Source organism: Caulobacter sp. Root1455, assembly GCF_001426905.1.
In the GTDB taxonomy this organism is placed as follows: domain Bacteria; phylum Pseudomonadota; class Alphaproteobacteria; order Caulobacterales; family Caulobacteraceae; genus Caulobacter.
This window is the reverse complement of record NZ_LMFQ01000001.1, coordinates 341,192-394,713: the sequence shown is the minus strand read 5'-3', so window position 1 is coordinate 394,713 and position 53,522 is coordinate 341,192. Positions and strand designations below refer to the sequence as shown.

General features: G+C 69.0%; 60 protein-coding genes and 1 riboswitch (2 of these 61 running past the window's edge). Of the genes, 27 read left to right on the top strand and 33 right to left on the bottom strand.

Annotated elements, in window-relative coordinates:
• Nucleotides 1-671 carry the end of an FAD-binding oxidoreductase gene (locus ASD21_RS01645; protein ID WP_056435731.1) on the top strand. The gene continues 739 nt to the left of window position 1, outside the view, so only the last 671 of its 1,410 coding nucleotides appear in the window; its start codon lies off the left edge, out of view; the stop codon is at nt 669-671.
• Nucleotides 672-818: 147 nt separating this feature from the next.
• Here the strand turns inward: ASD21_RS01645 and ASD21_RS01640 are convergent, their stop codons facing one another.
• The gene (locus tag ASD21_RS01640; protein ID WP_056436296.1) at nt 819-1,145 is read right to left on the bottom strand and encodes a hypothetical protein; all 327 of its coding nucleotides are present in this window, start codon (nt 1,143-1,145) and stop codon (nt 819-821) included.
• A 105-nt stretch (nt 1,146-1,250) separates the two neighbouring features.
• On the opposite strand from ASD21_RS01640, the gene yaaA reads away from it, so the two are divergent.
• The 7 genes from yaaA to ASD21_RS01610 all read left to right on the top strand — a co-directional run bounded on the left by yaaA (nt 1,251) and on the right by ASD21_RS01610 (nt 6,946).
• Nucleotides 1,251-2,018, top strand: a complete 768-nt coding sequence (gene yaaA, locus ASD21_RS01635; RefSeq protein ID WP_056435728.1) for a peroxide stress protein YaaA — start codon at nt 1,251-1,253, stop codon at nt 2,016-2,018.
• 97 nt (nt 2,019-2,115) lie between these two features.
• Entirely contained in the window at nt 2,116-2,913 is a 798-nt protein-coding gene (locus tag ASD21_RS01630; protein WP_056436293.1) for a 3-hydroxybutyrate dehydrogenase, read from the top strand.
• Between the two features lie 101 nt (nt 2,914-3,014).
• A complete protein-coding gene (locus tag ASD21_RS01625) occupies nt 3,015-4,076 on the top strand; it encodes a patatin-like phospholipase family protein (RefSeq protein ID WP_056435725.1) in 1,062 nt (353 codons plus the stop codon).
• Nucleotides 4,077-4,153: 77 nt separating this feature from the next.
• Nucleotides 4,154-4,606 (top strand): NUDIX hydrolase, encoded by a 453-nt coding sequence (locus ASD21_RS01620; protein WP_056435722.1) that lies wholly within the window; start codon nt 4,154-4,156, stop codon nt 4,604-4,606.
• Nucleotides 4,607-4,854: 248 nt separating this feature from the next.
• Nucleotides 4,855-5,637: an SDR family NAD(P)-dependent oxidoreductase gene (locus ASD21_RS01615; RefSeq protein WP_056435720.1), complete on the top strand. Its 783-nt coding sequence runs from the start codon at nt 4,855-4,857 to the stop codon at nt 5,635-5,637.
• Between the two features lie 131 nt (nt 5,638-5,768).
• A complete protein-coding gene (locus ASD21_RS24400; protein ID WP_200941382.1) occupies nt 5,769-5,906 on the top strand; it encodes a hypothetical protein in 138 nt (45 codons plus the stop codon).
• A 74-nt stretch (nt 5,907-5,980) separates the two neighbouring features.
• On the top strand, nt 5,981-6,946 hold the full coding sequence (locus tag ASD21_RS01610; protein WP_056435717.1) for an NAD(P)H-dependent flavin oxidoreductase: 966 nt from the start codon (nt 5,981-5,983) through the stop codon (nt 6,944-6,946).
• Between the two features lie 5 nt (nt 6,947-6,951).
• Here the strand turns inward: ASD21_RS01610 and ASD21_RS01605 are convergent, their stop codons facing one another.
• On the bottom strand, nt 6,952-7,704 hold the full coding sequence (locus ASD21_RS01605) for a Crp/Fnr family transcriptional regulator (protein ID WP_056435714.1): 753 nt from the start codon (nt 7,702-7,704) through the stop codon (nt 6,952-6,954).
• Nucleotides 7,705-7,862: 158 nt separating this feature from the next.
• Here ASD21_RS01605 and ASD21_RS01600 point away from each other — a divergent pair, with 158 nt between their 5' ends.
• On the top strand, nt 7,863-8,411 hold the full coding sequence (locus ASD21_RS01600; protein ID WP_056435711.1) for a hypothetical protein: 549 nt from the start codon (nt 7,863-7,865) through the stop codon (nt 8,409-8,411).
• A gap of 159 nt (nt 8,412-8,570) precedes the next feature.
• Here the strand turns inward: ASD21_RS01600 and ASD21_RS01595 are convergent, their stop codons facing one another.
• Nucleotides 8,571-8,780, bottom strand: a complete 210-nt coding sequence (locus ASD21_RS01595) for a hypothetical protein (protein WP_056435708.1) — start codon at nt 8,778-8,780, stop codon at nt 8,571-8,573.
• Nucleotides 8,781-8,939: 159 nt separating this feature from the next.
• Here ASD21_RS01595 and ASD21_RS01590 point away from each other — a divergent pair, with 159 nt between their 5' ends.
• Genes ASD21_RS01590 through ASD21_RS01580 form a run of 3 tightly spaced genes read left to right on the top strand, consistent with a single transcriptional unit; the run spans nt 8,940 to nt 10,851 of the window.
• Nucleotides 8,940-9,389 (top strand): TIGR02301 family protein, encoded by a 450-nt coding sequence (locus ASD21_RS01590; protein ID WP_056435705.1) that lies wholly within the window; start codon nt 8,940-8,942, stop codon nt 9,387-9,389.
• Nucleotides 9,390-9,437: 48 nt separating this feature from the next.
• Entirely contained in the window at nt 9,438-10,394 is a 957-nt protein-coding gene (locus tag ASD21_RS01585; RefSeq protein ID WP_056435702.1) for an SPFH domain-containing protein, read from the top strand.
• Nucleotides 10,395-10,398: 4 nt separating this feature from the next.
• Nucleotides 10,399-10,851 carry an NfeD family protein gene (locus tag ASD21_RS01580; RefSeq protein ID WP_056435699.1) on the top strand — a complete coding sequence of 151 codons (453 nt, stop codon included), beginning with the start codon at nt 10,399-10,401 and terminating at the stop codon, nt 10,849-10,851.
• A 124-nt stretch (nt 10,852-10,975) separates the two neighbouring features.
• On the opposite strand, the gene ASD21_RS01575 is transcribed toward ASD21_RS01580, so the two are convergent.
• The 6 genes from ASD21_RS01575 to ASD21_RS01550 all read right to left on the bottom strand — a co-directional run bounded on the left by ASD21_RS01575 (nt 10,976) and on the right by ASD21_RS01550 (nt 16,844).
• Nucleotides 10,976-11,737 carry an ABC transporter permease gene (locus ASD21_RS01575; RefSeq protein WP_056435697.1) on the bottom strand — a complete coding sequence of 254 codons (762 nt, stop codon included), beginning with the start codon at nt 11,735-11,737 and terminating at the stop codon, nt 10,976-10,978.
• A complete protein-coding gene (locus ASD21_RS01570; RefSeq protein WP_056435694.1) occupies nt 11,734-12,657 on the bottom strand; it encodes an ABC transporter ATP-binding protein in 924 nt (307 codons plus the stop codon). Before ASD21_RS01570 ends, ASD21_RS01575 begins: the two co-directional genes overlap by 4 nt.
• 294 nt (nt 12,658-12,951) lie before the next feature.
• On the bottom strand, nt 12,952-13,383 hold the full coding sequence (locus ASD21_RS01565) for a hypothetical protein (protein WP_056435691.1): 432 nt from the start codon (nt 13,381-13,383) through the stop codon (nt 12,952-12,954).
• Entirely contained in the window at nt 13,383-14,405 is a 1,023-nt protein-coding gene (locus ASD21_RS01560; protein ID WP_056435688.1) for a phosphotransferase family protein, read from the bottom strand. Before ASD21_RS01560 ends, ASD21_RS01565 begins: the two co-directional genes overlap by 1 nt.
• On the bottom strand, nt 14,402-15,505 hold the full coding sequence (locus ASD21_RS01555; protein WP_056435685.1) for a hypothetical protein: 1,104 nt from the start codon (nt 15,503-15,505) through the stop codon (nt 14,402-14,404). Before ASD21_RS01555 ends, ASD21_RS01560 begins: the two co-directional genes overlap by 4 nt.
• Before the next feature lies 1 nt (nt 15,506).
• Nucleotides 15,507-16,844 (bottom strand): cytochrome P450, encoded by a 1,338-nt coding sequence (locus ASD21_RS01550; RefSeq protein WP_056436290.1) that lies wholly within the window; start codon nt 16,842-16,844, stop codon nt 15,507-15,509.
• Between the two features lie 137 nt (nt 16,845-16,981).
• On the opposite strand from ASD21_RS01550, the gene ASD21_RS01545 reads away from it, so the two are divergent.
• Entirely contained in the window at nt 16,982-17,593 is a 612-nt protein-coding gene (locus tag ASD21_RS01545; protein ID WP_056435682.1) for a TetR/AcrR family transcriptional regulator, read from the top strand.
• A 154-nt stretch (nt 17,594-17,747) separates the two neighbouring features.
• Here the strand turns inward: ASD21_RS01545 and ASD21_RS01540 are convergent, their stop codons facing one another.
• The 4 genes from ASD21_RS01540 to ftrA all read right to left on the bottom strand — a co-directional run bounded on the left by ASD21_RS01540 (nt 17,748) and on the right by ftrA (nt 22,025).
• The gene (locus ASD21_RS01540; RefSeq protein ID WP_056435679.1) at nt 17,748-18,947 is read right to left on the bottom strand and encodes a Gfo/Idh/MocA family protein; all 1,200 of its coding nucleotides are present in this window, start codon (nt 18,945-18,947) and stop codon (nt 17,748-17,750) included.
• 18 nt (nt 18,948-18,965) lie between these two features.
• Nucleotides 18,966-19,757 carry a hypothetical protein gene (locus tag ASD21_RS24395; RefSeq protein ID WP_056435676.1) on the bottom strand — a complete coding sequence of 264 codons (792 nt, stop codon included), beginning with the start codon at nt 19,755-19,757 and terminating at the stop codon, nt 18,966-18,968.
• Between the two features lie 41 nt (nt 19,758-19,798).
• The gene (locus ASD21_RS01530; RefSeq protein WP_056435673.1) at nt 19,799-20,734 is read right to left on the bottom strand and encodes a VOC family protein; all 936 of its coding nucleotides are present in this window, start codon (nt 20,732-20,734) and stop codon (nt 19,799-19,801) included.
• Nucleotides 20,735-21,014: 280 nt separating this feature from the next.
• Nucleotides 21,015-22,025 carry a transcriptional regulator FtrA gene (gene ftrA, locus ASD21_RS01525; RefSeq protein ID WP_200941386.1) on the bottom strand — a complete coding sequence of 337 codons (1,011 nt, stop codon included), beginning with the start codon at nt 22,023-22,025 and terminating at the stop codon, nt 21,015-21,017.
• 85 nt (nt 22,026-22,110) lie between these two features.
• Here ftrA and ASD21_RS01520 point away from each other — a divergent pair, with 85 nt between their 5' ends.
• The gene (locus tag ASD21_RS01520; protein WP_056435666.1) at nt 22,111-22,530 is read left to right on the top strand and encodes a rhodanese-like domain-containing protein; all 420 of its coding nucleotides are present in this window, start codon (nt 22,111-22,113) and stop codon (nt 22,528-22,530) included.
• Between the two features lie 143 nt (nt 22,531-22,673).
• Here ASD21_RS01520 and rnhA read toward each other — a convergent pair whose 3' ends face one another.
• The 3 genes from rnhA to ispH all read right to left on the bottom strand — a co-directional run bounded on the left by rnhA (nt 22,674) and on the right by ispH (nt 25,166).
• The gene (gene rnhA / locus ASD21_RS01515) at nt 22,674-23,123 is read right to left on the bottom strand and encodes a ribonuclease HI (protein WP_056435663.1); all 450 of its coding nucleotides are present in this window, start codon (nt 23,121-23,123) and stop codon (nt 22,674-22,676) included.
• Nucleotides 23,120-24,082 (bottom strand): homoserine kinase, encoded by a 963-nt coding sequence (gene thrB, locus ASD21_RS01510; protein ID WP_056435660.1) that lies wholly within the window; start codon nt 24,080-24,082, stop codon nt 23,120-23,122. Before thrB ends, rnhA begins: the two co-directional genes overlap by 4 nt.
• 112 nt (nt 24,083-24,194) lie before the next feature.
• Complete coding sequence (ispH, locus tag ASD21_RS01505; protein ID WP_056435657.1) at nt 24,195-25,166, bottom strand: 4-hydroxy-3-methylbut-2-enyl diphosphate reductase; 972 nt, start codon at nt 25,164-25,166, stop codon at nt 24,195-24,197.
• Nucleotides 25,167-25,337: 171 nt separating this feature from the next.
• Between ispH and ASD21_RS23725 the strand changes: the two genes are divergently transcribed.
• Nucleotides 25,338-26,042 (top strand): hypothetical protein, encoded by a 705-nt coding sequence (locus tag ASD21_RS23725; protein ID WP_056435654.1) that lies wholly within the window; start codon nt 25,338-25,340, stop codon nt 26,040-26,042.
• On the top strand, nt 26,039-27,880 hold the full coding sequence (locus tag ASD21_RS01495; protein WP_056435651.1) for an arginine--tRNA ligase: 1,842 nt from the start codon (nt 26,039-26,041) through the stop codon (nt 27,878-27,880). Before ASD21_RS23725 ends, ASD21_RS01495 begins: the two co-directional genes overlap by 4 nt.
• A gap of 4 nt (nt 27,881-27,884) precedes the next feature.
• Here the strand turns inward: ASD21_RS01495 and ASD21_RS01490 are convergent, their stop codons facing one another.
• Entirely contained in the window at nt 27,885-28,703 is an 819-nt protein-coding gene (locus ASD21_RS01490) for an ORF6N domain-containing protein (protein WP_056435647.1), read from the bottom strand.
• A 130-nt stretch (nt 28,704-28,833) separates the two neighbouring features.
• A riboswitch (glycine riboswitch) is annotated at nt 28,834-28,925 on the top strand.
• A 160-nt stretch (nt 28,926-29,085) separates the two neighbouring features.
• On the opposite strand from ASD21_RS01490, the gene gcvT reads away from it, so the two are divergent.
• From gcvT to ASD21_RS01455, 7 genes are all read left to right on the top strand, one after another.
• A complete protein-coding gene (gcvT, locus tag ASD21_RS01485; protein ID WP_156398252.1) occupies nt 29,086-30,213 on the top strand; it encodes a glycine cleavage system aminomethyltransferase GcvT in 1,128 nt (375 codons plus the stop codon).
• Nucleotides 30,214-30,237: 24 nt separating this feature from the next.
• On the top strand, nt 30,238-30,603 hold the full coding sequence (gene gcvH, locus ASD21_RS01480) for a glycine cleavage system protein GcvH (RefSeq protein ID WP_056435643.1): 366 nt from the start codon (nt 30,238-30,240) through the stop codon (nt 30,601-30,603).
• Nucleotides 30,604-30,606: 3 nt separating this feature from the next.
• A complete protein-coding gene (locus ASD21_RS01475) occupies nt 30,607-31,125 on the top strand; it encodes a hypothetical protein (protein ID WP_056435640.1) in 519 nt (172 codons plus the stop codon).
• Nucleotides 31,126-32,487, top strand: coding sequence for an aminomethyl-transferring glycine dehydrogenase subunit GcvPA (gene gcvPA / locus ASD21_RS01470; protein ID WP_056435637.1), 1,362 nt, complete (start codon nt 31,126-31,128; stop codon nt 32,485-32,487).
• The gene (gene gcvPB / locus ASD21_RS01465) at nt 32,484-34,067 is read left to right on the top strand and encodes an aminomethyl-transferring glycine dehydrogenase subunit GcvPB (RefSeq protein WP_056435634.1); all 1,584 of its coding nucleotides are present in this window, start codon (nt 32,484-32,486) and stop codon (nt 34,065-34,067) included. The genes gcvPA and gcvPB overlap by 4 nt, the downstream gene beginning before the upstream one ends.
• A 133-nt stretch (nt 34,068-34,200) precedes the next feature.
• On the top strand, nt 34,201-34,632 hold the full coding sequence (locus ASD21_RS01460) for a hypothetical protein (protein ID WP_056435632.1): 432 nt from the start codon (nt 34,201-34,203) through the stop codon (nt 34,630-34,632).
• Complete coding sequence (locus ASD21_RS01455) at nt 34,629-35,072, top strand: PGPGW domain-containing protein (RefSeq protein WP_056435629.1); 444 nt, start codon at nt 34,629-34,631, stop codon at nt 35,070-35,072. The genes ASD21_RS01460 and ASD21_RS01455 overlap by 4 nt, the downstream gene beginning before the upstream one ends.
• Before the next feature lie 227 nt (nt 35,073-35,299).
• Here the strand turns inward: ASD21_RS01455 and ASD21_RS01450 are convergent, their stop codons facing one another.
• The 5 genes from ASD21_RS01450 to ASD21_RS01430 all read right to left on the bottom strand — a co-directional run bounded on the left by ASD21_RS01450 (nt 35,300) and on the right by ASD21_RS01430 (nt 37,904).
• On the bottom strand, nt 35,300-35,815 hold the full coding sequence (locus tag ASD21_RS01450; protein WP_056435626.1) for a F0F1 ATP synthase subunit B: 516 nt from the start codon (nt 35,813-35,815) through the stop codon (nt 35,300-35,302).
• Complete coding sequence (locus tag ASD21_RS01445; protein ID WP_056435624.1) at nt 35,815-36,414, bottom strand: F0F1 ATP synthase subunit B family protein; 600 nt, start codon at nt 36,412-36,414, stop codon at nt 35,815-35,817. The genes ASD21_RS01450 and ASD21_RS01445 overlap by 1 nt, the downstream gene beginning before the upstream one ends.
• Before the next feature lie 68 nt (nt 36,415-36,482).
• Nucleotides 36,483-36,707: a F0F1 ATP synthase subunit C gene (locus tag ASD21_RS01440; protein ID WP_012288375.1), complete on the bottom strand. Its 225-nt coding sequence runs from the start codon at nt 36,705-36,707 to the stop codon at nt 36,483-36,485.
• A gap of 58 nt (nt 36,708-36,765) precedes the next feature.
• Nucleotides 36,766-37,539, bottom strand: a complete 774-nt coding sequence (locus ASD21_RS01435; RefSeq protein ID WP_056435621.1) for a F0F1 ATP synthase subunit A — start codon at nt 37,537-37,539, stop codon at nt 36,766-36,768.
• Nucleotides 37,540-37,553: 14 nt separating this feature from the next.
• The gene (locus ASD21_RS01430; RefSeq protein ID WP_056435618.1) at nt 37,554-37,904 is read right to left on the bottom strand and encodes an AtpZ/AtpI family protein; all 351 of its coding nucleotides are present in this window, start codon (nt 37,902-37,904) and stop codon (nt 37,554-37,556) included.
• A gap of 469 nt (nt 37,905-38,373) precedes the next feature.
• Between ASD21_RS01430 and ASD21_RS01425 the strand changes: the two genes are divergently transcribed.
• Together ASD21_RS01425 and ASD21_RS01420 are read left to right on the top strand one after the other, a co-directional pair.
• Complete coding sequence (locus ASD21_RS01425; protein ID WP_056435615.1) at nt 38,374-40,350, top strand: hypothetical protein; 1,977 nt, start codon at nt 38,374-38,376, stop codon at nt 40,348-40,350.
• 114 nt (nt 40,351-40,464) lie between these two features.
• Nucleotides 40,465-40,794: a DUF6481 family protein gene (locus ASD21_RS01420; protein ID WP_028037484.1), complete on the top strand. Its 330-nt coding sequence runs from the start codon at nt 40,465-40,467 to the stop codon at nt 40,792-40,794.
• A 172-nt stretch (nt 40,795-40,966) separates the two neighbouring features.
• Here the strand turns inward: ASD21_RS01420 and smc are convergent, their stop codons facing one another.
• From smc to ASD21_RS01400, 4 genes are all read right to left on the bottom strand, one after another.
• Nucleotides 40,967-44,413 carry a chromosome segregation protein SMC gene (gene smc, locus ASD21_RS01415; RefSeq protein ID WP_056435612.1) on the bottom strand — a complete coding sequence of 1,149 codons (3,447 nt, stop codon included), beginning with the start codon at nt 44,411-44,413 and terminating at the stop codon, nt 40,967-40,969.
• A gap of 16 nt (nt 44,414-44,429) precedes the next feature.
• The gene (locus ASD21_RS01410) at nt 44,430-45,086 is read right to left on the bottom strand and encodes a DsbA family protein (RefSeq protein ID WP_056435609.1); all 657 of its coding nucleotides are present in this window, start codon (nt 45,084-45,086) and stop codon (nt 44,430-44,432) included.
• Nucleotides 45,083-45,718 carry a thioredoxin domain-containing protein gene (locus tag ASD21_RS01405; protein ID WP_056435606.1) on the bottom strand — a complete coding sequence of 212 codons (636 nt, stop codon included), beginning with the start codon at nt 45,716-45,718 and terminating at the stop codon, nt 45,083-45,085. The genes ASD21_RS01410 and ASD21_RS01405 overlap by 4 nt, the downstream gene beginning before the upstream one ends.
• A gap of 134 nt (nt 45,719-45,852) precedes the next feature.
• Nucleotides 45,853-46,392, bottom strand: coding sequence for a DUF721 domain-containing protein (locus tag ASD21_RS01400; RefSeq protein ID WP_056435603.1), 540 nt, complete (start codon nt 46,390-46,392; stop codon nt 45,853-45,855).
• A gap of 182 nt (nt 46,393-46,574) precedes the next feature.
• Here ASD21_RS01400 and ASD21_RS01395 point away from each other — a divergent pair, with 182 nt between their 5' ends.
• Together ASD21_RS01395 and ASD21_RS01390 are read left to right on the top strand one after the other, a co-directional pair.
• Complete coding sequence (locus ASD21_RS01395) at nt 46,575-47,630, top strand: A/G-specific adenine glycosylase (RefSeq protein WP_056435601.1); 1,056 nt, start codon at nt 46,575-46,577, stop codon at nt 47,628-47,630.
• Nucleotides 47,631-47,707: 77 nt separating this feature from the next.
• On the top strand, nt 47,708-48,337 hold the full coding sequence (locus ASD21_RS01390; protein ID WP_056435598.1) for a glycoside hydrolase family 25 protein: 630 nt from the start codon (nt 47,708-47,710) through the stop codon (nt 48,335-48,337).
• On the opposite strand, the gene ASD21_RS01385 is transcribed toward ASD21_RS01390, so the two are convergent.
• The 7 genes from ASD21_RS01385 to ASD21_RS01355 form a co-directional block, all read right to left on the bottom strand.
• Entirely contained in the window at nt 48,334-49,410 is a 1,077-nt protein-coding gene (locus ASD21_RS01385; protein ID WP_056435595.1) for a site-specific DNA-methyltransferase, read from the bottom strand. The genes ASD21_RS01390 and ASD21_RS01385 overlap by 4 nt on opposite strands.
• Before the next feature lie 130 nt (nt 49,411-49,540).
• Nucleotides 49,541-51,046, bottom strand: coding sequence for a PAS domain-containing sensor histidine kinase (locus ASD21_RS23160; protein ID WP_156398251.1), 1,506 nt, complete (start codon nt 51,044-51,046; stop codon nt 49,541-49,543).
• Between the two features lie 142 nt (nt 51,047-51,188).
• Nucleotides 51,189-51,842: a ribonuclease HII gene (locus ASD21_RS01375; RefSeq protein WP_056436285.1), complete on the bottom strand. Its 654-nt coding sequence runs from the start codon at nt 51,840-51,842 to the stop codon at nt 51,189-51,191.
• 106 nt (nt 51,843-51,948) lie between these two features.
• Nucleotides 51,949-52,443: a hypothetical protein gene (locus ASD21_RS01370; protein ID WP_056435592.1), complete on the bottom strand. Its 495-nt coding sequence runs from the start codon at nt 52,441-52,443 to the stop codon at nt 51,949-51,951.
• 81 nt (nt 52,444-52,524) lie between these two features.
• Nucleotides 52,525-53,109 (bottom strand): DNA-3-methyladenine glycosylase I, encoded by a 585-nt coding sequence (locus tag ASD21_RS01365; RefSeq protein WP_056435589.1) that lies wholly within the window; start codon nt 53,107-53,109, stop codon nt 52,525-52,527.
• Nucleotides 53,110-53,160: 51 nt separating this feature from the next.
• Complete coding sequence (locus tag ASD21_RS01360; protein ID WP_056435586.1) at nt 53,161-53,370, bottom strand: helix-turn-helix transcriptional regulator; 210 nt, start codon at nt 53,368-53,370, stop codon at nt 53,161-53,163.
• Nucleotides 53,363-53,522: the 3' portion of a hypothetical protein gene (locus ASD21_RS01355; protein WP_056435583.1), read on the bottom strand. Its footprint extends 299 nt past the window's final position; only the last 160 of its 459 coding nucleotides appear in the window; its start codon lies beyond the right edge, outside the window; its stop codon occupies nt 53,363-53,365. The genes ASD21_RS01360 and ASD21_RS01355 overlap by 8 nt, the downstream gene beginning before the upstream one ends.

Here is a 53,522-nt window from a genome sequence, read left to right as displayed (position 1 = left end):
GCGGCGCGGTCGAGGCCTTCGAGCTGATGAGCCGCTTGGGTGTCGCTTTCGCGCTTAAGCACATACCGGGCCTGCGCGAGCCGCTGGAGGCGGTGCATCCCTGGTACGTGCTGATCGAGACCGCCTCGGGCGAGCCCGGCGCGGCCGAGGCGGCCATGGAGCGGCTGCTGGCCGGCGCGCTGGAGACCGGCCTGATCCAGGACGCCGCGATCGCCCAGACGCAAGCCCAGGCCCACGCCTTCTGGGCGGTGCGCGAGAACCAGTCCGGCGGCCAGAAGCCCGAGGGGGCGGCCTGGAAGCACGATGTCTCGGTGCCGGTGTCCAAGGTGGCCGACTTCATCGACCAGGCCACCGCGGCGGTCGAGGCCCGGTGGCCGGGCGTGCGGGTGGTGGCCTTCGGCCATGTCGGCGACGGCAACGTCCACTACGACGTGCTGCGGGCCGACGGCGCGGCGGACGACCCGCACGACGCCCTGCGCGACGAGGGCGCTCGGATCGTCCACGACATCGTCGCTTCGATGAACGGCTCGATCAGCGCCGAGCACGGCCTGGGGGCGATGAAGTCGGTCGAGGCCCTGCGCTACAAGGGCGCCGTCGAGGTCGAGGCCCTGCGCGCCGTCCGCGCGGCCCTGGACCCCAAGCGGATCATGAACCCGCGCGTGCTGTTCTAATTTTTCCGCTCATCCCGGCGAAGGCCGGGACCCAGATGGAATGGCTTTGGGGTGAGTTCCTGAAGCTCAGAGCTAATCCAGCCCAACACACCGCTATGGGATCTGGGTCCCGGCCTTCGCCGGGATGAGCGGATTAAAAAAGACGGTCTAATCCGTCTCCTGGCGCCGTTTCGCCGCCGCCGCTTGGGCGCGCCGGACGCTCAGGCAGACGAAGATCGAGGCCAGGGCCCCGATCGGGAATGTCGCCTTGTAGAAGCCCGGCTGCTGGCCGGGGCCGAGCAGGTTGATCGCCGCCGGCACGAAGCCCCACATCCCGTCCGACGCTCGCATCCAGAACGCCCCGACCCCGACGAAGCACAGCACCGCCCAGGCGATGCGCCATTTCAGGCCCGGGGTGCGGATCACCAGGAACAGGGCGACGAACATCACCAGAGGGCAGGTCAGGGCGGCCAGGAGGCCAAGGATCTGGGGCATGGTCGGGCGGTCCGGCGAAAGGGGCGGCAACATCGCGGCGCGCGGCGCCCTTGTCCAGTCCGACCGCACTAGCCGTGGCCGCTCCGAGGCTCTATCTGCACCGCCATGCTGATGGTCATCTCCCCCGCCAAGTCGCTGGACTTCACCGCGCCCGATCAGGTGCTGCCGCTCACCACGCCCGAGCTGAAGCCGCAGATCGCCGAGCTGGCCAAGGTGACGCGCAAGCTGACCGCGGCCGACCTGCGTCGCCTGATGCACATCTCCGAGAAGCTGGCCGACCTGAATTACCAGCGCTTTCAGGCCTTCGACGCCCAGGTCGAGGACGGCCTGCAGGCGGTCATCGCCTTCAACGGCGACGTCTATGCCGGCCTCAACGCCCGTGAACTGGACCGCCCGGCGCTGGACTGGGCCCAGGACCACCTGCGGATCCTGTCGGGCCTCTATGGCCTGCTGCGTCCGCTGGACGCCCTGCAGGCCTATCGCCTGGAGATGGGCACGCGGCTGAAGACCAAGAGGGGCTCGAACCTCTACGACTTCTGGGGCGAGACCATCGCCAAGACCCTGAACGCCGCGGCCAAGGACCACGCCGACCCCACCCTGGTGAACCTGGCCAGCCAGGAATATTTCGGGGCCGTCGACGCCAAGGCCCTGAAGCTGCCGACCGTCACCTGCCACTTCAAGGAAGAGAAGGGCAATACGCTGAGGGTGCTGGGCTTCTTCGCCAAGAAGGCCCGCGTCCGCATGGCCCGCTTCGCCGTCGACAACCGCATCGACAAGGCCGCCGACCTCAGGGCCTTCGACCTGGACGGCTACAAATATCGCGCCGACCTTTCCACGCCGGCCGACTGGGTTTTCGCTCGCCTCCAGCCATAATTTCATCTAACGATGAATTTATAAGCACTCGCCCATCGCAAGGGCGAGCTATATGCTGCGCTGCAGCATGATGGGCGTTGAGCGCAGGGAGATGCCGATGGCCGTGGATTTCGGTTTGCAGGGGCAGGTCGCGATCGTGACCGGCTCGACCAGCGGCATCGGTCACGCCATGGCCGACGCGCTCGCGGCCCAGGGCGTCAACATCGTCCTCAACGGCCTGGGCGAAATGACCGCCATCGAGAAGACCCGCGCGGAACTGGCCGAAAAACACGGGGTCGAGGTGCTCTACAACGGCGCCGACATGACCAAGCCCGGCCAGATCGCCGAGATGGTCAAGGCGGCCAAGGCCGAGTTCGGCGAACTGGACATCCTGATCAACAACGCCGGCGTCCAGCACGTGGCCCCGATCGAGGACTTCCCGATCGACCAGTGGGACCTGATCATCGCCATCAACCTGTCGTCGGCCTTCCACGCCACCCGCGCGGCCGTGCCGATCATGAAGGAGCAGGGGCGCGGACGGATCGTCAACATCGCCTCGGCCCACGGCCTGGTGGCCTCGCCGTTCAAGGCCGCCTATGTCGCCGCCAAGCACGGGATCCTCGGCCTGACCAAGACCGTCGCCCTGGAGACCGCCACCTTCGGGATCACCTGCAACGCCATCTGCCCCGGCTTCGTGAAGACCCCGCTGGTCGAGGCCCAGATCGTCGACCAGGCCAAGGCCCGGGGGATCTCGGAAGAGGCTGTGATGAAGGACGTGATCCTGGCGGCCCAGCCGACCAAGCAGTTCGTCACCTTCGACCAGCTGAACGGCATGCTGCTGTACCTGGTCTCCGACGCCGGGGCCTCGGCCAACGGCTCGGCCTTCAGCATCGACGGCGGCTGGACGGCGCAGTAACTGGGGACATGCCCTCGCGGCGTGTCCCCACGGGCGGGCGCGGCGCTTTCCGATGGGGACACGCCGCGAGGGCATGTCCCCGACCGTAAGACGGAGTCCGCATGCCGATCGGTCCGTTCAAGAAGAAGTCCTCCGGCCCAAAGCCGATCACCCTGGCCCTGCAGGGCGGCGGCTCGCACGGGGCGTTCGAGTGGGGGGTGCTGGACCGCCTGCTCGAGCAGCAGGACATCGAGATCTCGGCGGTGACCGCCGCCTCGGCCGGGGCGATGAACGCCGTGTGCCTGGCCCAGGGCCTGCTGGACGGCGGGCGGGACGGGGCCAAGATCCGGCTCGAACGCTTCTGGAAACAGGTCAACCGCAACGGCGGCCGCAACGTGTTCGGCGACACCAGCATCTGGACCACCGCCTTCGCCGGCGGAACCGACTGGATCAAGAACAGCCCCGGCTGGCGGCTGGCCGAGACCTTCGCCCTGTCGATGAGCCCCTACGAGTTCAACCCGTTCAACCTGAACCCGCTGCACGACGCCCTGGAAGGCGAGATCGACTTCAAGGCTCTGCGCGAGCGCTCGCCGATCAAGCTGTACATCGCCGCCACCCAGGTGCGGACCAGCAAGTCCAAGGTGTTCCGCGAGACCGAGCTGACCGCCCGCCACATCATGGCCAGCGCCTGCCTGCCCCAGGTGTTCCAGGCCGTCGAGATCGACGGCGAGCCCTATTGGGACGGCGGCTTTCTCGCGAATCCGCCGCTGTGGCCGCTGTTCTACGACGACACCCCCGACGACATCCTGCTGGTCAGCCTCAACCCGTTCGTCCGCGAGGAGACGCCCAGGACGCCGGGCGAGATCATGGACCGGCTGAACGAGATCACCTTCAACGCCGCCCTGGCCAGCGAGCTGCGGGCCATCGGCTTCGTGCAGAAGCTGCTGGACGAGGGCCTGCTGAAGGACAACGCCCGCGGCCGTTATCGCAAGATGCTGATGCACGCCATCACCGCCGACAAGGCCCTGGCCGACCTGTCGCTGGGCAGCAAGTTCGACACCGAGTGGACCTTCCTGACCAACCTGCGCGAGCGCGGGCGCAAGGCGGCCGACGACTGGCTGGGCCATTGCCTGACCCAGGTGGGAGTCAGCTCCAGCCTGGACCTCCGGAACGGGTTTCCGTGATGAACGTGATGGGGACAGGCGCATGCGCCTATCCCCGGTCGCTTGACGCGGCCCGAACCGAGCGTATCTGACGCGCCATGGTTTCCGCTTCCGCCGTCCAGCCCGCCGTCTCCGCGTTTCCCGTCCCCACCGTCGGCGTCATCTGCCTGCGCGGCGACCAGGTGCTGCTGATCAAGCGCGGCACCCCGCCGCGCCTGGGCCAGTGGAGCCTGCCCGGCGGCCGCCTGGAGCGCGGCGAGACCACGGTCGTGGCGGCCCTGCGCGAGCTGGCCGAGGAGACGGGCGTCGAAGCCGAGCTGCTGGGCCTGGTCGACGTGGTCGACGGCCTGTTCACCTCGCGCGAGACCGGCGCGACCACCCGCCACTACGTGATGATCGACTACGCCGCCCGTTGGATCTCCGGCGAACCCGTGGCCGGCGACGACGCGGCCGAGGCCCGGTTCGTATCGCTGGACGAGGCCCTGGCCATGGTCGAGTGGGACGTGACGCGCCAGGTGATCACCGAGACGTTCGCGCGGTTCGGGTCGTAGGGGAGCGTAGGCGGCTCACCCCCTTGCCCCCACCTGACCGCTTCGCGGTCTGTCCGCCCCCATAGGGGGCGGAGGGCGCACGCGTCCGCGCGGCTCCTCTTCCCCCTGCGGGGGAAGACGGTCGCGAAGCGACCCGTAGGGGGCAAGTGTTCACCGGCGGAGCCCTTGACGTTTGGCCTCACAACCGTTCCCCTCAAACAAACGTTCGGACGCTCCGCGCCCGAGCAAACGTTCGGGAGCGACACGCCATGGCCTACAAACCCTTCGACCTGACCGGCCGCGTGGCCCTGGTGACCGGCGGCAATCGCGGCATCGGCCTGGGCATGGCCGGCGCCCTGGCCCAGGCCGGGGCCGACATCGTCATCTGGGGCTCCAACGCCGAACGCAACCAGGCCGCCGAGATCGAACTGCTCAAGCACGGGACCCGGGTGAAGGCCCAGGTGCTCGACGTCTCGCAGGAAGACCAGGTCCGCGAGGGCATGGAGGAAGCCGTGGCCGCCATGGGCCGGGTCGACAGCGTGTTCGCCAACGCCGGGGTCGGCTACGGCGCGCCCAGCTTCGTGGAGATGAAGACCGAGACCTATCGCAAGACCCTGGCGGTCAATCTGGACGGGGTGTTCTTCACCTTTCGCGAGGCCTGCCGCCACATGGTCGAGCGGGCCAAGGGCGGCGATCCGGGCGGCTCGATCGTCGGCGTCGCCTCGCTGGCCGCCATCGAGGGCGCGGCCCGCAATCAGGCCTACGCGGCCACCAAGGGGGCGGTGATCTCGATGATGAAGTCCGTCGCCGTCGAGCACGCCCGCTACGGGGTGCGGGCCAACGCCATCCTGCCCGGCTGGATCGCCACCGACATGACCCAGGGCGCCCAGGACAATCCCGCCTTCGCCGAGAAGGTCATTCCCCGCGTGCCGGCCCGGCGCTGGGGCGAGCCCGCCGACTTCGGCGGCATCGCCGTCTATCTGGCCTCGGACGCCTCGAGCTATCACTCGGGCGACACCTTCGTGATCGACGGGGCCTATTCGATCTTCTGATGAAAGCTGGACGCTAGGGTCCACGAATTCCCTTTGGAAACAAGGGGCTTGCGGAACCATCGGGCTGATGAGAAGCTTTCCCTGTCGACAGCCTGGGCATCAGATCCGGGCGTCGCCAGAGGAAACGACAGATGACCCCGCAAGACATCGTGGGCCTGACCCCGCCCCGGGGCGTGCTGGCCCTGATCGCGATGATCCTGACCTCGATGGCGGCCTGCTTCTGGACGTCGGAAGCCGAGGCCCAGCCGGACGTCCTGCGCCGGGATTGAGGCCTGCCCTCGCGGCACGCTTTGCATCACCCGAAACCGCGCCCATCCTCCCGGAAAAGACGGGAGGAAGTCCAATGACCCTGCACACTCCGCTGTGCGACCTGCTCGGCGTCGAGCATCCGATCCTGCTGGCCGGCATGGGCGGAGTGTCCTACGCGCCGCTGGCGGCGGCGGTCTCCAACGCCGGCGGCTACGGCGTGCTGGGCATGGCCGGGACCAGTCCCGACTTCATCCGCCTGCAGATGGCCCAGGTCCGCGACCTGACCGACAAGCCGTTCGGCGTCGACCTGCTGGCCGCCACGCCCGACGCCCTGACGGCCTCGGTCGACGCGATCATCGACGGCGGGGCCAGCTCCTTCGTCGCCGGCCTGGGCGTGCCCCTGCCGATCATCGAACGGCTGAAGGGGGCGGGGCTGAAGGTCATGGTCGTCTGCGGGGCCGTGAAGCACGCGGTCAAGGCTCAGCAGGCCGGCTGCGACGCGGTGATCTGCCAGGGCGGCGAGGGCGGCGGCCACACCGGCCTGGTCGGCACCCTGCCGCTGGTCGCCCAGGCGGTGGACGCGGTCGACATCCCGGTGATCGCGGCCGGCGGTCTGTACGACGGACGCGGCCTGGCGGCGGCCCTGGCCCTGGGCGCCCAGGGCGTCTGGATGGGCACAAGATTCATCGCCTCCACCGAGGCCCATGCCGGCGACCTCTATCGCCAGGCGGTGCTGGAGGCCGCCGACGAGGACACCGTCCGCACGCGGTCCTATTCCGGCAAGCCGATGCGGGTGCGCAAGAACGCCTGGGTCGACGACTGGGAGGCGCGGCCGGCCGACATCCAGCCGTTCCCGCAACAGGCCATCGCCTCGATCCAGGCCGGGGCCATGGGCGGCATCGGCGGCCAGATCGAGGGCTTGGACCCCGACCGGTCCTGCTTCGCCATGGGCCAGAGCGCCGGCGGGATCCGCGACGTGCTGCCGGCGGGAGAGATCGTGCGCCGGATCATGAGCGAGGCGGAGGCGGCGGTCGGAAGGGTGGCGGCTTTAAGGGGCTAGCGCCTCTAGACCTTCACCTCCGGCAGCATCCGCTGGAAGTGCGCCTCGACCTGGGCGTGACACTCGCAGGCCCGGCGCTCCAGGCGCGGCTGGTCGAGGATCTCGATCCGTCCGCGGCCGGTGCGGATCAGCCCTTCGTCCTGCAGGGCCTTGGCCACGGCGGTGACCGTGGTGCGCTGCACGCCCAGCATGTCGGCCAGGGTCTCCTGGGTCAGGCGGATGGTGGCGTCGTTGGCCCGGTCATGGGTCGACAGCAGCCAGCGGCACATGCGCTGGTCGATGCTGTGCAGGGCGTTGCAGGCCGAGGACTGCATCATCTGGGCCAGCAGGACGTCGGCATAGCGGGCGAACAGGTCGGCCAGGGCCGGCGAGCGCAGCTTGGCCTCTTCCAACCTGTTGGTCGGGATGCTGAGGGCGGCGCCGGGGATGCGGACCACGGCCCGGCCGTAGGCGGGCTTGAAGCCGGCGCTGACGATGCCGCCGATGGCGCCCTCGCGGCCGATCGAGGCGACCTCGATCTCGTCGCCGTCGCGGGTGACCACCAGCAGCGAGGCCATGGTCGAATAGCAGGGCAGGACGGTGTTGACGACGTCCTCGCCGGCTTCGAACAGGGTCTGGCCGGTGGCCAGGGTGATCGAGGAAAGGTGCGGCGTCAGCATCGCCAGGTCGCTGGGCCGCAAGGCGGCCAGCAGGCGGTTGCCCGCGCAACCCGGCGGCGGCGCCGCGGCCACGACGGTCATTTCAGCGGTGTCGGCCATGTTCGCCTCCTGGAGGACAGCCAAGCTTCTTCCCTAACAAAGCGCATGACGGGGCGATCAGTTTCCTGCCGACCAGCTTCCAGTCGGCCAGTTTCCGGTCGACGGCGGGCGGGTTCCGAGTCACCGTCCGGCGAAGCTTGGCTCTGGGGGGAGACATCATGCGGGACCGCGCCGTCATCCGACATCGGCTGAGCCAGTACAGCGCCCTGTGGCTGGGCGGCTTCCTGCTGGTGCTGATCATCGCCGCCGGGGCCAGCCTGGTGGCGGGGCTCGACCTGATCGACGTGGCCGACCTGGTCCTGCCGGTCGCCTTCGTCCTGCTGGGCGGCGCCATGGCGTTCGGAGTCGGGGCCACGGCGGTGTCGCGGGCCGGCCTGGCGACCAAGAGCCTGGTGACGGTCCTGGGCCTTCTGCTGCTGCTGCCGCTGCTGTGGGCGCCGGTCCTGGCGGTGCTGGTGACGGCGGCGATCGGCGGGGTGGTGATCGAATATTCCACCGCCTATGCCGGGTTCCGGATCGCCGTCAGCCAGTTGATCTATCCACTGGTCTCGCTGTTCACCGAAAGCCCGCTGGCCACGGCGGTGTGGGCGATCTTCCAAGTCGTTGCGTCGGTGATCGGTTTCCTGGCCTCGATGGTCCAGGTCTGGAAGGCGGCGCGGGGCTTTCTGTACGGCGGCGGCGACGATGGGGACGTGGAAACGGCTTAGCTGTTTGCCCTCCAGCCCGTCATCCTCGGACTTGTTCCGAGGACCCCTCTGTCCGCCGGTTTGCCGGGTAGGGATGGTCCGCGAGCTCACCGCTTCACGGATCTGCATTCTTCGCGGCTGAAGCAGGGGTCCTCGGAACAAGTCCGAGGATGACGGGGATCAACTCAGCAGCGTCGGCTGATGCAGCTGGCCCATGTCGTCCTGCAGGTGCATGCGGACCGGAAGGCCCACGCCCGTGACCTGTTCGGCCAGGCGACGGGCCGCGCTCTCGGCCTGCCGGCGGGTGGCGTAGGCGCCGACCCGAAGCTGGTCGCCGATGATGGCCCAGGTTTCGCCGACGCGGACTACACCGTAATGCACTTCAGCCATGACGACCTCCCTGCGCGTGTTGTTCCCCACGTTATCCACAGGGTCGCTCCAAACCGTGGCCTTCGCAAGGCCTGCCGGAGTCTTTTTGTGCATTCGCACGGTTCGCCTGAGGCGCGCGAAGCGGTGACAGGCGCGTCGGCAATGGCGATAGTGCGGTCCATGAAACGCCTGCCGCTCAACGCCTTGCTCGCTTTCGCCGTGCTCTCCGCGCCCTTGGCCGGCGCCGGGTCCGCCCTGGCTCAGGACCGGGGACCGGCGGAGCGCCAGACCCTGCTCGACCTGGCCTTCACCCTGGGCGAAAGCCACGCCCTGCGGCAGCTCTGCCAGGGTGGCGACGATCAGTACTGGCGCTCGCGCATGGTGCGGCTGACCGAGGTGGAGAAGGCCGACCAGGCCTTCGACGCCCAGCTGCGCGAGCGGTTCAACACCGGCTTCGCCGCGCGCCAGGGCGAGTTCCCCGGCTGCGAGGACGCCAGCCGCCAGGCCGAGCAGGCGGTGGCCCGCAAGGGCCAGGCCCTGGCCGTCAAGCTGGCCCAGTCGATGCGGACCCGAGCGCCGCCACAAGACTCGCAGGGCCAAGCGCCGCCGGAAACCGTGGCGGACAACTGAGCCCCGCGCTAGGGTCGCCTCCATCGGTTGTGGGAGGCTCTTGAAGTGTTGTCTTATCTCGTCCCGTTGGTGCTCGTCGCGCTGGCGATCTTCCTGGTCGTCAACGTCATCAAGATCGTGCCCCAGGGGCGTGAATTCACCGTCGAGCGGTTCGGCCGCTACACCCGCACCCTGAAGCCCGGCATCAGCATCCTGACCCCCTTCGTCGAGGCGATCGGCCGGCGGGTCAACATGATGGAGCAGGTGCTGGACGTCCCCCAGCAGGAAGTCATCACCAAGGACAACGTCTCGGTGAAGGTCGACGCCATCGTCTTCATCCAGGTGATGGAGGCCTCGCAGGCCGCCTACCGGGTCGACAACCTGATGTACGCCATCACCCAGCTGACCCAGACCAATCTGCGCACCGTGGTCGGCTCGATGGAGCTGGACGAGGTGCTCAGCCAGCGCGACCTGATCAACACCCGGCTGCTGGCCACCATCGACCACGCCACCAACCCCTGGGGGGTCAAGGTGGCGCGGATCGAGATCAAGGATCTGACGCCGCCGGCCGACATCACCAACGCCATGGCCCGGCAGATGAAGGCCGAGCGCGAGCGGCGCGCGGTGATCACCGAGGCCGAGGGCGAGAAGCAGGCCCAGATCGCCCGCGCCGAGGGCCAGAAGCAGTCGGCCATCCTGCAGGCCGAAGGCCGCCGCGAGGCCGCCTTCCGCGACGCCGAGGCCCGCGAACGCGAAGCCGAGGCCGAAGCCAAGGCGACGGCCTTCGTGTCGGAAGCCATCGCCAAGGGCGACGTCAACGCCATCAACTACTTCATCGCCCAGAAATATGTCGAAGCCTTCGGCGAGCTGGCCAAGTCGCCCAACGCCAAGACCGTGATCGTGCCGGCCGACTTCGCCGGCCTGACCGGCACGGTGGCCGGCGTCGCCGAGCTGGTGAAGACCCTGGGCGGCGGCGACGCGGTCCGCACCGTGGTCCCGCCGACCAAGCCCCAACGCGGAGCCTGAGCCCATGCACGGCCTGATGCTGTTCTACGCCACCCATCCGTTCTGGGTCTGGCTGGCGGTCGCGGCCATCTTCCTGGCGGTCGAGGTGGCCACCGGCACCGGCTGGCTGCTGTGGCCGGCCGCCGCGGGCCTGCTGGTCGGCCTGCTGACCCTGGTCGTCGCGCCCGGCCTGCCGATCGAGCTGGGCCTGTTCGCGGTGCTGACCATCGCCGCCACCTATTTCGCGCGCCGCTTCCTGCGGCCGGTGCTGGAGGCCCACAACGCCGACCTCAACGACCCGTCGCTGCGGCTGGTCGGCCGCGACGGCGAGGCGCTGGGCGGCTTCCAGAACGGCAAGGGCCGGGTGTTCGTCGACGGCAAGGAATGGGCGGCGGTCGTGGCGGACGGCGAGCCGCCGGCGGCCGGCCAGAAGGTCCTAGTCGTCGCCGTCGACGGCGCGGTGCTGACGGTTCGATAAACGACCGGGGACATGCACTTGTTGCGTGTCCCCACCGCGTGGCGCGGAGGATCCTATTCTGGGAACTTCTTCTGGTCTTCGAGGCGGCGGAGGGGACACGCAACAAGTGCATGTCCCCAACGCCCTACACCTTCAGCCGATACCCCGTCTTGAACACCCACCACACCGCCGTCAGGCAGGCGGCCAGGAAGCACAGCGTCGCGCCGAAGCTGACGATCGGGTTCAGGTCCGAGACGCCGTAGAAGCTCCAGCGGAAGCCACTGACCAGATAGACCACCGGGTTGAACAGGGTGATCTTCTGCCAGATCGGCGGCAGCATGCTGATGGAATAGAAGCTGCCGCCCAGGAAGGTCAGGGGCGTGACCACCAGCATCGGCACGATCTGCAGCTTCTGGAAGTCGGTCGCCCAGACCCCGATCACGAAGCCGAACAGGCTGAAGGTCACCGCCGTCAGCACCAGGAAGCCCAGCATCCAGAACGGGTGGGCGATCTCGTAGGACACGAAGACCCGGGCCGTGGCCAGGATCAGCAGGCCCAGGCACACCGACTTGGTCGCCGCGGCCCCGACATAGCCGATCACCGTCTCGATCCACGACACCGGCGCTGACAAGAGCTCGTAGATCGTGCCCGCCCATTTGGGCATGTAGATGCCGAACGAGGCGTTGGAGATGCTCTCGCCCAGCAGCGACAGCATGATCAGGCCGGGGATGATGAAGGCGGCGTAGCTGACCCCGTCGATGGCCTGCATCCGCGAGCCGATGGCCGAGCCGAACACCACGAAATACAGCGAGGTCGACAGCACCGGCGAGATAACGCTCTGAGCCAGGGTGCGGAACCAGCGGGCCATCTCGAAGCGGTAGATGGACTTGATCGCGTGGATGTTCATTTGCTGTCCCTCACCAGGCTGACGAAGATCTCTTCCAGCGAGGATTGGCTGGTGTGCAGGTCCTTGAAGTCGACGCCCTGCTCGCCCAGCCGTCGCAGCAGGCCGGCGATGCCGGTCTCCTCGGCCTGGGCGTCGAAGGTGTAGATCAGCTCGTGGCCGTCGGCCGCCAGCTCCAGCGCGTAGTCCGACAGTTTGGCGGGGATGGCCGCCAGCGGGCTCTGCAGCTGGAGGGTCAGCTGCTTCTTGCCCAGCTTGCGCATGAGCACGTCCTTGTCCTCGACCAGGATGATCTCGCCCTTGCTGATCACCCCGATCCGGTCGGCCATGTCCTCGGCCTCCTCGATATAGTGGGTGGTCAGGATGATGGTGACGCCGCTTTCGCGCAGGCCTCGGACCATCTCCCACATGTCGCGGCGCAGCTCGACGTCGACGCCGGCGGTGGGCTCGTCCAGGAACAGGATGGTCGGCTCGTGGCTCAGGGCCTTGGCGATCATCACCCGCCGCTTCATGCCGCCCGACAGCGTCATGATCTTGGCGTCCTTCTTGTCCCACAGCGACAGGTCGCGCAGCACCTTCTCGATGTAGGCGTCGTTGCGCGGCTTGCCGAACAGGCCGCGACTGAAGCGGGTGGTGGCCCAGACGGTCTCGAAGGCGTCGGTGCTCAGCTCTTGCGGCACCAGCCCGATCTTGGTCCGCGCGGCGCGATAGTCCTTGATCACGTCGTGGCCGTCGGCCGTGACCGTGCCGGTGCTGGGATTGACGATGCCGCAGATGATGCTGATCAGCGTGGTCTTGCCGGCCCCGTTGGGACCCAGCAGGGCGAAGATCTCGCCCTTCTTGATGTCGAGATCGATGGTCTTCAGGGCCTGGTGGCCGGAAGCATAGGTCTTGGTCAGACCGGAAACGGAAATGATCGCCATGGGGCCCCTGGTGAGCGGCCGTCCCTCCCTGGAACCGGGCCGCCTGAGCCAGATGGGGCGGAAGCGCGGACTTGGCTAGGGCTGATGAGGCTTATGAGTGGAAGTTTGTGAGTTCACGCCCACGTTCCCCACCTCCGTCATCCTCGGACTTGTTCCGAGGACCCCTCGTTCCGCTGAGCTGCCGCCGACAGACGAGGGCGCTGTCATCGCCGCGACCCATCCTGAAATCACAGCGCGGCCGAGGCAGGGGTCCTCGGAACAAGTCCGAGGATGACGGCCGAAAAGGTGGAGGAACTATCTGGCCGGCAGCGGCGGCAGGTCCAGCCGGCGCTTCTCGGCCATCTCGCCGTACAGCCCCACGATCGCCCGATGCCGGGCCAGGTCGCCGGCCGTCTCCACCGCCTCGTGCAGGGCGATCAAACCCCGGCGCAGGGCGGCGTTGGCGCGGTCGAGGGCTTCCAATGACAGGTCCGTCGGACCGATGGAGGCGAGCTCGGCGTACTGCACGCCGTAGGCGTCGGCCGCATCGGCCAGCACGGTGGCGATGGCCGCGTTCTCCCAGACCCGGGCCGTGGTCCCGCGCTCGACTTCTTGCGCGGCCAAAAGCGACAGCAGGGCGATCACCCCGACCCGGCCGGTCATGAACTCGCCCTGCTGCTCGGGCGGGCCGGGGATGGCCAGGCACATGAAGTTGCCGCGCAGAATGTCGGGCAGGGCCGGGGTCATCAGATGGTCTCCCCAAGGGCCGCGAGAGCGGCCAGCCGCTCGGCCAGGATCAGGTCGTGCCGCCGGGCCGTGTACCAGCCCGAGATCGCCAGGATCGGGTCGACGAAGCCGCCGTCGCGATATTCCTTGGCCGCCGAGGTCCAGATCGCCTGGCCCTTCACGGCGTTGAACAGCGACCACCAGGCCAGGGCCTCGGGGTCGACCGTCAGGCCGCTGGCCGCCTCCCACAGGGCGATGGCCTCGGCCTTGGGGATCAGGCCCGCCACCTTGCCCTCGTCGAAGTGGTTCCACAGCGGATCGAAGGCCCAGCCCAGGTCCTCGATCGGGTCGCCCAGGTGGGCCATCTCCCAGTCGAGGATGGCCAGGATCTGGCCCGCCCCGTCGTGCATGAAATTGCCGCTGCGATAGTCGCCATGGACGATGCTGATCCGCTGGGCCGGCGGCGGCGGATGGCGGTGGAGCCAGCGGATGGCGGCGCGGACGATCGGCTGGGGGTGCTGCTCGTCGGCTTCGATCACGCCGGACCAGTGGTCCAGGGCGATGCGCCAGCAGTCGTCCGGCGCGGGCGCCTCGGCCGCCTGGCGGATCGGCGTGTCCTCATGGTTCAGCGCCGCCAGCCTGCCCAGGGTGCTGAAGAACTGCCGGCCCAGCGCGTCCGCGTGCTCCGCATAGGGATCGAACACGAACGGCGAGGGCACGGTCCCGCCGTCGATCCGCTCCATCAGGAAGAACGGTCGGTCCAGCGGTCCGCCGTCCTCCTCCAGGGCGATGGCCTGGGGGACGGGCACGTGGCCGTGGACAGTGCGATAGGCCAGGAACTCCAGCCGCCGGTCGGTCTCGATCAGGCTGCCGGGCGGGTCGCGGCGCAGGATCATGCCGCGGCTCACCCCACCGGTGTCGGCGTCCAGGCGATAGGTCTCGCGGCTGGCCCCGCCGGGGATCCGCGACAGGTTCGTCACCGCCGTCGGCGCGCCCCACAGCTGGGTGAGGTAGGTTTCGAGGCCCGCTCGCAGGTCGCTCATGGGGCCATGTCCAGGATCGACTTGAAGCCCGACGGCGCGTGCGGCCCGAGCGCCAGCTGCTCGAACACCCCGCGCCCGACCCGCATCGTCCCGTCCGCGCCCCGCCAGGTGACCTTCGACAAGGCCTGGACGTGCAGGTGGAACGGCAGGGCGCGGTCCAGGTCGGCCAGGACCAGGTCCTCGCGCTCGACCTTCAGCTTGCCGTGGTTCAGCCCGTGGCCCCAGACCGGATGGCCGTAGCCCAGGCCCAGCATGAAGAACTCGGCCTGGGGCGTGATGTCGACCTCGCCGCCGTCCGGCAGGTGGATCGTCCCCCGCGCCGCGTGGCGCGTGCCCGGGCGCCAGTCGACGCCGTAGTCCACCGCGTCGAAGTCGATCGCCCCGTCGCGCTCAGAACCCAGCGGCGCCCAGACCGCCCGCCGGTTCCAGGCCCGGCCGTGCTCGTCGTCATTGGTGTGGAAGAACAGATCGCCGTCCGGAAACGCGCACGGGCTCCACAGCCAGAAGAACTGCGGTGGGACGGCCGGCGCCATCTCCTGCGGATCGCGGGCCCCGATGGGCCGCACGCCCCAGGAGCGGTCCCGCGTGCCGACGAAGCCGGCCAGGTCGTGGCGCGCGCCGTCCACCTCGATCCAGCCCATGTAGCGGCCGTTCTGGGTCAGGCGGGTGTAGTCCAGCAGGGTGCGCGGCCCGATCCGGCGGGTGAAGCGCGGCTCCTCGATCGGGAACGACCTGCCCTCGAAAGTGACCTCGGCGCGGATCCCCTGCTCGGGCGCCTCGACCGTGATCCGCAGCCGGCGCAGCGGCTCCAGGACCTGGATGGTGATCGGCCCGACGGTCAGGTCCATCCGCTCCATCTCCAGCCAGCGGCTGGCGTGCAGGTTCACCTGGCGGCCGTCCTTCATCCAGCAGAAGGCGGCGTCGGCGATGTTGAGGTGCGGATAGACCCCGAACGCCGCGGCGAAGAAGGCGTCGTCGTCGCCTTCAGCCGCATAGCCGTTGAAGAAGTAGCGGTCGTAGAAATTGCGGTCGGTGCCGGCATAGGCCACCGGCTCGGCCGTCTGGTGGATCGGATAATCGTCCCCGCGCGTCAGGGCCATCTCAGGCCGTCCCGCCCGGCGTGAACTCGACCTCCAGCTTGCTGATGGCGTGGACGAAGTTGTTGGGGGCGATGTCGATCTCGCCGGTCCAGCGGATGTCGGGGAAGCGGCCCAGGATCTGGCGGTAGGCCTCCTCCAGCTGGATCTGCGCCACCCGCTTGCCGATGCAGACGTGCGGGCCGTAGCCGAAGGCGATGTGCTTGTCGGCGTTGGGCCGGGTGATGTCGAGCTGGTCGGGATTGTCGAACACCGCCTCGTCGCGGTTGGCCGCCCCGTAGTACATGACCACCTTTTCGCCCTCGCGGACGGCCTGGCCGGCGATCTCCGCGTCGCGCGTGGCCGTGCGGCGCATGTAGATCACCGGGCTGACCATGCGGATGAACTCGTTGACCGCCCCGCCCATCAGCGACGGGTCGGCGATCAACCGGGCCTTCTGGTCGGGGAACTCGGTCAACAGCTTCATCGTGCCCGACAAGGTGTTGCGGGTGGTGTCGTTGCCGGCGAAGACGATCAGCAGCCACGAGCCGTCCAGGTACTCGTCGCTCAGCAAGGTCCCGTCGACCTGGGCGCGGGCGATGGCGCTCATCAGGTCGGCCTGAGGGTCCTGCCGCCGCTTGTGCAGCATCGTGCGGCCGTACTCGAACATCTCCTCGACGTTGGTGTTGAAGTCCTGGACGAACTGCATCAGCTCCAGGGTCGGGGTGATCGGGGCCAAGGCCTGCTTCAGGGCCAGGTCCTGGGCCATCTCCAGATAGTGCATCCACTTCAGGAACTTGCCGCGATCCTCGGCCGGCACCCCCAGGATTTCGCACAGGGTGAACAGCGGCAGCTTGGACGAGAACGCCTCGACCAGGTCGACGCGGCCCAGAGGGGCCATCTCGTCCAGCAGCCGGCTGACCTCGGCCCGCACCGCCTCGGTCACGCCGCGCAGATAGGCGGGGGTGAAATAGGCCATGTGCTCGCGGCGCAGCTGGATGTGCTCGGCGCCGTCGAGATTGATCATGGTGTCCATCGAGGCGCGATAGAGCAGGGCATGGCGCTTCTGCGGATCGCCGTGCGCCATGAGGATCCCGCCCTTGCGCGACGAGAAGGTCTGGGGGTCGGCCTCCACCGCCATGATGTCGGCGTGGCGGGTGACCGCCCAGAAGCCTGGGCCGCCATAGGGCTCGGGATGCCACATCACCGGCGCCTGGGCGCGAAGACGGGCGAAATCGGCGTAGGGCTGGCCCCGTGTGAACTGGGTGATGTCCGAAAGGTCGATCCCCTCGAGCGTCGGGAACAGGGTCGGGGCGCCGGGACCCTCGACACCGTCGACGGCGGTTTCGCTGACTAGCTGCATGACCATGCGCGTCTTCCCTATGAGCCCGCGCACTCCGTCGCGTGACGCGTCGAGTAGTTCAGACGACACCTGTCGTGTCAATCGACTGGCGTCGAATCTGGGGGCGTGGCAAAACGGAAGCGACGAGGAGAACGAACTTGGCGAAGGCGGCGGTGGAACGGACGGGAGGCCTGCGCGAGGCTCAGCGCCAGCTGACCCGCGAGCGGCTGATCGACGCGGCCGTCGCCCTGTTCGGCCGGCGCGGCTTCCGGGCCGTGACCATCGAGCAGATCGCCGCCGAGGCCGGCGCCAACCGCGCCACCTTCTACCTGCATTTCCGCAACAAGGAGGACGTGGCCAACGCCATCGGCGACCGGCTGGTCCCCAACATCCAGGCCACCTTCGCGGCGCTCGACGCCATCCCGGATCCAAGCCTGGAGGACGTCCGCGCCTGGCTGGCCCAGGGCATGGCCGAGCAGACCGACGAGCGCCGCAACCTGCTGGCGGTGGCCACCGAGGCCAATGTCGCCGACCCCGACCTGGCCGACGACTATCTGCGCTTCATCAACCTGTTCATCGACGCCATGCCCAACTACCTGGCGCGGTTCTCCGACGCCGAGCGGCCGGCGGCGCGCACGCGGATGCTGATGCAGCTCGTGCAGTTCGAGCGGCTGTCCTACGTGATGGTGGTGCAGCGCGCCTCGGCTCCACTGGAGCCGCTGCTGGACGCTTTGGCGGAAAGCTGGTGGCGTTTGCTGCGGGGGAAATAGACCCCCCAACCTAACCACCGCTCATCCCGGCGAATGCCGGGACCCAGATCCCATGGCGGTGTGGATGATTGGAAGGGCTCAGCGCTCCTGGAGTCAGCCTCAAGTCATTCCATCTGGGTCCCGGCATTCGCCGGGATGAGCGGATTTTTCGGGGTTAGGCTTTCCCCGGAACGTCCACCACGGCCGCCGGATCGACCGCCCGCTTGTAGCCCCAGTCGGTCTTGACGGTCGCCCCGTCCTTGGCCGCCGACTCCAGGATCGCCTGCATCAGGCGCATGTCCTGCAGCCCCTCCTCGCCCGGCGAGACCATCGGCGCCTTGCCGCGCACCACGTCGGCCATCCAGTCCATTTCGCGGGCGAACTGGTCGCTGGGCGGGGCGGGGATCGGCGGCTGGGCCTGGCCGCCCTTGATCACGGTCAGGCGGTTGCCGCCGTAGAAGGCCGCCGGATCGGCGTCCAGCCGGCCCTGTTCGCAGATCACCTCGAAGGCCATGGTGGGAGCGTAGGCGAACGAGGTCGAGCCGTTGGCGATCACGCCCGAGGGGAAGCGGAACTGCCAGTTGATCAGGTCCTCGGTCTCCTTGAACCGGGGATCGGCGCGGTCGGTCTGGGCCCAGGCCTGAACGGCGATCGGCTCCTCGTTCAGCAGATAGCGGGCGGCGCTGACGCCATAGACGCCCATGTCGCCCAGGGCCCCGCCACCGGACATCTTGCCGTCCAGCCGCCAGACGTCGGACGGATCGGAGAGATCGGCCTGCCGCCCCATGGTGGTGTTGATCTGCCGCACCTTGCCCATCGACTTGGCGCGCAGACGGCGCATGACGTCCAGGTTCTGCGGCTCGTAGTGGCAGCGATAGGCGATCATCAGGTGGCGCTTGGCGGCCTTGGCGGCGGCGATCATCGCCTCGGCGTCGGCGGTGGTCGTCGCCATCGGCTTCTCGCACAGCACGTGCTTGCCCGCCTTGAAGGCCTTGATCGTGTGCTCGGCGTGCATGGAGTTGGGCAGCACGATGTAGACGACATCGATGCGCGGATCCTTGGCGATGCGGTCGTAGTCGTCATAGCCGTAGACCGCGTCGGCGGGCAGGCCGTTCTCGGCGGCGACACGGCGGGCCTTTTCGGGATGGCCGCTGACCACGGCGGCCAGCTTGGCCCCCTTGGCGACCTTCAGGCCGGGAATCAGCTGGCCCAGGCTCAGCTTGCCCAGGCCGACGATGGCGAAACCGATCTTGTCGTTGTCGGCCATGGCGGCCCCCTGTGAATTGGCGCCCTGTGAACTGGCGATCGTCGGAGCGAGCGCCGCCGAAGCGCCGGCGGCGCCCAGCAGGCTGCGGCGGGAAATGCGATTGGGCATGACGGCCTCCTTCTGTTTCTAGCGAACCTTGCCGGCCGCGTTTTCCAGCACGACGTCGGACAGCACCGCCGTGTCCAGGGTGACGGGCAGGTGCGAGACGAAGCCGACGCCCACATAGAACGGCCCGTCCAGGCGCAGCGGCAACGGCGCGCCGTACTGGTGCATCGGCTCGCCGCGCTCGCTGACCCACAGGGTGAAGTCGTCGCCCGATTTCTGGATGCCGATGCGCTTGGCGTGCAGGGTCACCAGGCTGTCGGGACTGGCGCCGCCGGGCAGGCCGCCGCGGCTGCCGATCCGGTATTCCATGTCATCGATCCGCGCCCCCTTGGCCGGCCGGCGGGCGATATGGATCATGCCCGCGCCGTGCAGGGCGACCAGAGCCTCGGGGGAGTCGTCGTCCAGGGTCTGGCGGATGACCAGAACCGCCTTGCGGTCGCCGTAGCCCTGGGCGTCGGGATAGGCGATGTCCGCGGCCAGCGAGACGTCGCCCGACATCTTCTTCCAGAGGAAGCGGAACTCGTCGCGCGTGTACCAGACGTTATAGCCGGCCGAGCTGATGGTGTAGGCGCCGTCCTTGAAGCTGGCCGCGCCGGGGACGAGGGCCGAACCGACATCGGCCTGCCCCTCGAACACCCCGATCGGCGTGGCGATCACCGTGGTGGGACGATGGAAGTCCGCCGGCGGCGGGACCTGCTTGTGGGTCGGGCTGTCGGGATAGGCCCAGTCCGGCGCCGTCGGCGGGGTCTGAGCCTGGGCGATGCTGGACAGGACGCAGGCGGCGGTCACGAGCAGGGCGCGGAGCTTGAACACGGGCGGCCTCGTGGAAGGGGCTTCGAAGCGGTGGTCGTGGGCTACTTTTCCGGATCGGCGGCGGTGAACGGCGAGCAGCAGGGCTTGCCGACGGCGTGGAACTCCATGATCTCGGCCCGCGTCCCGTCGGGGTCGAACAGGTTCAGCTGCCACTTGGCGTCACGCCCGATCTTCGGCGTCTCCTTCTGGCCTTCCAGGCGGTCGCCGTTCCACAGCAGGGTGTAGGCGACGCGGGTGTCGGGCACGCCCAGCGAGAAGTGGTCCAGCACCCCGGCCGTGGCCTGGCTCATGCCGGGCGGCGGACCCCGGCCCTCGGGCGGGGCGACGATCATGTATTCCAGCCAGTCCGAGCCGTCCGGGACCTGCAGCGAGACCCAGGACGGGGAGTCGTCCTTCATGCCGCCGAACCAGTAGGGCCGAAAGCCCAGGATCTGGCGGTAGAAGGCGTCCTGCTTGGCGCGGTCGTGGATGATGAAGCCGACATGGATGATGCGGCTGGACAGCGGATTGACCGGGACGGCGGGCAGGGTCGCCGGCGGCTGGACGAACTGAACCCTCACACCCTCGGGGTCGACCACGTCGAACCAGCGGCCGCCGTCGGCGCCGGTCTCGACCTTGGCGGGCACGGCCACGCCCTTGGCGGCCAGATAGGCGCGCAGGGCTTCCGCGTCGGCGGTGTTGAAGGCGGCATGGTCCAGCCGGTCGACCCTCGGCGCACCGGGGGGCAAGGGCAGCACCTCGACGAACTGGGTCGGGCTGAAATAGTAGCGCGCGCCCTTGGGGTTCTCGGGATCTGCCCCTTTCACCGCGCCCAGGTCATGGACGTAGAAGGCCTCGCTCTTGGCGGGATCGGCGGCGTGGACCGCCAGGTGCGAGACCGAGACGATCGGCGGTCGGGCTTGTGGAGGGGGCGGCGTCGCGGCGCGGGCGGCGCCGCAAACAGCCAGGATCGTCAAGGCGTAGGCCAGTGGCCGCATGACCGCTTCGCTCCCGTGATCCTTCGTTCTCGAGACGGACGAAGGTGTTCGGGTGCAGGATAGCGCGGAATGGTAGCGTTACCAGGACAATGTTCAGCGACGTTGGTCGGGCTTGAACGCAAACAGCGCCCGTGCCGAGGGGGGAGGGCACGGACGCTGCGCTTTAAGGACGCTGGGGCCGGCTGGGGGGAAAGCCGGGTTGTCCGCGTCGAATAAGAGATTGGGATCCGAACCAGGCTTCGCAACGGCGCGACCAAGGTCATTTCGCGGCGGGTTCGTTTCAGGCGGGCGACCTTGTGTCGGCGGCTCCTGGATGGCCCCCGAACCGCGCCCGATAGGCCTGGGGCGTCGTCGCCAGCGACTTCCTGAAATGGTGCCGCAAGGCCGGCGCGCCGAAGCCGACGGCCTGGGCGATCTGCTCGACGCCGGCCGGGGTGGTCTCCAGCAGGTCGCGGGCCCGGGCCAGGCGCTCGGCCAGCAGCCAGCGGGCCGGGGTGACGCCGGTGGCGGCCTCGAAGCGGCGCAGGAAGGTGCGAGGGCTCATGCCCGCCGCGTCGGCCAGCGCCTTGACCGTGTGCTCGCGGGACAGGTCGGCGCGCATTCGGTCCAGAATCGGCGACAGGCGCGAGGCCTCGTGGGCGGTCGGCACGGGCCGCTGTATGAACTGGGCCTGGCCGCCGTCGCGGTGCGGCGGGATCACCAGCCGCCGGGCCACGGTGTTGGCCGCCTCGGGTCCGAAGTCGCGGCGCACCAGGTGCAGGCCCAGGTCCAGCCCCGCGGCGCTGCCGGCCGAGGTCATCACGTCGCCCTCGTCGACATAGAGCACGTCGGGCTGCACCTCGATGTCGGGGTAAAGGGCGCGCAGCGTGTCGACATAGCGCCAGTGGGTGGTGGCCCGCCGCCCGGCCAGCAGGCCCGCCGCCGCCAGCACGAAAACGCCCGAGCAGATCGACATCACCCGCGCGCCGTTGGCGTGGGCGGTTCGCAGGGCCTCGATCAAGGGTCGGGGCACGGGGCTGTCGGCGCCGCGCCAGCCGGGGGCGATGATGGTGCCGGCCTGCTCGACCAGCTCCAGCCCGCCGTCGGCCGTCACCTGAACCCCGCCCAGGCCGCGCAGGGGACCCGGCTCGACCGCCGCCGTGGCGAAGGCGTACCAGTCCGGCCCCATCTCGGGCCGGGGCAGGCCGAACAGCTCGACCGCCACCCCGAACTCGAAGGTGCACAGGCCGTCATAGGCCAGGGCGACGACGCGTCTGTTGGCGGGTCCGGAGCGAGCGGGCGCGTTTGGCATGATCTTTACGGTCATTGTCGATCGTGCCAGCTAACGCCAGGCCGCCGCCTGGGGCAAGTCTTCCTCGCCAACAGAGGAGGCCGACATGAGCTTTGTTTCCGCCATTTCCGCCGCGCCGTCGCCGGAAGCCGCCGCGCACTTTGCCCGCCGCCTGGCCCTGGAGACCGACTGCGCCGACGTCGCCGCGTCGATGAGGGCCGGCGAACAGGACTTCGTCCTGCTGCATGTGGTCGGCTCGCCCCAGGCCTATGCCCGCCGCCACGTGCCCGGCGCCCTGCACCTCCGCCACGCCGAGATCGACGCCGAGCGCATGGCCGAATGGCCGGACGACACCCTGTTCGTGGTCTATTGCGCCGGCCCGCACTGCAACGGCGCCGACCGCGCGGCGCTGAAGCTGGCGACGCTGGGCCGCCCCGTGAAGCTGATGATCGGCGGGGTGACGGGCTGGGAGGACGAGGGCCTGCCGTTCGCGACGGGGGAAGAGCCGGGGGTGTTGGCCGCTTAAAAAGATCCGCTCATCCCGGCGAATGCCGGGACCCAGATCCCAAAGCTAAGAGGCTGATTGGAAGAGCTCAGCGCTTTTGGCGTCAACCTCGCCGCCATTCCATCTGGGTCCCGGCATTCGCCGGGATGAGCGGGATCAAAGGTCTAAGCCCGCTCGCCCAGCGTCTTCAGCATGCCCAGCCGCGCCAGCTCGTCGGCGCGTTCGTTGTGCACGTGTCCGGCGTGGCCCTTGACCCAGCGCCAGTCGACCTCGTGCCGGGCCCGGGCGGCGTCCAGGCGCTGCCACAGGTCGACGTTCTTGACCGGGCTCTTGTCGGCGGTCTTCCAGCCCTTGGCCTTCCAGCCATGGATCCACTGGGTGACGCCCTTCATCACGTACTGGCTGTCGGTGTGCAGCTCGGCCTTGGTCGGCTTGTTCAGCGCTTCCAGGGCCTGGATGGCGGCCATCAGCTCCATGCGGTTGTTGGTGGTCGCCAGCTCGCCGCCGCAGATTTCCTTCTTCTTGTCGCCGAACATCAGAAGAGCGCCCCAGCCGCCCGGGCCGGGATTCCCGCGGCAGGCGCCGTCGGTGTAGATCACCAGCCTGGGGGTCACGCGCCGGCTCCGAACAGGCTGAGGCCCTCGCGGTGCACGGCCAGCTTGCGTTCGTACTCCAGAGGGTCCTTCGGCTTGACCAGGGCCCCGGCCGGGGTCGCGCCCCAGTCGGCCAGGCGGGTCAGGAAGAAGCGCATGGCCGCGCCGCGCGCCAGGATCGGGATGGCGTCGCGCTCGGCCGGGCTCAGCGGCCGGCGGCGCTCGTAGCCGGCGATCAGGGCCCGGGCGGCGGTGATGTTGAAGCTGCCGTCGGGCTCGAAGCACCAGGCGTTCAGGGTCACGGCGATGTCGTAGGCGTAGGCGTCGTCGCAGGCGAAATAGAAGTCGATCGTCGCGGCGAACTTGCCGTCCGGCTTGAAGAACACGTTGTCGGGGAAATAGTCGGCGTGGATCACCCCCGACGGCAGGCCGCGCGGCCAGGCCAGGGCCAGCGCGGCCAGGTCCTTGTCGATGGTCGCGGCCAGGCCCGGCTTCAGCCCGTCGGCGGCCTTGCGGTGCTTGGCGAACAGCGGCGCCCAGTGCGGCTGGCCCAGGTCGTTGGCGCGGCGGGCCGGATAGCCCTCGCCGGCCAGGTGCAGCCAGGCCAGGCCCTCGCCCGCCTCGCGGCAGTGGGCGACGGTGGGCCGGCGGGCCGACAGGCCGGGCAGGAACTCGACCAGGGCGGCGGGCTTGCCGCGAATGGTCTTCAGGGTCGCGCCCGAGCGGTCGGCGATCGGCTTGGCGCTGGGATAGCCGCGATCGGCCAGCCAGGTCAGCAGGTCGAGGAAATAGGGCAGGTCCTCTGGCTTGGCGCGCCGCTCGTAGACCGTGAGGATGAACCGGCCGGTGGTGGTCTCCAGCAGGAAGTTGGAGTTCTCCACCCCTTCGGCGATGCCCTTGAACGCCACGGCCTGTCCTAGGTCGTAGTCGCCCAGGAAGGCGGCGAGTTCGTCGTCGGTGATGTCGGTGTAGACGGCCATGGCGCGGGGATGCGGGAGGCGAAGCTGGCGGTCAAGAGCGAGCGGCCGTGCTTTTCGTCGAGCGGACCTGAGAAAACCTGGGTTGGGACCCTTGGTCCGAGGGGAACGGGGGCTAAGCCGTCAGCAGCCGCGGCAGCTTGAAGGTCACGGTCTCGCGGGCCTCGATCAGTTCCTCGACGGTCACGTCGTAGCGGGCGGCCATGGCGTCGATCACGCCCTGGACCAGATCCTCGGGGGCCGAGGCGCCGGCGGTCAGGCCGACGGCGTTCACGCCTTCGAACCACGACCAGTCGATGCCGCGGGCGTCGTCGATCAGCTTGGCGTCCTTGGCGCCGGCCCGCTTGCCGACCTCCATCAGCCGCACCGAGTTGGACGAGTTCTTCGAGCCGACCACGAGGATCAATTCCGACGCGCCGGCCAGCAGCTTCACCGCCTCCTGGCGGTTGGTGGTGGCGTAGCAGATGTCTTCCTTGTGCGGCGCGGCGATGCCCGGAAAGCGCTGCTTGAGCAGGTCGACCATCTCGGCGGTGTCGTCGACCGACAGGGTGGTCTGGGTCAGGAAGGCGACGTTGGCCGGGTTCTTGGGAACCCAGGCGCGGGCGTCGTCGATGTCCTCGATCAGGGTGACGGTCCCCTCGGGCAACTGGCCCATGGTGCCGACGACCTCGGGATGGCCGGCGTGGCCGATCAGCACGATCTCGCGACCGGCGTCGAAATGCTTCTGGGCCTCGACATGGACCTTGGAGACCAGCGGGCAGGTGGCGTCCAGATAGACCATCTCGCGCGACTTGGCCGCCGCGGGCACCGACTTGGGCACGCCGTGGGCCGAGAACACCACGGGACGATCGGCAGGCGCCTCATCCAGCTCCTCGATGAACACCGCGCCCAAGGCCTTCAGACGGTCCACGACATGGCGATTGTGGACGATCTCGTGGCGCACATAGACCGGCGCGCCGAACTTCTCGATGGTCCGCTCGACGATCTGGATCGCCCGGTCGACGCCGGCGCAGAAGCCGCGCGGACTGGCCAGGACCACGCGGAGTTCGCGGCGGCCGGGACTGGAGATGGGCGAATGGGCGTTCATGACGCCGAACCTAAGGGTTCCGGCCCGTCCGCGCCAGCGTCCGCCGGAAAAGTCGGCTGCATCCGCTTGAAATCTGCTGCACATTGCGACGTCACGCATATGCCTTTATCAGGCTCCATGAAGCTGGTGGGAATTCCCGCTCAAGCTTTCCAATCTCGGACCGGACGTTTCATGCGCCGCACTTTTCCCGTCGCCCTCAGTGCTCTGATGGCCCTCTCGATCGCCGCCACGGCGACGACCGTTCACGCCCAGCAGGGGGGACGGCCCGGCGGCCAGGGCGGCGAAGAGGACCAGGCCGCCAAGAAGAAGAAGCGCGACAGCGAGTGGAACCAGCCCAAGGCGCCCCTGGCCCAGCTGCGCAACGCCGGCCCGTGCCCCTATGTGAAGGTGCTGTACGACGCCAGCCGCTATGTCGAGTTCAAGGACGGCAAGGAATCCGCCGCCCAGACCGCCTATACCGGCGAGATCCAGGGCCTGAGCTCGGGCTGCGCCTATAAGAGCAACGACCCGATCAAGATGCGGGTCGAGATGCTGTTCGAAATGGGTCGCGGCCCGCAGGCCGTCGGCAACCAGAAGACCTACCGCTATTGGGTCGCGGTGACCGAGCGCAACAAGGACGTCCTGGCCAAGGAATATTTCGATCTGCCGGTGACCTTTCCGCAAGGTCGCGATCGCGTCTACGTGAACCAGAGCCTGAACACGATCACCATCCCGCGCGCCGACGAAAAGGTCAGCGGCAGTAATTTCGAGGTCTTGATCGGCTTCGACGTGACCCCGGAAATGGCCGCCTTCAATCGTGACGGCAAGCGCTTCCGCGTCAACGCCGGCCAGACGCAGCAAGCCCAGACCCAACCCGGAAACGTCGCCAAGCCATGAGTGATTTGAAGCGGTCCCTGAGCGAGGCGGCCGCGGCCGCCTTCCAGGCCGCCGGACTGTCCCCCGACTTCGGTCGCGTCACCGCGTCCGACCGGCCCGACCTGGCCGACTTCCAATGCAACGGGGCCCTGGCGGCCGCCAAGAGCGCCAAGCGCAATCCGCGCGAGATCGCCGTACAGGTCGTCGACATCCTGAAGACCGATCCGCGCCTGGCCTCGGTCGAGATCGCCGGCGTCGGTTTCATCAACATGCGCGTCAGCAGCGACGCCCTGTCGACCCGCGCCAACGAGATCGCGACCGATCCGCGCGCCGGGGCCGAACTCCTGGCCGCGCCGCGTCGCGTGCTGGTCGACTATGCCGGCCCCAACGTCGCCAAGCCGATGCACGTGGGCCACCTGCGCGCCTCGATCATCGGCGAGTCGGTCAAGCGCCTGTACCGCTTCCGCGGCGACGACGTGGTGGGCGACGCCCACTTCGGCGACTGGGGCTTCCAGATGGGGCTGCTGATCAGCGCCATCATGGAGGAGGACGCCTTCATCCGCGCCCTGCTCGAGCGCCTGGTCGAGGCCCCGCGCGGCTTCTCGGCCGCCGACGAGGCCAATCTCATGTCTGAGTTCGCCCAGCGCGTGACGCTGGAGGACCTGGACCGCCTCTATCCGGCCGCCTCGCAGCGCCAGAAGGAAGACCTCGAGTTCAAGGAAAAGGCCCGCAAGGCCACCGCCGAGCTGCAGAACGGCCGCTTCGGCTACCGCCTGCTGTGGCGCCACTTCGTCAACATCAGCCGCGTGGCGCTGGAACGCGAGTTCCACGCCCTGGGCGTCGACTTCGACCTCTGGAAGGGCGAGAGCGACGTGCAGGACCTGATCGCTCCGATGGTCCGCCAGCTCGAGGTCAAGGGCCTGCTGGTCGACGACCAGGGCGCCCGGATCGTCCGCGTGGCCCGGCCCGGTGAGACCAAGAAGAAGAAGCTGGAAGACGGCACGGTGGTCGTGGTCGAGAGCCCCGATCCGCTTCTGGTCGTCTCGTCGGAAGGCTCGGCCATGTACGGCACGACCGACCTGGCCACGATCCTGGACCGCCGCAAGACGTTCGACCCGCACCTGATCCTCTATTGCGTGGACCAGCGCCAGGCCGACCATTTCGAGCAGGTGTTCCGCGCCTCGTACCTGGCCGGTTACGCCGAGCCGGGCGGGCTGGAGCACATCGGCTTCGGCACCATGAACGGGTCCGACGGCAAGCCGTTCAAGACCCGCGCGGGCGGCGTCCTGAAGCTGCACGACCTGATCGAGATGGCCCGCGAGAAGGCCCGCGAGCGCCTGCATGAAGCCGGCCTCGGCGCCGAGCTTTCGGAAGAGGCCTTCGAGGACATCGCCCACAAGGTCGGCGTCGCGGCCCTGAAGTTCGCCGACCTGCAGAACTTCCGCGGCACCTCTTACGTCTTCGACCTCGACCGCTTCACCAGCTTCGAGGGCAAGACCGGGCCGTACCTGCTGTACCAGTCGGTGCGCATCAAGAGCATCCTGGGCAAGGCGACCGAGCAGAAGGTCGTCTCGGGCCCGATCGTCGTCGGCGAGCCGGCCGAGCGCGACCTGACCTTGTTGCTGGACGCGTTCGAGGGCGCTCTGAGCGAGGCCTACGACAAGAAGGCCCCCAACTTCATCGCCGAGCACGCCTACAAGCTGGCCCAGACCTTCTCGAAGTTCTACGCCGCCTGTCCGATCCTGAGCGCCGACGAGCCGGCCGTCCGGGCCTCGCGCCTGGCCCTGGCCGAAACGACGCTCCGGCAGCTGGAGCTGGCCCTGAACCTGCTGGGCATCGAGGCGCCGGAACGGATGTAGGCCGTCAGGGGCGCTCAAGATCCTTGAGCGTCGCCAGCAGGCCTTCGACCCCGCCGGTCTCCAGATACTGCTGGGCCACCAGCACCAGGCGCAGCTGTTTGGCCAACAGCGCGAGCTGACGATGCTGGTTCTCGGTGTGCTTCTGGGCGGTCTCGGCCTCCAGGGCGTCAGCCTCGGCCAGCAGTTTGCGCACCTCCGCCAGGGTCTTCTCGTTCTGGACGCCGGCCCGCTTCAGATATTCCTTGAGGCTGCGCAGCCCCTCGGCGGCGATGGCGTGGGCCTCGTCGCGGACCGTGGCCTGGGTTTGCGGATCGGCGATGGCGTCCAGCACCCGGCCTAGGGCTCCGTTGAGCTTGCCCATCAACCCGGTGCGAGCTTCGCCCTCCAACGAAAGCAGGCCGCGCGCGTCGATCAGCGACGGCAGGTTCGCGCCGTCCGAAACCAAAGCCGTGCGCCGCGCTTCGACGAACACCTTGATGATGAACCGTGACGCGGCGATCGCCTGGTTGGATTTCAAGACAGTGGCCGCCATCACGACGCCATGCTCGGTGAACGCGTAGGGTCTGTACCGGCGTCCGCCATGCGACGAACTTGAGATCGCATTTTGCGATCTCAAGTTTGAAAACTCCTCGGCGGACAGCTGAAATGCGAAGCCGTCGAACCGCCGTGAGTTTCGGCGGGTCTGTTCGTTCAGGCGGCCTGTTTCCACGCCGAAAAGCCGACCAAGATCTGCGTCGAGAATGACCGGGAGACCACGCGCCGCAAACACCTGCGGGGCCGGCTCAGCTTCGAAATCAAACGTCGATGGCTGTTGGTCGGTCATGCCCGCTCTTTGAGATCGCAAATTGCGACTTCAAACTGACTTGATCGTCGCTAGGTTGCAAATGGCGAATGAGGTCGCTCAAGCCCCGCCTCTCCAGTTGACTCCGCCCGCCCCCTCGCCCAAACACGCCTCGACCCTCGCGGGAGACGTCGGGATTCTGGTCCCGAGGCCGAAGGCGCAACCGCCCCGGAAACGCTCAGGCAAAAGGACCGCGCGGGTTTAGGAACGCTGGAAAGAGGCAGGTTTCCCGGGATGGGAGAGCTGCCCGCCGAAGGAGCAAGGCCCGTCTCTTCCCATTTGGAAGGGGGCCGGAATCTCTCAGGTCAAAGGGACAGCGGGGGCGAGACCACCTGGCGAAAGCCGGGCGGCGTCGCCGACCCCGATTGGAGCCCAGAGCGTGTCCGACCAAGATCTCAAGAAGACCCCGCTGTACGACGCGCACGTCGCGGCCGGCGCGCGCATGGTGCCGTTCGCGGGCTATTCCATGCCGGTGCAGTACAAGGACGGGGTGTTGAAGGAGCACCTGTGGACCCGCGAGCACGCGGGGCTGTTCGACGTTTCGCACATGGGCCAGGCGCGGCTGCGCGGCGACAATCCGGCCAAGAGCTTCGAGAAGCTGGTCTCTGCCGACTATCAAGGCCTCAAGCCCGGCAAGCAGCGCTATGCGGTGCTGCTGAACGCCGAGGGCGGGGTGATCGACGACCTGATGACCGCCCGTCCCGACGACGACGGCCTGTTCATCGTCGTCAACGGCGCCTGCAAGGACAACGACTACGCCATCATCGCGCAGGCCCTGAAGGGCGAGGCGACCGTCGAGCGGCTGGAAGACCGCGCCCTGCTGGCCCTGCAGGGCCCCGAGGCCGCCGCCGTCCTGGCCGCCCACGTGCCGCAGGCCGCGACCATGGTGTTCATGGACACCGCCGCGATGACCGCCTTCGGGACCGACGCCATCATCTCGCGCTCGGGCTACACCGGCGAGGACGGCTACGAGATTTCCGTGCCGGCCGCCGAGGCCACGCGCATCTGGAACACCCTGCTGGAAGACGAGCGGGTCAAGGCGATCGGCCTGGGCGCCCGCGACAGCCTGCGCCTGGAAGCCGGCCTGCCGCTGTACGGCCACGACATGGACGAGACGGTCTCGCCGATCGAGGCCGGCATGCCGTTCGCCGTCGGCAAGAGCCGCCGCGAGGCCGGCGATTTCCCGGGCGCGGACCGGATCCTCAACGAACTGGCCGGCGACCTCAAGCGGCTCCGCGTCAATCTGAAGGTGCTGGAAGGCGCTCCCGCCCGCGAGGGCGCGGAGATCGCCGACGAGACCGGCGCCGTGGTCGGCGTGGTCACCAGCGGCGGCTTCGGCCCCAGCTTCGGCGGCGCCATCGCCATCGGCTTCGTTCCCCCCGCCCTGGCGGTGGTCGGTTCGAAGCTGAAAGTCATCGTTCGCGGCAAGCCGCAGGCGGCCGAGGTCGTGACCTCGCCGTTCGTCCCCACCCGCTACGTGCGCAAGATCTAGATCCAGACAAAAAGGGCCCAGACCATGAAGTTCACCAAGGACCACGAGTGGGTTGAAGTCGAGGGTGATGTCGCCACCGTGGGCGTCACCGGTTACGCCGCCGAGCAACTGGGCGACGTGGTGTTCGTCGAGGTGCCGGAGGTCGGCAAGACCGTGAAACAGGGCGACGCCCTGGCGGTGGTCGAGAGCGTCAAGGCCGCTTCCGACGTCTACGCCCCGGTGTCGGGCGAGGTGGTCGAGGCCAACGGCCAGCTCGGCGACGCCCCCGAGACCGTCAACGCCGTGCCGGAAGCCGGCGGCTGGTTCGCCAAGATCAAGCTCAGCAACCCCGCCGAGCTCGACGCCCTGATGGACCGCACGGCCTACGAAGCGTTCCTGAGCACGCTGTAAGCCATGGTCCAGGTCCTTCTCCACAACTCGACCCTGACGCCCGCCCCGGCGGCCTATGGGGCGGCGGTGGAGAAGGCCCTGGCCGCGGCCGGCGCGACGCTCGGCGCGGACGGCGAGGTCGGCCTCGCCGGCCAGACCGTCCTGGTCGTGACTGTCGATCCCGAAGACGACATCGCCGTGATCGACCTGGAGCGGTTCGACGACGCGGTCCTCGATTTGGTCTTCGATCTCGCCGAGGCCACCGCCTCGTTCGTGGTCATGGGCGACGGCGCCGTCTGCGCGACGCCCGCGACCGGTCAACCGCCGCCGGCCTGGTCGATGGGCATTCAGTCCTCCGGAACCGCCGAACGGGCCGACTTCCGCGACTGGCTCGCCGGCGACATCGAGACCCAGTTGGCGGCGGAAGCCTACCAGGCGACCGTCGCCGTAGCCCTCGCCAAGGCTCGCGCCGAACGTGAAGCCAAACCCGCCAAACCCATCTTTCAACGCCTGACGGACGCCCTTTTCGGAAAGTCGATCTAGATGCGCTACCTCCCCCTCACACCCCAAGATCGCGCCGACATGCTCGGCGTCATCGGCGCGGAGTCGATCGACGAGCTGTTCGTCGACGTTCCAGCCGTCGCCTACCGCAAGGACCCGGTCGACCTGCCGTTCCACGCCGGCGAGCTGGAGGTCGAGCGCGAGATGCTGGCCCTGTCGCGCCGCAACCGCTCGGCGTCGGAAGGCCCGTTCTTCGTGGGGGCGGGGGCCTATCGCCACCACGTTCCGGCCACCGTCGACCACATCATCCAGCGGTCGGAGTTCCTGACCAGCTACACGCCCTACCAGCCCGAGATCGCCCAGGGCACGCTGCAGGTGCTGTTCGAGTTCCAGACCCAGGTCGCGGCCCTGACCGGCATGGAGGTGGCCAACGCCTCGCTCTATGACGGCTCCACCGCCGCCGCCGAGGCGGTGATGATGGCCGCCCGGATCACGCGCCGGAACAAGGCCGTCCTGTCGGGCGGCGTGCACCCGCAGTATGTCGGCACGGTCGAGACCCTGGCCCACGCGGCCGGCGTGGCCACCGATCGCCTGGCCCCCGCCGTCGACGCCGAGGACGCGGTGATCGCCGCCATCGACGCCGACACCGCCTGCGTCGTCGTCCAGACCCCGAACGTGTTCGGCACGGCGACCGACGTGACCAGGATCGCCGCCGCCGCCCAGGCCGCCGGCGCCCTGCTGATCGTGGTCACCACCGAGGCCGTCTCGTACGGCCTGCTCAAGTCGCCCGGCGAGATGGGCGCCGACATCGTCGTGGCCGAGGGCCAGTCGATCGGCAACGGCCTGAACTTCGGCGGCCCCTATGTCGGCCTGTTCGCCTGCAAGGAGAAATACGTCCGCCAGGCCCCGGGCCGCCTCTGCGGCGAGACCGTCGACGCCGAGGGCCGTCGCGGCTTCGTCCTGACCCTGTCGACCCGCGAGCAGCACATCCGCCGCGACAAGGCCACGTCGAACATCTGCACCAACAGCGGCCTGTGCGCCCTGGCCTTCAGCATCCACATGAGCCTGCTGGGCGAGAAGGGCCTGCGCCGGCTGGCCCTGGTCAACCACCAGAAGGCCGTGGCCCTGCGCGACGCCCTGGCGGCCGTGCCGGGCGTCGAGATCCTGACCCCGCGCTTCTTCAACGAGTTCGCCGTCAAGCTTCCGGTCAACGCCGCCGAGCTGGTCGAGACCCTGGCCGCCAACGGCGTCATCGCCGGCGTGCCGTTCTCGCGTCTGGATCCGTCGGCCGGCCTCGACGACGTCCTGCTGGTCGCCGTCACCGAGACCACGCCCGACAGCGACATCACCCTCTTCTCCAAGGCCCTGACCAAGGTGCTGGCCCCCAAGGGTTCGAACCAATGAGCATGAATTCCGTCGGACGGCCGACCCGTCCCGAGCCCCCCTCCGCGACTGGCGACGCCAACGACTACGTCCACCCCACCCTGACCGGGGCCCGCGGCCTGCTGCAGGACGAGGCGCTGATCTTCGAACTGAACGCCTGGGACAAGACCGGCGTCGACCTGCCCGACGCCCCGGCCGCCGACGACCTGGGCGACCTGGTCCGCACCGCGCCGATCGGCCTGCCGGGCCTGTCCGAGCCCGAGGCCGTGCGCCACTACGTGCGCCTGAGCCAGAAGAACCACGCCATCGACCTGGCCCTCTATCCGCTGGGCTCGTGCACGATGAAGCACAACCCGCGCCTGAACGAGAAGATGGCGCGCCTGCCGGGCTTCTCCGACATCCACCCGCTGCAGCCGCAATCGACGGTGCAGGGCGCGATCGAGCTGATGGATCGCCTGGCCCACTGGCTGAAGACCCTGACCGGCATGCCCGCCGTCGCGCTGAGCCCCAAGGCCGGCGCCCACGGCGAGCTGTGCGGCCTGCTGGCCATCCGCGCCGCCCATGAAGCCAACGGGCAGGGCCATCGCAAGACCGTCCTGGCCCCGACCAGCGCCCACGGCACCAACCCGGCCACGGCGGCCTTCTGCGGCTACACGGTCGTGGAGATCGCCCAGACCGACGACGGCCGGGTCGACCTGGCCGACCTGGAGGCCAAGCTGGGCGACCACGTGGCCGCCATCATGGTCACCAACCCCAACACCTGCGGCCTGTTCGAGCGCGACGTGGTCGAGATCGCCCGCCTAACCCACGCGGCGGGGGCGTACTTCTACTGCGACGGCGCCAACTTCAACGCCATCGTCGGCCGGGTCCGCCCGGGCGACCTGGGCGTCGACGCCATGCACATCAACCTGCACAAGACCTTTTCCACCCCGCACGGCGGCGGCGGTCCTGGCGCGGGTCCGGTGGTGCTGTCAGCGGCCCTGGCCCCGTTCGCCCCGACCCCGTGGGTGGTCAGCCAGGATCACCGCTTCGCGCTGGTCGAGGAGGCCAGGGGCCCCGCCGCCCAGGCCTTCGGCCGGATGAGCGCCTTCCACGGCCAGATGGGCATGTTCGTGCGGGCCTACGCCTACATGCTCAGCCACGGGGCCGACGGCCTCAAGCAGGTGGCCGAGGACGCCGTGCTGAACGCCAACTACATCAAGGCCCGCCTGAGCGACCTGATGAGCCCGGCCTTCCCGAACGGCCCGTGCATGCACGAGGCCCTGTTCGACGACACCTGGCTGGAGGGCACCGGGGTGACCACGCTCGACTTCGCCAAGGCGATGATCGACGAGGGCTTCCACCCGATGACCATGTACTTCCCGCTGGTCGTCCACGGCGCGATGCTGATCGAGCCGACCGAGACCGAGAGCAAGCAGGAGCTGGACCGCTTCGTCGTCGCGCTGCGCGCCCTGGCCGGGGCCGCGAAAGGCGGCGACGTCGACCGCTTCAAGGGCGCCCCTTACCACGCGCCGCTCAAGCGCCTGGACGAGACCCAGGCGGCGCGTAAACCACGCTTGAGGTGGAAACCTGTGGCCGCCGCGCCACTGGCGGCGGAATAGGCGCCACAGTCTGACGAATCGGAACGGGGCGCCTTTACGGAAGGGCGCCCCGTTCTCATATCGGGTCCAGTGAGCCGAGGAGGCCGGCCGTCGCCGGGATCAAACGGACCACGGAACCCGTTTCTTCCTGCCCATGAACCTTGCCCTCGCCATGCCGCCCGTGCGTTTCTCCGCCGCCGATGAACTCGCCCGCGAGCTTCTCGGGCGGATTTCGCGCGTCCTGCTGGTGACGCTGGGCCTGGTGCTGGTGGTGGCGGGTGTCCTGATCGCGCCGCTGCCCGGCCCGTTGGGCGTGCCGGTGACGGTGGTCGGCCTGATGCTGGTGCTGCGCAACTCGTTCAAGGCCCGCAAGCAGTTCGTGCGCTTCCAGCACGCCCATCCCAAGCTGCTGTTTCCGCTGCGCCGGCTGCTTCGCCGCGAGCCGGAGGTGCTGCCGGTGGCCTGGCAGCAGGTCCTGCGCATGGAGCGTCTGGTCATGCCGCGCCGCTGGCGCGTGGCCAAGCGCTGGCGCCGGTCCCTCAAGCGTCAGTCGCTTAAGCGCCGTTCGCTCAAGCGGTATTCGTGAACTCGCCGGCCGAGACGCTCGCCAGACTGCCTTCGAGGCTCTACCGCCGCCGTCGCCGTCTGGCCCTGATCCTGCGGGAAACCACGGGACGCGTCGCCCGCTGGGCGGCGCTGGCCTTGGGCATAGTGGTGCTGCTGGCCGGGATCGTCCTGACGCCCCTGCCGGGCCACCTGGGCCTGCCGCTGCTGGTTGTCGGGCTGATGATCGTGCTGCGCAACTCGTTCCAGGCCAAGCGCCGCTTCCTGCGCTGGCAGCGCCGCCATCCCAAGCTGATCTTCCCGATCCGCAGGCTGATGCGCCGCGAGCCGGAGATCATGCTGGTGGCCTGGCAGCAGTTGCTGCGGTCGGAGAAGCTGATCCTGCGCAAGGCCCACTGGCGGGTGCTCAAGCGCGGGCGGAAATACCTGCGGCGTCGCTGGTTGCGGAAGCAGCCGGTCTAACGCCAGCGCTCTCTAGGCCCTCCCCCTGTGGGGGAGGTGTCGGCGAAGCCGACGGAGGGGGGAGTGTTCGGCAGGCGGCTTGATCCGCGATCTTCGATCCTCAAACTCCCCCCACCGATCGCTGCGCGATCGCCTCCCCCACAGGGGGAGGGCCTTGGGCCGGCCCAAACAAAAAAGGGCGCGCCCCTCGCGGAGCGCGCCCTTGATGTTGTCGTCGGTCCGAACCGCTATTGCAGCTTCGCGCCGATCTGGCCGATGGCCGTGTCCACCAGGCCGTCCGAACCGCCGGCCGCGAGGCGGGCGACCAGAACCTGCTCGGCGATCTGGGCGGCCAGGTCGACCGCGGCGGCCTTGACGTCCGCCTGGGCCTGGGCCTCGGACTGGGCGATCTTGCGTTCGGCCATTTCGGCGCGGCGCTTGATCTGTTCCTCGAGCTTGGCCTTGGCCTCGATCTGCATCTGCGCGACGTCGGCCTTGGCCGCGGCGAGCATGGCTGTCGCCTGGCGTTCGGCTTCCTCGCGCTCGGCGCGGATGTTGGCCAGCAGCGCTTCGGCTTCGGCGCGGATCCGGGCGGCCTCGTCGAGGTCGGACTGGATCTTGGCGGCCGTCTCGTCCAGCTTGCCCGCGATCATCCCCGGGGCCTTGGCCCAGATCACGATCGCGATGAACAGGATCAGGCCGACGCCGACCCACAGTTCCGGATTGGCGATGTTCCAGAATTCGCCTTCGAAAAACGCGGGCATCAGGCGGCTCCTCCGCTCAGAGCGGTCGCGGCCTTGAGGTCCGCGGCCGAGGCGGCCTTGCCGGTCAGCTTCTGGATGATGGCCTGAGCGGTTTCGCCGGCCACCGCGCCGACCGAGGCCATGGCGGAGTCGCGCAGGCCCTGGATGCGGGTTTCGGCTTCGGCGAGGTGCGAGGCCAGCTTGGCCTCTTCCACGGCGGAGCGTTCCGCCGCTTCGGCGTTGGCCTTGGCGCGCGCGTCGAAGGCCAGGGCCTGCGAGCGGGCGCGGGCTTCGGCCACTTCGGCCGCCGCCGCCCGGGATTGCTCCAGGGCTTCGGCCTGCACCTGACGCGCGGCTTCCAGAGCGCCGGCGATCCGGCTGGCGCGTTCGTCGATCACGGCCCGCATGCGCGGCGTGAAGACGCGCGCGATCAGCACGTACAGGATGGCGAACAGCACCAGCAGGTAGGCGATCTGGCCGCCCCAGTGCTGGAACTCGAACTGCGGCAGGCCGCCCGAGCCGTGCTCGGCGCCCGACGCCTCATGGGTTGCGCCCGGCGCGGGAGAGGCCCCGGCGCCGTGGGTCGAGACCGCCGGAGCGGACTGTGTGGGATCAGCCATTACCTAAAATCGTCCGGTAGAGGGGTCGCGGCGGCGCCGTGCGGCGCCGCCGTCAATCAGGTCCGGCGTTAGGCCGAGTAGATCAGGATGCCGAGCACGAAGGCCAGGATGCCCAGGGCTTCGGCCAGAGCCGCGCCCACGAACAGGTTGCCGATCTGGCTGGCGGCGGCCGACGGGTTGCGCAGGGCGCCCGTCAGGAAGCTGCCGAAGATGTTGCCCACGCCGATGCCGGCGCCGATCATTCCGAGGGTGGCGAGGCCGGCACCGATGAGCTTGGCGGCTGCTGCGTCCATAGTTGTCTTGTCCTAGTTGGTAAGAGGTTGAGTGGTGATAGCGGGTTGGGTCCGAGCCTTAGTGGCCATGACCCAGATTGACCACATCATTGAGATAGATGCAGGTCAGAACGGCGAAAACGAAGGCCTGGAGGAAGGCCACCAGGAATTCCAGAGCGGTCAGGGCGGTGACCATGCCGATCGACAGGATGCCGACCGGAATGCCCAGCAGGCCGATCTGTCCGATCACGGCGGCCGCCACGAAGCCGGCGAACACCTTGAGGGCCACGTGGCCGCCCATCATGTTGCCGAACAGACGAAGGGTCAGGGTCACCGGGCGCAGCAGGAACGAGGCGAACTCGATCAGCACGATCACCGGCAGCAGCACCCACGGCACGCCCGACGGCACGAACAGCTTGAAGAAGCCCAGGCCGTGCTTGGCGAAGCCGATGATCAGCACCAGGCCGATGGTCAGCACGCCGAAGGTGGCGGTCACCGCGATCTGCGAGGTGGCGGTGAAGGCCAGCATCAGGCCCAGGAAGTTCATGCCCAGGATCAGGGTGAAGATCGTGAACACGAACGGGAACAGCTTGCGGCCCTCGTGGCCGATGATCGAGTCCGTCAGGTTGTCGATCAGGCCGAACACGCCCTCGCCGACGACTTGAAGTCGGCCGGGCACGATCTGCGCCTTGGAGGTCACGGCGGTCAGGAACAGCACGATCGCCGCGAAAGCGACGGTCATGGCGACATGCGAGTTGGTGATCGCGAGATCGACCTGGCCCAACCCCGGAAGGGTGACGTCGGGAAGGTCGATGATCTTCTCGATCTTGAACTGATGCAACGGATCGGCCATCGGGCCTTTCGCTCCTAGTCTACTTTGGGCTTGGAGGCTTGCGATCGCGCCGCCTCTTCCGCCTTCGCCTGCGCCATCAGCCGGTTGGCCGTGCGACGCGCCATGAACAACGACAAGGCGAAGCCCAGAAGGACCCCGCCGATCAAACCCCAAGGCCCGGTCTTGGCGAACCGATCCACGATCGCGCCCAGGGCCAGCCCGATAAGCACCCCGCCCACCAGTTCGGCCAGGATCTTATAGGCCTGGCTCGAGGCGTTCATCTCGCCCGCCCGCGACTCAGGCCGAGCCGTGCTGGCCTTAAGCGCTTCGGCCCGTTCGTCGAGGCGGCGTAGCGCCTCTTCGCGCGGATCGTCAACCTTGGGCATTGGAGTTGTAGGGTCCTGCGATGGCCCGAGAGAGCCGTCCCCCAGACCCAGCTTGATCGCGGCGGAACCTATAGATCGCGCCGCAGTGCGTCAAGTTGGGGAAAATATCCGTCAAGTTGCAGTTTTATAACGGCTTTTCGCGAAATTCCGGTGAGTGTCGGCAAGTCCGTCCTTCAAGCCCCGATCGGCGCCGCAAGGTCAACCGCGATTTCGCCGGATTTCTACGTAAGGGGACGGATCAGGCCCAGGAAAGACCTCCCGGCCGCTCCGCGACAGCGCCTCCAAAGCGAAGCATCCGGCGCTCTGGATCCTCTCCTCGGAGAGAGGCGCCTCGCGGGGCCGGAGGGAGCCTTCGCCGTCTTCGCGAAAATTCCCCTCGCAACATTCGTCATACCAATCCAGTGTTACCGCAACCATGACCGGTCGCCTCGATGCGCCGGCGAAGGGCTCATCGAGGGAAGAACACGCCATGATCCGCCTGACCGGAAACCTGCTCGGCGCCGCGGCGCTGTTGGCGATCCTCGCCCCCGCCGGGCTGTCGTCCAGCGCCCAGGCCGCTCCGGCCGCCCAGCCCCTGCCGGCCTACAAGAACTTCCACGCCGCCATCTACATCGCCGTCAACAACGCCAAGGAGCTGGCCGACAAGGCCACCTTCGACCGCGAGTTCGAGCGCGCCAGCCGCCAGCTGCACTTCGACAAGGTCTATCTGGAGGTCTACCGCAGCAGCAACTTCGCCACCGACGAGCAGATCGAGCGGGTCAAGGGCTGGTTCGAGGAGCGCGGCGTCACGGTGGCCGGCGGGATCACCCTGGCGACCGGCGGCGAGGGCGGCCAGTTCGGCACCTTCGACTACGAGAACCCCGCCCACCGGGCCGAGTGCGAGAAGGCGGTGCGCCTGGCGGCCAAGCACTTCGACGAGGTGATCCTCGACGACTTCTTCTTCTACACGTCCAAGAGCCCGGCCGACATCGCCGCCAAGGGCGACCGATCCTGGACCCAGTACCGGCTGGAGACCATGCGCAAGGTTAGCCAGGACCTGGTCCTGGGCCCGGCCAAGGCGGTCAATCCCAAGGTGCGGATGATCATCAAGTACCCCAACTGGTACGAGCACTTCCAAGGCACCGGCTACGACCTGGAGAAGCAGTCGCAGATGTTCGACGGCATCTACACCGGCACCGAGACCCGCGACCCGGTGGTCACCGATCAGCTGCTGCAGCAGTACGAGAGCTATTCGATCATCCGCTACTTCGACAACATCCGCCCGGTCGGCTCCAACGGCGGCAAGGGCAACGGCGGCGGCTGGGTCGACACCTTCTCGACCCTGTATGTCGACCGCTACGCCGAGCAGCTGTGGGACACCCTGCTGGCCAAGGCGCCGGAGATCACCCTGTTCAACTGGCGGCCGATGAACGAGGCGAAGGCCGTCGAGCCGGGCGCGCGTCCGTGGAAGGACAAGGCCACCAGCTTCGACTGGAAGGCGATGGTCGCCAGCTACAAGCCCTCGGGCCAGGCCAATGACCCGGGTCCCGGCTGGGGCCGCGCGGCCGGCTGGTCGCTGGAGAAGATCGACAAGGACCTGGGCTATCTGGGCCGGCCGATCGGCGTCGCGTCGTACAAGCCCTACCAGTCGTCGGGCGAGGACTTCCTGCACAACTATCTGGGCAATATCGGCATTCCGATCGAGCTGTCGCCCAACTTCCCCAAGAACGCCGACGTCGCCCTGCTGACCCAGGCGGCGGCCAAGGACCCCAGGATCGTCGAGGAGATCAAGGGCAACCTGCTGGCCGGCAAGACGGTGTTCATCACCTCGGGCCTGCTGGGGGCGCTGCAGGGCAAGGGCATCGAGGACATCCTCGAGGTGCGCGACACCGGCCGCAAGGTGGCCCTGCACGACTTCCTCAACGGCTACGGCGCGGGCAACGGCGAGAGCCTGAACGACCCCAAGCGCGACAATCCGCCGGTGCTGTTTCCGGAACTGGCCTTCTACACCAACGACAGCTGGGGGATCATCCGGGGCGTGGCCAACGCCAAGGGCTTCCCCATCCTGCTGATGAACCGCTACGGCGGCGGGGTGCTCTATGTGATCACCATGCCGGAGAACCCGGGCGACCTCTACAACCTGCCCCAGGGCGTGACGACCGAGATCAAGCGCTACCTGCAGCGCGACTTCCCGGTCCGGCTGGACGCGCCGGACCGGGTCAGCCTGTTCGCCTACGACAACGGGACCTTCGTGGTGCAGTCGTTCCGCGACGACGACACGGACGTGAACCTGTCGCTGCTGGGCGCGGGGGTGAAGCTGCGCGACATGACCAGCGGCAAGCTGGTCGAGGCCAAGCCCGCCGACAGCAAGGCCGACGCCTGGCGCCGCCAGGGCGTGCCGGCCCGCACCGAGTTCGCCGCCGCCGTCGCGCCGCACAGCTACGCCGTTTATCGGATCGAGAAATAAAGGCCCGAAATCCCCGGCGCGATGGGCCTGTGTCCATTCGCGCCGGGGATCGTCAATTGCTTTTCCCGGCGTTTTGGGGTCTTAGGAGCGCACTTTCCACCAACCAGAAGATTCATGTCGCATCTGAAGAACACCGGCTTCGCCGATCGCATCACCGCCGCCGCCGAAGCCAAGAAGGCCATGCTGGCCAAGATGAAGGTGAAGCCCACCGTTCAGGACCCCAACTTCGAGCAGCGCCACGCCGAGCGCGAAGCCGAGCTGGAACGTGTCCGCGCCGAACGCGCCGCGATCAAGGAAGCCGCCCGTCAGGAAATCCTGGCGCGCGAAGAAGCGGCCCTGGCCGAGAAGCGCGCCGACCGCAAGGAACGCAAGGCCCTGACCCAAGCCGAGCAGAAGGCCGCCCGCGACGCCAAGTACGCCGCCCGCAAGGCCCGCCAGAAGTAATTTTGGGACTGCCGCCGACCTTTTCGGCGGCTAGCACTTGCCCCCTACGGGTCGCTTCGCGACCGTCTTCCCCCAGAGGGGGAAGAGGAGGCCGTGCGCACCTCCTCCGCCCCCTATGGGGGCGGACAGACGGCGAAGCCGTCAGGTGGGGGCAAGTGAGTGAGCCGCCGCGCTATTGCGCCGCCACCAGCTGCTCCGCGGTGCTCAGATCCACGCTGACCAGCTGGCTGACGCCGCGCTCGGCCATGGTCACCCCGAACAACCGGTCCATCCGGCTCATGGTCACCGGATTGTGGGTGATGGCGATGAACCGCGTCTTGGTCCGCCGGCGCATCTCGTCCAGCATGTTGCAGTAGCGGTCGACATTGGCGTCATCGAGCGGCGCGTCGACTTCGTCCAGCACGCAGATCGGGGCCGGGTTGGCCAGGAAGACGCCGAAGATCAGGGCGCTGGCGGTCAGGGCCTGCTCGCCGCCGCTCATCAGGCTCATCGAGGCCATGCGCTTGCCGGGCGGGCAGGCGAAGATCTCCAGGCCGGCCTCCAGCGGATCGTCGTTCTCGACCAGCCGCAGTTCGGCCTGGCCGCCGCCGAACAGGGCCTGGAAGAGGGTCTGGAAGTGGGCGTTGATCACTTCGAACGCCGCCAGCAGGCGCTCGCGGCCCTCGGCGTTCAGCTCCTCGATCCCGGCCCGCAGCTTGCTCACCGCACCCGACAGGTCGGCCCGCTCGGTGCGCATGGTCTCCAGCCGCGCGGCGTATTCGTTGGCCTCCTCCTCGGCGCGGAGGTTCACCGGACCGATGGCGTCGCGCTCTCGTTCGAGGGCGAACAGGTGAGCTTCCACGCCCGCCGCGTCCTTGGGCACGGCCACGGCCTCGCCGGCCACGTGACGGCCCAGCTCCTCGGGCTCCATCCGGGCCTGTTCGCGGATGGCCCCGGCCACCTCGGCGAAGCGGTCGCGGACGGCGTCCAGGGTGGCGACCAGGGCGGCGCGCTTCTCGCGGGCCTCCGAGGCGGCCTGCTCGGCGGCGCGGGCGGCGCGGTCGGCGGCGAGGCGGGCGGTCTCGGCGGCCTCCAGGGCGTCCGAGGCCTTGGCGCGGCGGTCCTCGGCGGCGGCGAACTGTTCGACGATCACCACCAGCTTCTCGGCCAGCACGGTCGGGGCCTCGCGGGCGGCCTCCAGGGCGGCGGCGGCCTTGACCCGGTCGGCGTCCAAGCTGGTCTCGCGCCTGGCCGAGGCTTCGCGGCGCTTGGCCCAGTCGGCGTGGTCGCGCTCCAGGGTCTCCAGGCGGCGCTGGCGGCCGGCGGTCTCGCGGGTCTCCTGGTCCAGGGCCGAGCGGGCGGCGGCGGCGGCTTCCCGCGCGGCGGTCGCGGCCTGGCGGGCGGCGGCCAGCAGCGGGGCCAGGTCGGCGACGCTTTCGGCCTCGGCGGTCTCGGCCCGGACGGCGGCCAGGGCCGTGTCGGCCTCGACCCGTTCGGCCTCGAAGCGGGCGATGGTGTCGTCCAGCGACTGGGCGCGGGCCTCGCGCTGGGCGGCCTCGCGCTCGTAGCGGGTCACGGCCTCGCGGGCCCCGGTCAGCAGGCGCTCGGCCTCGGGCGGACCCCGGCGCTTGTCCCGGAGCGTTTCCTCGGCCACTCGCAGGGCGTCGGCGGCGGTCTTCAGGGCGGCGGTCGCGGCCTCGGCGCGCGGCGCGACCTGGTCGATCTCGGCCTCGACCTCGGCCAGGCGGGTGCGCTGCTCCAGGCGGACGGCGGCGGGCTTGGGCGCGTCGGCGCGGGCCACGAAGCCGTCCCAGCGCCACAGGTCGCCTTCCTTGGAGACCAGCCGCGCGCCGACGGGCAGGCTCCTGGCCAGGCGGTCGCCGTCGGTCCGGGCGACCACGGCCACGTGCGACAGCCGGGCGGCCAGTTCCGGCGGGGCCTTGATCAGCGGGGCCAGCGGCGTCGCGCCCTCCGGCCAGGCGACGGCGGAGGCCTCTCCGCCCGCCCAGAACGACGGGGCGCGGGAGTCGAGCGCCGCCTCCAGGTCGTCGCCCAGGGCGGCGGCCAGGGCGGCGCCGTAGCCCTTCTCGGGCGTCACCGCGTCCAGGGCCGGCGAGAAGCCGCTCTTGGCGCGCGGGGCGGTCAGCTGGGCCAGGCCGCGGGCCTCGGTGCGCAGGCGGCCCAGCTGGTCCTCGACCTTGCGGGCCAGGTCGCGGGACTGGGCCTCGGCGGCGGCGGCCTTGACGCGGACGGCCTCGGCTTCCTCGAGCGCCTGCCGGGCTGACGCCAGACCGGCCTCGGCGTTGGCGAAGCGCTGGCGGGCCTCGGCGGCGGCCGGGTCGACCACGGGGCCGACGGCGGCGCGTTCGGACTTGGCCTGGTCCAGGGCGCGGACGGTGCGGGCCAGACGGCTCTCGGCCTCGGCCAGGCGCTGGGCGGCGGCGCGGGCCCGGGCGTCCTCGGCGGCGGCGCGGGCGGCCAGCTGCTCGACCTCGGCGTCGGCCTTGGCGCGCGCCTCCTCGGCGGCCTTGGCGGCGGCGGCCAGCTCGGGCCCGCGCGCCGGGGCGGCGGCCATCTGGGCGCGCAGCTCGGTCAGCTCGGCGTCGGCGCGGGCCAGGGCCTGGACGGCGTCCTGCAGGCCCTGCGCCTCGCGCGCCCGGTCGTCGTCGATGCGGGTCAGGTCGGCCGACAGCCGTTCGAACTCGGCGGCCGCCGCCTGGGACTCGCGCTCGGCCCGGTCCTTCTGGATGGCCAGCTGGCCCAGGACGGCCTGGGCGATCGAGGCTTCCTCGCGCAGCGGCGGCATGGCGGTCTCGGCCGTCAGGATCGCGGTCTGGGCCGCGGCGGCGGCGCGGGCGGTGTCCTCGACGCTACGGGCCGCTTCGGTGGCGTCGCTCTGGGTGCGGTTGAGGGTGTCGCGGGCCTCGGTCCAGCGGGTGTAGAGCACGGCGCCCTGCACGGCGCGGATCTCGGCCGACAGGCGCTTGTACTTCTCGGCCTGCCGGGCTTCGCGGCGAAGCCGGTTCAGGGCGGTCTCCAGCTCGCCGGCCACGTCCTCGAGGCGCGAGAGATTGGCCTCGGCGGCGCGCAGCCTCAGCTCGGCCTCGTGGCGGCGGGTGTGCAGACCCGAGACGCCGGCGGCCTCTTCCAGGATGCGGCGGCGGTTCTGCGGCTTGGCGCCGATCAGCTCGCTGATCTGGCCCTGGCGGACCAGGGCCGGCGAGTTGGCCCCGGTCGAGGCGTCGGCGAACAGCAGCTGGACATCCCGCGCGCGGACCTCGCGGCCGTTGATGCGGTAGGTCGAGCCCTCGCCCCGGTCGATGCGGCGCACGACCTCCAGCACCGGGTCGTCATTGAACTGGGCCGGGGCGGTGCGTTCGGCGTTGTCGATGGTCAGGGTGACGTCGGCGTGGTTGCGGGCCGGGCGATTGCCGCTGCCGGCGAAGATCACGTCGTCCATGCCGCCCGCGCGCATGGCCTTGGCCGAGTTGGCGCCCATCACCCAGCGCAGGGCTTCCAGCAGGTTGGACTTGCCGCAGCCGTTGGGCCCGACGACGCCCGTCAGGCCGGGCTCGATCCGGAACTCGGTCGGTTCGACGAAGGATTTGAATCCTTGAAGGCGCAGACGCTGGAACTGCACGGCGCCCGCCCGCCCCTCAGCCCTTAACCGGCTTGCTTGGGGCCGGCTTGCTGGCGGCCGCCTTGGCGATGGCGGCGGCCATGGTCTCGATCGCCAGGCCGCCCTCGTAGCGCTGGCCGTTGACGAAGAAGGTGGGGGTCACTTCGATCTGGTCGCGGACCGTGGCCTTCTCGACCCGGGCGTTGACGACGGCCAGGGCCTTCTTGTCCTCCAGGGCCGCGGTGAACTGCGCCTCGGTCAGGCCGAAGCCCTTGCCGATCTTCAGTAGGCCGCCCCACTGGTCGTCGCTGTCGAAGATGGCGGCCTGCTGCTTGAAGATCGTGTCGATCACCTCGAAGTAGCGGGCCGGACCCACGCGCCGGGCCAACAGGTAGCCGGCGGCGGCGAACGCGTAGGGCTGGGTCAGGTATTCGCGAAACACGTACCGGACCTTGCCGGTGTCGATGAACCGCGTCTTGAAGGCCGGGAAGACCTCGTTGTTCCAGTGGGCGCAATGGCTGCAGGACAGCGAGGCGTACTCCACCACCTGCACGCCGGCCTTGGGCGAACCCAGGGCCATGTCGCCCTCGGCCGCCGGCAGCGGCGCGGCGCGCGCGATCGTCGGCGCGGCGGCCAGGGTCAAGCCCGTGGCCGCCAAACCGGTCCCGATCAGGGCGCGCCGGTCGATGATCATTTCGCGGCCGCCTCCGCCGCGGCGATGGCGGCGTCCAGCTGGGCCATCGACTGCTCGCCGCCGTCGTCGCCGCCGGCCTTCTTGCCGTTGATGATGAAGGTCGGGGTGCCGGTGATCTTGGCGGAGGCCTGGTACTTCTCGACCCGGTCGTTCAAGGCCTTGAGGGCCTTTTCGTCGGTGACGCAGCTGGTGAACTGGGCTTCGCTCATGCCGGCCGACTGGGCGACGCGCAGCAGCACGCCGCGATAGTCGCCGGTGGTGAACATCTCTTCCTGCGAGTGGTAGACCGAGTCCAGCACCGAGAAATATTTGTCCTTGCCGGCGCAGCGGGCCATCAGGAACGAGGCGGACGCCACCTGCACGGGCTCGGTCAGGAACTCACGGTAGACGTAGTTGACCCGGCCGGTGTCGATGTACTTGGCCTTGAAGGCCGGGAAGACCTCGTTGTTCCAGCGGCCGCAGTGGATGCACGAGGCCGAGGCGTACTCGACGACCGTGACCTTGGCGTTCGGATTGCCCAGCGACATGTCGTCGGCGGACACCGACTCCTTCTTGTCGCAACCGGCGAGCGCGACGCCCAGAGTGGCGGTGAGGGCGACGGCGGTCAAAAGCCGGCGGGTCATCGGACGCATGTGATCTTCCCTGGAAGAGGCGTGAACAGTGAAGTTAAGCGCGATTCTTTAGTCGCGTGAAAAGGGCGCGGATAAGGCGTTGCATCAGCCTATCGGACGTCCGGTTGTCAATCCAGCACCGGCCGGACGCGCCTTCAGCGCGGATCGCGCAGCACCCCGCGGCCCAGCTTCAGCAGGGCTTCCTTGAGCCCGCCCTCCGGCTGGTCGGCCAGGCCGTCGGCGAGGTCGCGTTCCTGGGCGGCGTCCAGCGGCGGCTTGCGGCGGGGGCGGGGGGCGACAGGCGCGGCCTGGACCTTCACCGGACCCTGGACGATGCGCAGCTTGGTCACCGCGCCCTTGCCCAGCAGCATGTCCAGGCGCTGGGTGATCTGCGGGGCCTGGTGCTGGATCAGCGAGGCCACCGGTCCGTCGACCCGCAGCTCCAGGGTGCCGCCCTCGCCGGTGCGGCTCTTGATCACCCGGACGGGTTCGGTGCGGCGCGCCAGGGTCTCGCCGACGATCTCGCGCCAGCGAGCCTTCAGCACGCCCGGGCCCTGGCCGAACTTTTCGTCCAGCTTCTTGATCAGCGGGGCCAGCGACTTGCCGGCCGGCGGCGGCGGACGCCTCTGCGGACGCGTGCGGCGACGCTTGAGGATCTCGAGGGCTTCTTCCGCGGTGGGCAGGGGGCGGCGCATAAGGGGAGGGTAGCAGAAGCACGGCGCGGGCGGGAGCAGCCAACAATGTCTGTCATCCCGGGCGTAGCGAAGCGAAGACCCGGGACCGCCGGAAGCGCCGAGTTCACGCGTCGGTCCCGGATCGGCGCGCTGCGCGCTTGTCCGGGATGACAAGTTCGGGGACGCTCTGTCATAGGACAAGCATGCTCGACATCCCCGCCCTCCGCGCCGCCCTGCTGGCCTGGTACGACGTCCAGGCGCGCGACCTGGCCTGGCGGACCGGGCCGGCGGCCGGCAAGGCCGGGCAGCGCTCCGATCCCTACCGGGTCTGGCTGTCGGAGGTGATGCTGCAGCAGACCACCGTGCCGCACGCCACGCCCTATTTCCTGAGCTTCACCCGGCGCTGGCCGACGGTGTTGGACCTGGCGGCGGCCGAGGACGGCGACCTGATGGCCGCCTGGGCGGGGCTGGGCTACTACGCCCGGGCCCGCAACCTGCTGGCCTGCGCCCGGGCCGTGGCGGCCGACCACGGCGGCGTTTTCCCCGACACCGAAGAGGCCTTGCGGGCCCTGCCGGGCGTGGGCGCCTACACCGCCGCCGCCGTGGCCGCCATCGCCTTCGACCGAGCGGCCAACGTCGTCGACGGCAATGTCGAGCGGGTGATGGCCCGGCTGTTCGCGGTGGAAGAGCCCGTGCCGGACGCCAAGCCCGAGCTGAAGCGCCTGGCCGGCGAGCTGGTCACCGGCGCCAAGGGCTACGGGCGCCCCGGCGACTGGGCCCAGGCCCTGATGGACCTGGGGGCCACGGTCTGCCGGCCCAAGGCCCCGCTGTGCGACCGTTGCCCGATCTCGGCCTGGTGCGAGGGCTTCAAGACCGGCACGCCGGAAACCTATCCGCGCAAGACCAGGAAGGCCGACCGGCCGCGCCGGTTCGGGGTGGCCTACGTCCTGACCCGCGGCGACGCCACGGCCCTGGTCCGCCGCCCGCCCAAGGGCCTGCTGGGCGGCATGCTGGGCCTGCCGACCAGCGACTGGCGGGCCGCGCCGTATACGGACGAGGAGGCGGTCGCCGCCGCCCCCGCCGCCGGCGCCTGGCGCGACCTGGGGGCGGTCGAGCACGTCTTCACCCACTTTTCCCTGACGCTGCGGGTGTTCGCGGCGGAGGGGGGAGGCGACTTCGTCTGGACCCCGCGGGAGGGGCTGTCGGCCTTGCCGAGCGTGTTCCTGAAGGCGGCCCTGGCGACGCGGCGATTGCTCTGACTGCGCGAATTGAGTCTGAAGACAACCTGCGGCCTTGATGGCAAGCTCCGCGCCCGTCACGCGCCCAGGAGCCGTCCATGGCCATCAACACCGTCATCGACCTCTCGCACCACAACGCCAGCCCGAACTTCGTCCAGGCCGCGGCCGGCGGGATCACGGGCGTGCTGCACAAGGCCACCGAGGGGCTGGACTATGTGGATCCCGAATACGCCGTTCGCCGGGGCCCGGCCCAGGCGGCCGGCCTGATGTGGGGCGCCTATCATTTCGGAACCGGCGACGACCCGGTCGCCCAGGCCGACCATTTCCTGCAGACGATCGGACCCGACAACGCCGGGATGCTGCTGGTCCTGGATTTCGAGGAGAACCCGAACAACTCCAGCATGACCCTGGACCAGGCCCGCGCCTTCGTCAGCCGGATCCAGGACCAGGCCGGCCGCTGGCCCGGGCTCTATTCGGGCAACTACATCAAGCAATTGCTGGGCGACCAGAAGGACCCGGTGCTGGCCCTGTGCTGGTTCTGGCTGGCGCAGTACGGGTCCACGGCGGTCGTTCCGCCCAACTGGTCCGGCTGGACCCTCTGGCAGTACACCGACGGGGTCAACGGACCGCAGCCCCATACGGCGCCGGGCATCGGGCCCTGCGACCGCGACCAGTACTTCGGCGAGGCCGACGCCCTGCGGGTGTTCTGGCTGAACGGCGGGGCCTAGTTCATCCCCGCCCGTACCTGGCTGCGCAGGACGTCGATCGGGGCCAGGCCCTTGTCGGTCTTGAAGTGCCAGTAGGTCCAGCCGTTGCAGGCCGGGGCCGACTGCACCAGGGCGCCGACCTTGTGGATCGAGCCCGACAGGTCGCCCACCGTGATCGAGCCGTCGGCCCGGACCTTGGCGGCGTGCGAGCCCTTGGCGCAGTAGAGCGTGTCGCCCGGATTGAGCAGGCCGGCCTCGACGATGTTGCCGAACGGCACGCGGGGCTCCGACCGCTTGGAGCCCATGACGTCCAGGTCCTCGGGCGCGATCGGAACGACCTTGGCGATGCGGGCCTTGGCGTGTTCGATGTATTCGGCCTCGCGCTCGATGCCGACGAACTTGCGGCCCAGGCGCTTGGCGGCCGCGCCGGTGGTGCCCACGCCGAAGAACGGGTCCAGGATCACGTCGCCCGGCTTGGTGGTCGACAGGATCACCCGGTAGAGCAGGGCTTCGGGCTTCTGGGTCGGGTGGGCCTTGGCGCCGTCCGCGCCCTTGATGCGCTCCTCGCCGGTGCACAGCGGGATGGTCCAGTCCGAGCGCATCTGCACCTCGTCATTGGCCATCTTCAGGGCGTCGTAATTGAAGGTGTAGCGCTTGGCGCCCTGGCTCTTGGAGGCCCAGATCAGGGTCTCGTGGGCGTTGGCGAAGCGGGTGCCCTTGAAGTTGGGCATCGGGTTGGATTTGCGCCAGATCACGTCGTTGAGGATCCAGAAGCCCAGGTCCTGCACGGCCACGCCGACGCGGAAGATGTTGTGGTAGCTGCCGATCACCCAGATCGCGCCGTCGTCCTTCAGCACGCGGCGGGCGGCCTTCAGCCATTCGCGGGTGAACTTGTCGTAGGCGGCGAAGCTCTCGAACTGGTCCCAGTGGTCGTCGACCGCGTCGACCTTGGAATTGTCGGGACGCAGCAGGTCGCCGCCCAGCTGCAGATTGTAGGGCGGATCGGCGAAGATCAGGTCCACGGACTTCTCGGGCAAGGCGTTCATCGCCTCGATGCAGTCGCCTTGGATGATGGTTTCAGGCCCGAAGGACATGTCCGCTTCCCGTCAAAAACACTGAGCGGAATCATGAGTCTCGATGGTTACGCTGGGGTGAACGGGCATGGTTACCGGCCTGTTAACCCCGGTCAAACCTGGGGAAATGAGTCTAATCAGACTCAAAATTTCATTCCAACGGATCTCCCAGGCTGAACGTGATCCGCGCCTCGAGGCCGGTCGGCTTCAGGTCCAGCTTGGCCGCGCCCCCCAGCTCGTGGGCCAGGCGGTTGATCAATCGCGTGCCGAAGCCCTTGCGCGATGCGGCGGCGAAGGGATGGGTGACCGTCTCCCGCCAGGCCAGGAAGCCGCCGCCCGCGTCGCGCCCGCAATGGACCCGCAGCCGGCCGTCCGGCCTCGACAGGGCCCCGTACTTGGCGGCGTTGGTCAGCAGCTCATGGACGATCAGGCCCAGGCTGACGGGCGCGTCCGACGTCAGCTCCATCGTCTCGCAGACCAGCTCCAGCTGGCCGTCGGGCTCGACATACGGCGCCAGCTCGGCGCGCAGCACGTCCTGGACCGTGATGGCGCCCGACGCGTTCTGGATCAGCAGGTCGTGGGTCTTGGCCATCGCATGGACGCGGTCGGTGAAGACGGCGACGAACTCCGGCACCGATTGCGCCGACTTGCCGCTGAGCATGGCCAGGGACATCACCGTGGCAAGGGTGTTCTTGACGCGGTGGTTCAGCTCGTCGAGCAGCAGCTTCTGGCGCCGCTCGCCGACGATCCGCTCGGTCACGTCGTGACCTTCGACGAAGACCCCGTTGACCGCGCCCTGGGCGTCCAGGATCGGCTGGTAGACGAAGTCGAGATAGCGCTCGACCCCCGGCTCGCCAGGGGTGCCGGGACGGGTGAACTTCGACCCCGTGGCCGTGAACGCCTCGCCTGTCCGGTAGACCTGGTCGAGCAGCTGGACATAGCCCTGCTCGGCGGCTTCGGGCAGGGCCTCGGCCACCGTCAGGCCCACCACCGGCCGTTGGTCGACCAGACGCATGTAGCCGGGATTGGCCAGCTCGAACCGGTGATCGGGACCGCGCAGCAGGGCCATGAAGCTGGGCGCCTGCTCGAAAAGCGCGCGCAGGCGCTGGGCCTCGCTGTTCAGCTCGGCGTTGGCCTGGGCCAGCGCCTCGCGGACCTGGTGCTCGGTGGTCACGTCCTTGCAGACCACCAGCACGCCGCCGACGCCGTCCTCGTGGTCGATCGGGCTGTAGCCGTAGGTCCACCAGACGTCCTCGCGCCGGCCGTTGCGGGTGACGGGGACCAGGGCGTCCTCGTGCCAGGTCGACCCCTCGCCGCGCATCACCAGTTCGATCTGCGGGCCGATAATGTCCCAGATCTCGGCCCAGCATTCGCGGCCCCTGCCGCCCAGGGCCGAAGGATGCCGCTCGGGCCCCATCGTTTCGCGATAGGCGTCGTTGTAGAACTGGATCAGGTCCGGACCCCACCAGATGAACATCGGGTGGCTGGAGGTCAGGATCAGGCGGACCACGGTCTTCAGGCTCTGCGGCCAGCCGTCCGGCGGGCCCAGCGGCGAGGCGGACCAGTCATGGGCGCGAATCAGGCGGCCCATCTCGCCGCCGTCGCCCAGAAAGGTCTGGCCGTCGCGGAGGGTCTTTTCGGCCGGCAAGTCAGGCAAATCGGGTCTCCGACGGGAAGGACGTTCGCGCCGCAGGCCGGCCTCGGGTCACGCGGGTGACCTTAGGCACAGAACGCGAGCCGAGACGACCGTCTAGCCGACATAACGGGATCGGCGGGTTTCCAGGCCGACGGACGACGCCCTAGGCGCGCGGATCGTCGTCGAGCGCGTCCGCCGCGAGGGCGTCCAGGTCGCCCAGCGCCAGCTCGCCCGACAGCGCCAGCTTGACCGGCGCCCAGCTCATCCGGTGGATCGGCGACGGGCCCAGGCGGCGCAGGCCCTCGACATGGACCGCGGCGTGATAGCCCTTGTGGCCGGCGAACCCATAGCCGGGATGCACCGCGTCCATCTCGACCATGATCCGGTCGCGGGCTTCCTTGGCCAGGATCGAGGCCGCGGCGATCGAGCACGACAGACTGTCGCCCTTGATCACCGTCTTGATCGGGCAGGGCAGCTTGAAACGGTAGTTGCCGTCGACCAGGGCCATGTCGGGTTTCACCGACAGTCCTTCGATCGCCCTGCACATCGCCAGGCCGGCGGCGTGCAGGATGTTGAGCTCCTCGATCTCCTCGACGCTGGCCAGCCCCACGCACCAGGCGACCGCGACCGACTTGATCTCGATCTCGAGCGCGGCCCGGGTCTTGGCGGTCAGCTTCTTGGAATCGTTGAGACCCGCAGGCACGCGGCCGGGATCCAGGATCACCGCCGCGGCGCTGACCGGCCCGGCCCACGGCCCGCGCCCGGCTTCGTCCACCCCGCAGACCAGACCCGGTCCGCAGGCGGCTTCCAGCATCATGTCGGGGCCGGCGAGAGCCTTGGCGATGGTCTTGGGCGACTGGGTCACGAGTCCGGTCTTAAGGGGTTTCGCCGCTTGAGGGAATCCCGGCGACGAGCCTTCGTCCTTACTGGAGCGCCACCAGGAGGATCGGCACGACCGTTCCCAGCGCGGCCAGCGCCATCGAGACCTTGCGAAGCCGACCCTGGGTCAGGCCGATCCAAAGCCCCAGCAACGAGGCCAGAGCCAGGCCCAGCGCCGTGCCGAGGAAGAAGATCTGCACCCCCAGGGTCGAGGGCTCTTTCTCCTCCGCCTTCGGCGGTGCGGTCTTGGCGGCCGGGGCGGCGGCTTCCGCGGGCTTGGCCGGACGCGGCCGGCCGGGCTTGGCCATGTAGCGCTGATGGATGTGCACCTGGGCCAGCTTCTCGATCACCGGCGGCGGCGCGTAGTCCCCGCCGTGCGACTCGTGCAGGCCAAACAGCTGCAGCGCGCCGGTGAGGGCGAAGAACAGGATGGACGGCGCGAAGAACACCGCCAGATACAGGTGCAGGTCGCGCAAGGTGCGGGGCGTCAGCCAGGGACGCGTGGTCGTGCGAGCGGCGAGGGGCTTTGAATCGCTCAACGGAATCTCCGGCGCGGAAAAGGACGATCCTGATCCTAGATCAGAGCGTCCATGGTCCAATTGAGCAGCATCAAGCAACCTCTACCGCGCCAGCTTCCGGCATTCCTCGTGCCGGAAGCACGTCGTCAGGTGGTCGTTGACCAGTCCCGTGGCCTGCATGAAGGCGTAGACGATCACCGGGCCGCAGTATTTGTAGCCCTTGGCCTTGAGCATCTTGGCCATGTCGACGGCCAGGGGGGTCTGGGCGGGGACGTCGCCGCCGGTCCAGCGGTTCTGGATCGGCTTGCCGCCGACCATGCCCCACAGCAGATCGGAAAGGTCCTCGCCGCGCTCGCGCATGTCGCAATAGATCCGGGCGCCCGAGATCGCCGCGTCGATCTTGCCGTTCGAGCGGATGATGCCGGCGTCGGCCATCAGTCGGGCGCGGTCGGCGTCGCCGAACCGGGCCACCTTGTCGGGATCGAAATTGGCGAAGGCGGCGCGGAAGGCCTCGCGCTTGCGCAGGATGGTGATCCACGACAGCCCGGCCTGGAACCCGTCCAGCACCAGCTTCTCCCACAGGGCGCGGGAGTCGTACTCCGGCACGCCCCATTCGTCGTCGTGGTAGGCCTCGTAGAACGGGTCGCCGTTCATGCCGCGCCAGGTGCAGCGTTGGATCTCGATCATGGCGCGAGCTTGGCCGAACCCGGCGTCGATTTCCAGAACTTTTCGTGAACGCTATTCCGGCAACTGGAACAGCGCTTCGACCGTGGCGTCCAGGGCCCGGGCCAGCTTCAGCGCCAGCACGGTGGAGGGAACGAAGACCCCGTTCTCGACCGTGTTGATCGTCTTTCGGGTGACGCCGACCTTCTCGGCCAGGTCGGCCTGGGTCAGGCCGGCGGCGGCGCGCGCGGCCCTGAGGGTGTTCAGCAGCGGCGTCTCACCCACGATTGGCGCGCCGCTCCAGCATCACGAAACGAAGGGCCGGAACCGCGACCGCCACCGACAGCAGGACGTGGGCGGCCTCCTCGGCGTCGATCCGGACGAACGGCGCGGCGGCGTAGAGGCCCAGGGCGCAGAGGGCCAGGCCCCAGAAGCCC

Coding starts and splice junctions, on each gene's coding strand:
- ASD21_RS01400 (WP_056435603.1), bottom strand. CDS start 46,392: ATGCGCCGCCCCCTGCCCACCGCGGAAGAAGCCCTCGAGATCCTCAAG.
- gcvPB (WP_056435634.1), top strand. CDS start 32,484: ATGAGCATGAATTCCGTCGGACGGCCGACCCGTCCCGAGCCCCCCTCC.
- ASD21_RS23725 (WP_056435654.1), top strand. CDS start 25,338: ATGCGCCGCACTTTTCCCGTCGCCCTCAGTGCTCTGATGGCCCTCTCG.
- ASD21_RS01440 (WP_012288375.1), bottom strand. CDS start 36,707: ATGGACGCAGCAGCCGCCAAGCTCATCGGTGCCGGCCTCGCCACCCTC.
- ASD21_RS01540 (WP_056435679.1), bottom strand. CDS start 18,947: ATGCCCAATCGCATTTCCCGCCGCAGCCTGCTGGGCGCCGCCGGCGCT.
- ASD21_RS01575 (WP_056435697.1), bottom strand. CDS start 11,737: ATGAACATCCACGCGATCAAGTCCATCTACCGCTTCGAGATGGCCCGC.
- ASD21_RS01445 (WP_056435624.1), bottom strand. CDS start 36,414: ATGGCTGATCCCACACAGTCCGCTCCGGCGGTCTCGACCCACGGCGCC.
- ASD21_RS01405 (WP_056435606.1), bottom strand. CDS start 45,718: ATGCGTCCGATGACCCGCCGGCTTTTGACCGCCGTCGCCCTCACCGCC.
- ASD21_RS01420 (WP_028037484.1), top strand. CDS start 40,465: ATGTCGCATCTGAAGAACACCGGCTTCGCCGATCGCATCACCGCCGCC.
- ASD21_RS01550 (WP_056436290.1), bottom strand. CDS start 16,844: ATGCAGCTAGTCAGCGAAACCGCCGTCGACGGTGTCGAGGGTCCCGGC.
- ASD21_RS01475 (WP_056435640.1), top strand. CDS start 30,607: ATGGTCCAGGTCCTTCTCCACAACTCGACCCTGACGCCCGCCCCGGCG.
- ASD21_RS01625 (WP_056435725.1), top strand. CDS start 3,015: ATGCCGATCGGTCCGTTCAAGAAGAAGTCCTCCGGCCCAAAGCCGATC.
- ASD21_RS01450 (WP_056435626.1), bottom strand. CDS start 35,815: ATGCCCGCGTTTTTCGAAGGCGAATTCTGGAACATCGCCAATCCGGAA.
- ASD21_RS01610 (WP_056435717.1), top strand. CDS start 5,981: ATGACCCTGCACACTCCGCTGTGCGACCTGCTCGGCGTCGAGCATCCG.
- ASD21_RS01630 (WP_056436293.1), top strand. CDS start 2,116: ATGGCCGTGGATTTCGGTTTGCAGGGGCAGGTCGCGATCGTGACCGGC.
- ASD21_RS01570 (WP_056435694.1), bottom strand. CDS start 12,657: ATGGCGATCATTTCCGTTTCCGGTCTGACCAAGACCTATGCTTCCGGC.
- ASD21_RS01430 (WP_056435618.1), bottom strand. CDS start 37,904: ATGCCCAAGGTTGACGATCCGCGCGAAGAGGCGCTACGCCGCCTCGAC.
- ASD21_RS01595 (WP_056435708.1), bottom strand. CDS start 8,780: ATGGCTGAAGTGCATTACGGTGTAGTCCGCGTCGGCGAAACCTGGGCC.
- ASD21_RS01410 (WP_056435609.1), bottom strand. CDS start 45,086: ATGATCATCGACCGGCGCGCCCTGATCGGGACCGGTTTGGCGGCCACG.
- ASD21_RS01590 (WP_056435705.1), top strand. CDS start 8,940: ATGAAACGCCTGCCGCTCAACGCCTTGCTCGCTTTCGCCGTGCTCTCC.
- ftrA (WP_200941386.1), bottom strand. CDS start 22,025: ATGCCAAACGCGCCCGCTCGCTCCGGACCCGCCAACAGACGCGTCGTC.
- ASD21_RS01425 (WP_056435615.1), top strand. CDS start 38,374: ATGATCCGCCTGACCGGAAACCTGCTCGGCGCCGCGGCGCTGTTGGCG.
- ASD21_RS24400 (WP_200941382.1), top strand. CDS start 5,769: ATGACCCCGCAAGACATCGTGGGCCTGACCCCGCCCCGGGGCGTGCTG.
- ASD21_RS01565 (WP_056435691.1), bottom strand. CDS start 13,383: ATGACCCCGGCCCTGCCCGACATTCTGCGCGGCAACTTCATGTGCCTG.
- ASD21_RS01530 (WP_056435673.1), bottom strand. CDS start 20,734: ATGCGGCCACTGGCCTACGCCTTGACGATCCTGGCTGTTTGCGGCGCC.
- ASD21_RS01390 (WP_056435598.1), top strand. CDS start 47,708: ATGGCCATCAACACCGTCATCGACCTCTCGCACCACAACGCCAGCCCG.
- ASD21_RS01490 (WP_056435647.1), bottom strand. CDS start 28,703: ATGACCGACCAACAGCCATCGACGTTTGATTTCGAAGCTGAGCCGGCC.
- ASD21_RS01620 (WP_056435722.1), top strand. CDS start 4,154: ATGGTTTCCGCTTCCGCCGTCCAGCCCGCCGTCTCCGCGTTTCCCGTC.
- ASD21_RS01600 (WP_056435711.1), top strand. CDS start 7,863: ATGCGGGACCGCGCCGTCATCCGACATCGGCTGAGCCAGTACAGCGCC.
- ASD21_RS01640 (WP_056436296.1), bottom strand. CDS start 1,145: ATGCCCCAGATCCTTGGCCTCCTGGCCGCCCTGACCTGCCCTCTGGTG.
- ASD21_RS01385 (WP_056435595.1), bottom strand. CDS start 49,410: ATGTCCTTCGGGCCTGAAACCATCATCCAAGGCGACTGCATCGAGGCG.
- ASD21_RS01395 (WP_056435601.1), top strand. CDS start 46,575: ATGCTCGACATCCCCGCCCTCCGCGCCGCCCTGCTGGCCTGGTACGAC.
- gcvPA (WP_056435637.1), top strand. CDS start 31,126: ATGCGCTACCTCCCCCTCACACCCCAAGATCGCGCCGACATGCTCGGC.
- ASD21_RS01580 (WP_056435699.1), top strand. CDS start 10,399: ATGCACGGCCTGATGCTGTTCTACGCCACCCATCCGTTCTGGGTCTGG.
- ASD21_RS01435 (WP_056435621.1), bottom strand. CDS start 37,539: ATGGCCGATCCGTTGCATCAGTTCAAGATCGAGAAGATCATCGACCTT.
- ASD21_RS01615 (WP_056435720.1), top strand. CDS start 4,855: ATGGCCTACAAACCCTTCGACCTGACCGGCCGCGTGGCCCTGGTGACC.
- ASD21_RS01375 (WP_056436285.1), bottom strand. CDS start 51,842: ATGATGCTGGAAGCCGCCTGCGGACCGGGTCTGGTCTGCGGGGTGGAC.
- ASD21_RS01560 (WP_056435688.1), bottom strand. CDS start 14,405: ATGAGCGACCTGCGAGCGGGCCTCGAAACCTACCTCACCCAGCTGTGG.
- yaaA (WP_056435728.1), top strand. CDS start 1,251: ATGCTGATGGTCATCTCCCCCGCCAAGTCGCTGGACTTCACCGCGCCC.
- ASD21_RS01555 (WP_056435685.1), bottom strand. CDS start 15,505: ATGGCCCTGACGCGCGGGGACGATTATCCGATCCACCAGACGGCCGAG.
- gcvH (WP_056435643.1), top strand. CDS start 30,238: ATGAAGTTCACCAAGGACCACGAGTGGGTTGAAGTCGAGGGTGATGTC.
- ASD21_RS01365 (WP_056435589.1), bottom strand. CDS start 53,109: ATGATCGAGATCCAACGCTGCACCTGGCGCGGCATGAACGGCGACCCG.
- ASD21_RS01520 (WP_056435666.1), top strand. CDS start 22,111: ATGAGCTTTGTTTCCGCCATTTCCGCCGCGCCGTCGCCGGAAGCCGCC.
- ASD21_RS01605 (WP_056435714.1), bottom strand. CDS start 7,704: ATGGCCGACACCGCTGAAATGACCGTCGTGGCCGCGGCGCCGCCGCCG.
- ASD21_RS01495 (WP_056435651.1), top strand. CDS start 26,039: ATGAGTGATTTGAAGCGGTCCCTGAGCGAGGCGGCCGCGGCCGCCTTC.
- ispH (WP_056435657.1), bottom strand. CDS start 25,166: ATGAACGCCCATTCGCCCATCTCCAGTCCCGGCCGCCGCGAACTCCGC.
- thrB (WP_056435660.1), bottom strand. CDS start 24,082: ATGGCCGTCTACACCGACATCACCGACGACGAACTCGCCGCCTTCCTG.
- ASD21_RS01460 (WP_056435632.1), top strand. CDS start 34,201: ATGAACCTTGCCCTCGCCATGCCGCCCGTGCGTTTCTCCGCCGCCGAT.